Genomic DNA, 54,457 nt, shown 5'->3' with positions numbered 1-54,457 from the left:
CGGCCTCACCGGCGCCGATCTCATCGCCGTCGCGCGTGATGTCTTCCTGCAGCACGGCTACCGCGGTGCGTCGATGGACGAGGTCGCCAAGCGTGCCCGCATCTCGAAGGCATCGCTGTACCGAGAGCACGCCTCGAAGAGCGCGCTGTACGCCGCCGTCGTGCACCACTGGACGCTGGCCGGTCGCGATGCGATGCGCCCCGCCCTCGATCGGCTGCGCGCGAGCGAAGACACCCGCGCGGGTCTCGTCGAACTGGCCGAGACCATGCGGGCGGGCATCCTGAGTCCCCCGGTGGTGGCGATGCGCCGGCTCGTCACGGCCGAGGCGCCCGAGCAGGTGGAGGTGGCGGCCACCTACCTGGAGGAGAGCTGGAACACGAACATCCAGAACCTCGCCGATACGCTGAGCGCGCTCGCGGCCGAGGGGCGGCTCCGCCTCGACGATCCGCGAACCGCCGCTGAGCAGTTCACCTGGCTGGTGGTCGGTGCGCCGCTCAACGCCCGCATGCTCGGGGATGAAACGAAGACCGGTCGCGTGGACGGCGCCGTCGACCTCTTCCTCGCCGGCTATGGTTCGGACGGCGGCGGGGATGAGCGTGCCGTACAGCCGTGATGAGGACGAGGGGCCAGCTGAAGCCCCGGCGAAATGCGCCGCTCTGCTACGGTCAACCCCATGACCGTCCCGATCGCAGAGCAGCAGTCGGTCGTCGCTTCGCCCCGACGTCCACGATTCCGGCTGATCATCATCCTCGTGTTCGGAGTCGTCATCGTCCCGTTCGCGGTCTCGGCCGCCTTCAATAGCTACGGCCCGCTCACCGAGGAGAGCGCGATCCGGATGGCCTTCGCCACGGTCGTGGGGCAGGTGATCGCCGTCCTGAGCGGGTTCGCGGTCATCGGACTCGCCGTGAAGCGGCGGTACGACATCCCGAAGATCGTGCTCCTCGTTGTCGTGGCCGTCGTGATCACCGTCAACGCCTTCGCCGTCGCCGGATCGGCCGGTGACCTGCTCCTGTCCCGACTCGACTTGATCGCCGAGACGAATCTGCTCAACCAGTAACCGCCTCTTCCTCGCCGGCTACGGCGCCTCGGACCGTCGCGACGGATCCGAGGCGCCGACCGGCTAGGCCGTGACCTGCGCGGCGGAGGAGTCCGATCGCTTCGCCGCGGTCGGCGTCGCCCGACGCATCGCATAGGCCCAGGTGGCGAGACCCAGAAGCGGACCCCAGAGCCAGAACGGGAACATCAGAAGCACATACAGCGGGTTCTCCACGTTGCCCACTCCCTCCAGCGCGAACTGGATGCCGGCCGCCGTGAACAGGACGCTGACGAGGCTCGCCGGGACGATGGCCAGCCCGGGCGGGACCGACCGCCCGCCGAGTCCCGCGAGGAAGCGGGGGAACCGCTCGCCCCAGGGCAGGATCAGGCCCAGCGTGAGCACGCCTCCGGTGAGCATGGCCGCGCCGAGCGCCAGACCGAGCACGCGGACGGAGGGGTCTGCGGCGAACATCTCGGCGCTTCCGCCGAACAGCGGCCACGGGGTCAGCCAGCTCGCGCGGGCGACCGCGTAGGGAAGAGCGCACGCGGCCGCCACGATCGTGATCGCGCGGCGGTGCCGGAGCACATCGCGCGCGAATCGGTTCCGACGGGACGACGGGTCGGCGATCATCCAGATCAGCAGCCCGGCTGCCGCGCCGACATGCGCGAGCGCGAGACCGGCCTGCGGGAGGATGGTGCCGTAGCTGCCCAGGATCCGGGGGACGAGCGGGCCGGCCCCGAGCCCGATGGCGGCGTAGGCGAGGGCGCCGACGACCAACGTGCCGAGCAGGAGCCCGAGCAGCGGACGGCGCAGCACCGTGAGCACGATGAGGGCCAGGACTCCGACGACGACCATCATCGCGAAGGTGTAGCCCGCCGCGGCGATCACCCCTCCGGGCATCGTGATGGCGAGGAGCACCCCGGCCACGAGACCGAGCGTGTGCAGGAGCCACCGCGGCACCGAGCGGTTCGCGAGGTCACGGGTCGACAGTGCGGAGACGGATACGAGGAGCGCGGCGAGCGCCCCCGTGAGGGAGAGCGCGAGTTCGACGCCGTGACCGAGATTGCCGATCAGGCTCGAGGGCAGTGCGTCGGTGCCGGGGGTGAGCATCCTCACCAGGCTGGTGACGGTCACGGCCAAGGCACCGACAGCGGCGGCGAGGAGGACGAGGAAACGGGTGTGAGTGGACATATCTCCACGCTAGGAACGTGTTTCGCCGCCGACTTCGACCGCAGGGGTCATCCCCCTCACCCGCAGGAGTGAACCTGACGGATGAGCGATCTCCCGCGCGGGAGAGCGGTCAGCGCCCCGGTCGCAGCAGGCCGTTCTCGTACGCCCAGATGACGACGTGCACCCGATCGGGAACGCCGAGCTTCGCGAGGACGGCCTTCACGTGCGTCTTCACCGTGTTCGCCGAGAGGAACAGCTTCCGAGCGATGTCGTCGTTCGAGGCGCCGGTGGCGAGAGCGCGGGCCACCTCCTGCTCCCGAGGGCTGAGGGCGGCGAGCGCCGATGCCGGGTCCGCTCCGGGAGCGCCATCGCGGACGAATCCGATCAGCGCCTCGGTGGCCCGCGACGACATCACCGACTCGCCGGCGGCCACCGCGACCGCGGCATCCGCGAGTTCCGCAGGGCTGGCGTCCTTCGTCAGGAAGCCGCTCGCCCCCTCGCGGATCGCGGCGTACACGTATTCGTCCAGGTCGAACGTGGTCAGGATCAGCACCCGGGTGGCGGGGCGGAGCCGCAGCACCTCGCGGGTGGCGGCGATGCCGTCCATCCCCGGCATCCGGATGTCCATCAGGACCACGTCGACGGCATGCGCCCGCACGTGCGCGATCGCCGCTTCGCCCGAGGATGCGGTGGCAACGTCCGACAGGCGCGAGTCGCGCGACAGCATCAGCGCGATGGCGGTGCGGAACAGCTCCTGGTCGTCGACGATCAGGATGCGCAGGGTCATCCGATGGTCCTCTCGGTCGGGAGATCCACCGTGACGATCCATCCGCGCGGATCCCGTCCGTGTGCGGTGAGCGTGCCGCCGGCGAGCCGCACCCGCTCGGTGATCCCGACCAGGCCCACGCCGCTGCCGAGATCGGTCACGACGGGGCCGGACCCTCCGTCGTCTTCGATCGTTGCCTGCACCGCATCCGTCCGCCAGTCGATCCGCACCCCGATCGCGACCGGAGGCGCATTGTGACGGATGGCGTTGGTGAGCGCCTCGCGCACGGCGTGATGCAGCGCCAGCGTGGCATCGGCGCGAAGCGGAGTCCTGGTGCCCGACTCTGTCAGCCGCACAATGGTCGAGGGGGTGCGTACTCCCTCGACCAGCTCCTCCAGGGAGTCGATCGTGGGCAACGGCTCGCGCGGGGCATCGTCGGAGACGACCGCGCGCATTCCGCGCAGAGCCTCGCGGCCGGTGTCCACGACGATGCCGAGAGCGGCGTCGCTCCGGTCGGGGTCATCGGCGCGCAACGTGCGGGCGACCTCCGCCTGGGCGATCATCACCGTCATCGAGTGGGCGACGAGATCGTGCAGGTCCCGGTTGATCCGTCCGCGTTCGTCCGCGATCGCCTGCGAGACGCGCGCCGCCATCCGCTCCTCGGCCTGGTCGCGCCGCACCCTCAGGACCAGCCCCAGCGCCCAGGCCGCGGCGATCGCGCCGCTGAGTCCGAGGAATGCGCCGAGGCGAAGCTCCGGATCGTCGAGCCGTAGTTCCGTGAAGGCGATGAGGGCCGCCCCGAAGATACCGCCCGCCAGCGCCGCGATCCGCACGGTCGAGCGGGTCTGCGCGGCGACCTGGCCGATGACCAGGAGGTAGGCCGCGGCCGAGGGGAGGAACGCCCCGGAAGCCGCGCGGATGCCGGGGACCAGCACGAGAGCGCACATGACGGCGTTCGCGATCACGATGGCGGCGGTCGGGTGCCGGACGGCGAGCAGCGTCGCGAGGTGCAGCACCACGTACAGGGCGATCATGAGCGCGAGGATCCACGGCTCGGGGCGGGTGGCCGGCTCTGTGAGGATCGCGATGCTCGACGGCAGCAGGATCACGAGGGCGATGAGCGCCACGATGACGTCGACACGCAGCCAGGCGTGCCGACGGAGACTCGTCAAAGAGGCCTCGGACCGCATCGCCCTCATGCTCTCACGCGGGTTCGGGGCAGCGGATCACCCGTCCGGGTGAGTGTGGGGGTGGCCCGGTCGCTGCGGCATCCGTATCGCGTCGGCGACCGCTTCAGCGACGAGGGCGCTGGCGCGGACATCGAGGTGGATGCCGTCCGGATGCCGCGTGACGGACTGGCTGGTGACGTCGAACACGTCGATCAGATCGACCCCCAGAGTGCTCGCGACGGCGCGCACGATCGGGGCCACCTCGTCGGCGATGATCCGCTCGTGGACCCCGCGGCGATTGGGGAACGCGACGGGGGGAGTCAGCAGGAAGACGGTCGCGCCGCGCGTGCGATAGCGCTCGACGAACGCGGCGAGCTGGGACCGGTAGCGCTCCGCATTCCAGTTGTCGCCGCGGGCATCGTTCGAGCCGAGCATGATGAGCACGATGTCCGCTCCCGCCTGCAGGGACGCCGTGGCCTGGAGAGTCGCGTCGTAGGGCCAGTCGCCTTCCTGCTGCAGCGTGCACCGATTCACGCCGTAGTTGAGCACCTGGTATCTGTCGCCGAGGATCCGCTCGAGCTGCGCAGGATACGAGTGGCGATGGCGGCCCCGCAGCAGCGCGCCTGCCCCGTAGGTGTTGCTGTCGCCCACGGCGGCGATGGTCACCTGCTGTTCCCGCCGGCGGGGGACCGGCGGGAACATGATGCGGCGGCATGCGATCGCGCCCACGCCCGCCAGCACGGCGAGCGATGCGGCGAAACCGCGTGCGACGCGCGCCCGAGGTCCGCGCGCCCGGGTCACTTCGCTTCCTCGAGAGCCTCACGCGCGGGGCTTTCGATCCCGACCCCCACCGCGATCAGCCGCGCGCGCAGGTCGTCCGCTCCCGCGAAGAGGTGAGTGTGGATCGACAGGCTCTCCGCTCCGGCGAGCTTCGACGGGGAATCGTCGGTGAAGAGCACCTCGGACGCTTCCACCTCGAGCGCATCGAGCACATGCTGGAACGCGCGTGCATCGGGTTTCGCGAAGCCGATCTCGGCGGAGTTGAAGACGGCGTCGAAGCGGTCGGTGATGCCGTGGGCGGCGAGCTCGTTCGGGATGGTGTCGGTGCCGTTGGTGAGCACCGCCGTGCGGAGCCCCGCGGCACGGACCTCATCGGACAGGGCCAGCACGTCCCCGTCGACCACGGCAGGGTGAACGCCCCACTCCGTGGCCGCCGTCGTGTTGCCGATCCGCTCGCCGATCCGGTGCACCCACTCCGTGCGGGTGATCCTCCCTGTGGTGACCTCGTCGATCAGAGGAGCGGAGAACGCGGTGCCCGCGATCGTTCCCGACTCGAGATCGTGGCGGCGCTCGATCTCGGCCACGTAGGCAGGATCGAAGTGACGGATCACTCCGTCGAGGTCGAACACCACTACTCGGATCATCCGTCCATCCTCTCTCAATCGCCGCCTGAATCGACCGCCGGGTGGAGACTGTCACCGACGCCCTCGCACTGGACAGGACAGGAGAACGATGACGACCGTCTTCCCCCGTTCCGTCTCGGTGGTGATCCCGGTGCGGAACGACGCCGTCCTTCTCGAACAGTGCCTTCGCGCCCTCGATCGGCAGACACGCAGAGCCGACGAGGTCGTCGTCGTCGACAACGGCAGCACCGATGACACCGTTGAGGTCGCCGAGCGGTACGGCGCACGAGTGGTGACCGAGTCGGTCCAGGGCATCCCTCGCGCCTCGGCGGCCGGCTATGACGCGGCGACCGGCGACATCATCGCGCGGTTGGACGCCGACTCGCGACCGAGGCCCGACTGGATCGAGCGGATCGAGCGGACGTTCCGCAGCCACGACGGCCTCGACTTCCTCACCGGCGACCCGAGCTTCTACGGCTCGACGCCGCTCGTGCACTGGATGGGGGAGCACCTCTACATCGGAGGCATGTACACCGTGCTCACCCCTCTGCTCGGGCATGCGCCGCTCTTCGGCTCGAACATGGCGATGCGTGCCGAGACCTGGCGGATGCTGAGCGGCGAGGTGCACCGCGAGGAGCAGAACATTCACGACGACTTCGACCTGTCGTTCCATGTGCGCCCCGAGATGACCGTGCTGCGGGACCGGAGTCTCGTCGTCGAGGTGTCGGCGCGTCCGTTCCGGGACTGGGCATCCCTCCGGCGTCGGCTGAGCTACGTGCTCCCCACGGTCCGGCTGCACCTGCCGCACGAGCCGCTGCACGTGCGGCGACGGGCGCGGCGTGAGGCCGAGACCGGAGCCCTCCGCGGCTGAGTCACCCGACGGCGCGCGCGTAGAGCTCGAGCAGGTCCGCGGTGAGCTGATGCGGAGTGGTCTCGCTGGGGCTGTGGCCAGTGGGGTAGGCGCGGAAGTCGGCATCGATGTCGTGGGCGTACCGTTCGTGGGCGGCCAGCGGCCACAGGTCGTGCGAGCCGGCGACGACCAGCTTGGGGATCGGCAGCGCCCGCACGCGGCCCCGCACGTCCGGGGCGGTCATCATGAGCCCGACGATCTCATCGACGCTGCGTCTGCTCGTGAGCGCGAACCGGGAACGGACGAACTCGAGCCTCCGGGGCAGAACCCGGTTCTTGTTCGTCACGATCCCCCAGATCATGAGTCCGGCACCGCGACGAGGGCTTGCTATCGGGGCGATCGGGCCCAGCCACTTCATGGTCGCGAAGACGTTGCCGACGCCGGGCGGAGTGGTCAGGAGTGTCAGGGAGAGCACGAGCTCGGGGCGTCGGACGGCGACCAGCTGTGCGATCGTGCCGGCGAAGGAATAGCCCAGCAGATGAGCGGGGGTGCCGGCTTCGAGGAAGGCGATGAGGTCGCCGATGAACAGCTCGTACGTGTACGTCGTGTGCGCACCGGCGGCATGCGATTCGTACTGCCCGGCGAGGTCGAACGACTGCACGAAGAACCCGGCATCCGCCAGGAGCGGTAGCATCAGCGCGAAGTCCTCTTTCGAACCCGTCGCGCCGGGGACCAGGACCACGCGCGGATGTGTGGGATCGCCCAGCGACACCACGGCCAGCTCGCCGCTCGGTGCGGAGAATCTTGAAGCCCTCGACCCGAGCGGCGGCACCGTCCAGTCGACGTCGCCGATCGCCGCGTCGAGCTCGGCCGGGGCGATATGCGCCCGCTCACTCCGCGAATCCGTCGACACGCTGAAAAGCTACTCCCCGAGCCGCATCCGCGGGAGCATCACGCGCGGGCATTGTTCGGCTTAGGGGGTCATCGTTCCGGTGAGAGGAGCCCCGGATCCTGCTCCAGCGTCGTGCGAGCCAGTTGGCGTGCCACCTCGAACGGCGCGGCGAAGGTCTCCATGCCGACCGTGACGATGGCGCCCTCGTAGAGCAGCATCAGGGCTTTCGACATCAGGTCGGGGTTCGCGGCGCCGGCCTCCCGGCACAGGTCGGCGAAGAGGTCGAGCAGCCAGGACTTCTGGCGTGCCACCTCGGGGAAGACCGGATGGCCGTCGTGGCCGTCGCCGATCTCGGCGCGCGCGTTGATCGCGCTGCACCCCTTGGGGCTGTTCTCGTCCGACCAGGCGATGGCCGCGTCGAACACGGCGAGCACGCGCGCGATGCCGGGCTCCGGCACGCGGGAGAGGTTTTCGGCGACGTGTTTCCGCCACCGTGCATCGCGGTGCTGCAGGTACGACACGACCAGCGCCTCCTTCGACCCGAACCGGTCATACAGCGTCTTCTTGGTGACGCCTGCCGCCTCGGCGATCGTGTCGACGCCCACCGCGTGGATGCCGCGCTCATAGAACAGCAGCGACGCGGCGTCGAGCACCCGGGACGCGCCGGGCGTGAGGGGAGCGAGCTCGGGAACGGGGGTGGCCATGACAACGAGTATACCAACCTGTATAGTAACAGGAATGGGTATACAGATCGGTATAGTTCGTGTCGGCGTGACGGTCGCGGCATCCGTGGCCTTCGTCGTCACATGGAGTTCCGGATTCCTCGTGCCGGCGCTGGTGCCGATCGAGGTCTCGCCCCTCGCTCTCCTGGTGTGGCGGTTCGTCCCGCTCGCGGTGATCTTGCTCGCCGTCGTCGGATTCACCGGGGCTGGGCGTGGCGTCACGCGCGGCGACGTGGGGCGTCAGGCGGTCATCGGTCTCTTCGCCCAGTTCGGATACTGCACGGCCGTGTACGCGGCCATCGCCTCGGGTGTCGCCACCGGCACCACGGCGCTGATCGACGCCGTGCAGCCGCTCATCATCGCCGTCCTCGTCGGTCCGCTGCTCGGACTGCGCGTGCGCGGGGCGCAGTGGGCCGGGCTCCTGATCGGCGCGGCGGGGGTGCTCCTGGTGGTGCGCTCGCAGCTCGACGACTCGACTGCGCACCCCGTCGCCTACGTCTGGCCCGCCCTGGCGATGGCCAGCCTGATCGTCGGCACGTTCCTCCAGCGCCGTTCGGAACCGCGGACCGGCACGCTCGTCACGCTCACCATCCACGTGACCGTGACCGCCCTGGCGCTCGTGTCGGTCGCCGCAGTCTTCGGGGCGCTCGTGCCGCCGGTATCCGCCTCATTCTGGGTGGCTGTCGGGTTCGCGGCGGTGTTTCCGACGCTCGCGGCCTACGGGCTCTATTGGTGGCTGCTGCGCCGGGTGGGCATCACCGCGCTGAATGCCTTGCTCTTCCTGATCGCCCCGACGACCGCGCTGGCCGGCGCGCTCCTGCTGGGGGAGCCGCTCACGGTCGTGACCCTGCTCGGCTTCGCGTTGTGCGCGGGCGGAGTGGCTGCGGTGCTCGTGAGCGAGGCGCGCGCCTCGCGCTCAACCGCGAGCCGTGTTCGATCGGGGCTTCGATCCGGATCTGCCATGCCCGCCGCGGAGCCCGCGTGCGCAACTCCTCAGGATCGTCGGGGGTAGACGCGATCCGGGGGCCGGGGGTGCCGTTTCGCGCACTTTCTTGAGGAGTTGTGCACGGGGTGCCGGGCGTACCGCCGTCCGATAGTTGCGCTTTCGCAACTATCGGAGTATGGTTGACCTCGATCAACTTTCTACGCAGGAGCGTCAAACCAAGTGACAAACACCCCATCCTCAGCACCCGAAGCCACCCGCTCGGCCCGCGAGGTCTTCACCGCGATCTCCGGTCTCGTCGTCGGCATGTTCGTCGCCGTGCTCTCGGGCACCGTCGTGTCGACCTCGATGCCGGTCATCATCGCCGACCTCGGCGGCACCCAGTCCCAGTACACCTGGGTCATCACCGCGAGCCTTCTGGCCACCGCCGTCTCCACCCCGATCTGGGGCAAGCTCGCCGACCTGGTCGACCGCAAGGTGCTCGTCCAGATCTCCCTCATCCTCTTCACGGTCGGCACCGTGATCGCCGGCTTCTCGACCGACACGAACATGCTCATCGCGGTCCGCGTCATCCAGGGCATCGGCGTCGGCGGCCTGATGTCGCTCGTCATGATCGCCGTGGCCCTCATCATCTCCCCGCGTGAGCGCGGCAAGTACATGGGCGTCGTCGGCGGCATCATGGCCCTCGGCACCATCGGCGGCCCGCTGCTCGGCGGCCTCCTCACCGATGTGTGGGGCTGGCGCTCCAACTTCTTCGTCGGCGTGCCGTTCGCGATCCTCGCCCTCGTGCTGCTGCAGTTCACCCTGCACCTTCCCAAGCCCCAGCGTGACAGCAAGGTCTCGATCGACTACTTCGGCATCGTGCTGCTCGCGGTCGGCGTCTCGACCCTGCTCATCTGGGTCTCGATGGGCGGCAGCCAGTTCGACTGGGACTCCTCGACGAGCATCATGCTCGCCGTGATCGCCGGAGTCGCGATCGCCGCCTTCATCACGGTCGAGTTCTTCGTCAAGGAACCGATCGTGCCGATGTCGCTGTTCCGCAACCGCACCTTCACGCTGTCGGTCATCGCCTCGATCGCCATCGGCGTCTCGATGTTCGCCACCTCGGTGTTCCTCGCGCAGTACTTCCAGCTAGCCCGTGGCGCCACGCCCACCGAGTCCGGCCTCATGACCATCCCGATGATCATCGGCCAGATGGGCGCGTCGATCATCATCGGCCAGCTCGTGAGCCGCTTCGGCAAGTGGAAGGGCTGGATGCTGACCGGCTCGATCCTCGCCACCATCGGCGTCAGCCTGATGGCCACCCTGCGCTACGACACCCCGTTCCCGCTGGTCGCCGTCTACATGTTCATCCTCGGTGCGGGTCTCGGCATGGTCATGCAGAACCTCACGCTCATCGTGCAGAACGACACCGCTCCGCAGCAGCTGGGCGCCGCGTCGTCGAACGTGAACTTCTTCCGCACGATCGCCGGCACCATCGGCGTCACCGTGATGGGCGCGATGCTGTCGACCAGCGTCGCGTCGTACATCACCGACTCGCTCGACGGCTTCACACCGACGACGCCCGCCGAGGTCGAGGCGCTCAAGCACCTCGCCTCGGGTGATGTGCCGAAGGTCGGTCAGCTGCCCGACACGATCCGCACGATCGTCGAGGGCGCGTACGGGCACGGCATCGCCGATTCGTTCATCATCGCCATCCCGCTCGCGGTGATCGCCATCATCGCGATCGCGTTCATCAAGAACAAGCCGCTGTCGACGAAGAATGCCGCCGAGCAGATGCTCGAGCAGGCGGAGGAGTCGATGATCGAGGTCTCCGAGGCCGAGGTCGGCGCGTCGCTCTCCACCGGGGCCATCCGGCTCGGGGGTGCGGAGTCCGCCTCTCCCGCGACCGGTTCGGTGCGCGTTCTCGAACGCGAAGATCGGGACCAGGAGCGCTGAGATGCTCGCCCCCGAAGCGGTCGCGTCAACGGATGTCGACAGCGCGCTCGGCGACCTCCAGGCGCACCTGAACCTCATCTTCGCGAGGACCAGGTCGCTCTGGAAGGAGTCTGCAGCTCGGGTGCACCCCGAGCTGCAGGTGGCCGGGTACAAGCTGCTGACGTTCATCGCCCGGGCGGGCACCGCGAACGCGCACGAGCTGGCCGAGCGGTTCGAGATGGACAAGTCGGTCATCAGTCGCCAGGTGCGGATGCTGGAAGAGGCGGAGCTTCTCGAGTCCCGGCCGGACGAGCGGGACGGGCGGCTGCGGGTGCTGAGCGCGACGCCGTCGGCTTGTGCCGCGCTCGCCGAGGTCCGCCGTGAGTACGGCACCCGCTTGCAGGCAGTGGTCGACGAGCTGACTCCCGACGAGATCCAGGCCGCGTCCAAGGTCTTCCGTCTTCTCGCAGAGGTCTGAGTGAAGCCCCGTTGTCGCCAACGACTGCGGGGCTTCGCCGTACACTGGCGAGCATGAGCGCCTCTCCCGACGCCCCCGCCGACACCCCCGCATCACCCTCTGACGAGGATCTTCTGGGCGGAGCGGACCTCGATCAGGCCGTCACCAGAGTCGAGCAGGAACTCGGTCGTCTCTTCGCGCGGATCCGCATCAGCTGGCGTGAGGCCGCAGCGACCGTGCATCCCGATCTCCAGCCGCTCGGCTACCAGGTGCTCACGTCCATCGCGACGGGCAAGGCGACATCGGCCGGCGCGATCATCGAGCACCTGCAGACCGACAAGTCGGCGGTGAGTCGTCAGGTGCGCCAGCTCGAGCAGCTCGGACTCGTCGAGAGTGTGCACGATCCGGAGGACCGCCGCGCGCGTGTGCTCGTCGCGACCGACCTGGCGCAGGAGCGGATCGCCGTCGCCCGCTCCCGCTACGAGGGGCGCATCGGCGAGCGGTTGCGCAAGTGGACGGCCGCCGACCTCGACCACTTCGCCGAACTTCTGTCCGCACTCGGCGGCAACTGAGTCCCGGGAGTCTCAACCCTCCCGCCGCACACCTTCCCTGAGCACAACTTCTTCCCTGAGCACAACTTCTTCCCTGAGCACAACTTCTTCCCTGAGCACAACTTCTTCCCTGAGCACAACTTCGGAGATCGGGGCGGACACGCCGTCGGCCCGACGGATTGAGCGGCGCGGCGGCCGCGGAATCCGAAGTTGTGCTCAGTAAGGGCGCGGCCGAGCATCGCGGTCGGGCGGCGAGGCGGGGGAATACCCCGGTCAGTCCGCGCCTTACCTCCCACTGTGACTCTTTTCGAACCGGCCGTCTTCGGCGCCCTGCAGCTGTCCAATCGCGTCGTCATGGCGCCGCTCACCCGCACCCGCGCGGACGACGACGGGGTGCCTACCGAGGTGATGGTGGAGTACTACCGGCAGCGTGCGGGTCAGGGCCTCATCATCTCCGAGGGCACGTGGCCGGCGGCCGAAGGCAAGTCGTACGCGGGGCAGCCGGGCATCGTCACGCCCGCGCAGATCGACGGGTGGCGGCCCGTCGCCGACGCGGTCCACGAGGCGGGCGGCACGATCGTCATGCAGCTGATGCACGGTGGGCGAGTAGGGCACCCGGAGATCTCGGGGCAGCCTCGTGTGGTCGCCCCGAGCGCGCTCGCCGCACCCGGTCAGACCCACACGCCCGTGGGCAAGGCCGACCTGCCGGTTGCTCACGCCCTCACCCTCGACGAGATCCCCGAGGTCGTCGAGCAGTTCGCGCAGGCCGCACGCAACGCGATCGCCGCCGGCTTCGACGGTGTCGAGGTGCACGGAGCCAACGGCTACCTGGTGCACGAGTTCCTCTCGCCGGTGTCGAACATCCGCGACGACCGGTACGGCGGGTCGCCCGACAACCGCGCCCGCTTCGCGATCGAGGTCACGGCCGCCGTCGCCGCCGCGGTGGGAGCCGACCGCACCGGCATCAGGCTGTCGCCGCAGCACAACATCCAGGGTGTGCTCGAAGAGGACGACGCAGACGTCCACGCGACCTACGCCGCCATCGCCCGGGGTCTCGCCCCGCTCGGCCTCGCCTTCATCGATGTGCTCAGCGCCGCACCGACGAGCGAGCTCGTGCAGCACATCCGGCGCACGGCGGGCGCACCGCTGATCATCAACACGGGCTTCGGTGTCGTCACCACGCGGGAGGATGCCGAAGCGCTGGTCGCCGACGGGTGGGCGGATGCCGTTGCGGCAGGACGCCCCGTGATCGCCAACCCCGACCTGGTCGAGCGGTGGCGGGAGGGGGCCGAGCTCAACGACCCGCGCCCGCAGCTGTTCTACGGTCGCACGGCAGAGGGGTACACCGACTACCCGTCGCTGGAGGGCGTGCGCGCCGGGGTCTGAGGGCTCACGGGGCCTCGCCCTCCGACGTGCGCGGCTCCGCAGGCGCCGCCGGTGCGACCCGGAGACTGATGGCCGTCCACGAGACGGGCGGCAGCTCGATGACCGCGGCGCCGTCGGAGATGACCAGCGTCTCGTTCGGTCGAAGGGTCACGCGCTCGGGATCCTCGAGGGTGTTCACCGCGTAGACGTCGTCGTCGCTGAGCGTGCGGGCCTGCGCCTTCAGCACAGCGCCGAACTCCGAGACGTCGAAGGAGAGCGTCACCGGGTCGGTCTGCGATCGGTTCACCATGAACACGCTGACGCTGGCCGTGGCGGAGTCGAAAGTCGTCACGGCGTCGATGACCGGAACATTCCCGTACGTGTCGGTCTCATAGCGGTCGCACTCGACATGGGTCGGGACGGAATGCCCGGATGCGAGCTCCGAGGTGACGGCGAAGGGGAAGAACGTCGTCTGCTTCCAGGCGATGCCGCCCGGCTCCGTCATGATCGGAGCGATCACGTTGACCAGTTGAGCGAGTGAGGCGCTGGTCACCCTGTCCGCCCGGCGCAGCAGTGAGATGAGGAGGCTGCCCACCACCACGGCGTCCGCCACCGAGTACGCGTCTTCGAGGAGTCGCGGCGCCGTCGGCCAGTTCTGCGCACCGGTGATCTTGTCCACGGTCTCGAACCGGGCGTTGTACCAGACGTTCCACTCGTCGAACGAGAGGTTCACGACGTGGTCGCTGCGCTTCGCTGCCTTGACGTGATCGACGGTCGCGATCACCGAAGAGATGAACTCGTCCATGTCGACCGACGATGCGAGGAAACTCCCGAGGTCGCCGTCCTTCTCCTCGTAGTAGGCATGGCAGGAGATGTAGTCGATGTCGTCGTACGTGTGCGAGAGGACGACGCGCTCCCAGTCCCCGAAGGTCGGCATCGATCGGCTCGAGGAGCCGCAGACGACCAGCTCGAGCGAGGGATCGAACATCCGCATGGCGCGTGCCGTCTGTGCCGCGAGCTTGCCGTAGTCGTCCGCCGAACGGTGACCGAGCTGCCATGGCCCGTCCATCTCGTTCCCGAGGCACCACATCCGCACGTCGAACGGCTCGGCCCGGCCGTTCGCCGCCCGTTCGTCCGCCCGCGCCGATCCCGAGCTCAGGTTGGTGTATTCCAAGAGGTCGAGTGCCTCCAGAGTTCCGCGCGTGCCCAGGTTGACCGCGAGCATGAGCTCACTGCCGACGGACTCCAGCCACGACGCGAACTCGTGCAGGCCCACTTCGTTCGATTCCGCCGAATGCCAGGCGAGGTCGAGCCGGGCGGGGCGCTGCGACCGCGGGCCCACGCTGTCCTCCCACCGGAATCCGGAGACGAAGTTGCCACCGGGGTAGCGGATCGCGCTCACACCGAGTTCGGCCACCAGCGCCTTCACGTCGGAGCGAAAACCCTCCGCATCGGCGGTCGGGTGTCCGGGTTCGTAGATGCCGTCGTAGACGGATCGACCGAGGTGCTCCACGAAGGAGCCGAAGACTCGGCGGTTCACAGCCCCGACCGGATGCTGGGTGTCGAAGGTCAATCGTGCGGCGGTCATTTCTGCCTTTCGGTCGGATCTTCACGGTCCTGGCGAGCGGGTCGCGGCCGGCGTGCGGATGGTCGGTCTACTTGAGCCCGGTGCTCGCGACGCTCTCGATGAAGCGTCGTTGGACGAAGAGGAACATGATCGCGAGCGGCACCACAGCGATCAGGGAGCCGGCCATCATCACGCCGTAGGGGATGATGCCGCTGGGCCCCGTGAGCAGCGTGAGCCCGGAGGTGATTGTGCCCATCTCCTGCTCCGTGGTGAAGACGAGCGGCCACAGCAGATCGTTCCAGTTGTTGACGAACGTGTAGATGCCCAGCGTGAGAAGCGCGGGGACCGCATTGGGGAGCACGACGCTGCGGAAGATCCGGAACTCCGAAGCCCCGTCGATGCGGGCGGCGTTGTCGAGGTCGCGCGGCAGGGACAGGAAGAACTGGCGGAGGAAGAAGATCCCGAAGGCATCTGCCGCGCGGGGGATGATGAGGCCCCAGAAGGTGTTCACCCAGCCGAAGTCAGACACCAGCTGGTAGATCGGGATGAGCGTCGCCTGGAACGGGATCATCAGGCTCGCCACGATCACGACGAGGAGCACGCGGCTCCCGCGGAAGTCGATGCGGGCGAGCACGTAGGCGGCCAGGGAATCGAAGACGAGTGCACAGATGGTGACGCCGCCCGCGAAGATGAAGCTGTTGACGATCAGGCGGGCGAAGGGCAGGTCCGTGAAGATCCGCTCGAAGTTGTCGAGGGTCCATGCCCCCGGCACGAGCGAGGGCGGGAAGGCGTTGACCTCGGCCACCGGCTTGAAGGCGGTGAAGACGATGATGAGGATCGGCAGCAGGATCAGGAGCGTGACGAACAGCATCGCCAGGAAGTAGAGTCCGCGTCCGACCCGGAGTCGCGTGGGTCGGCGCCGGGAGAGGGCGATGTCGGTCATGCGGCGTCCTTCGCTCGACGGCCCGAGAGGGCGAACTGGACGAGGCTCAGCAGGAGCGTCGCGATGAGCAGCACGTACGACACCGCAGAGGCGAAGCCGAGCTCGAGATCACGGAATCCGGACTGGTAGATCTGCATGACGATCGTCTGCGTGCTGCGGTACGGCCCGCCGCCGGTGAGGACGTAGATCTGGTCGAAGGCCTGGAGTGCGGCGATCGTCGCGATGATGAGCACGAATCCCGTGGTGTTGCCCAGCAGCGGGAGGGTGACGTTGCGGAAGCGCGCGAGGGGGCCGGCGCCGTCCATGTTCGCCGCCTCGTACAGGCTCTTCGGGATCTCCTGGAGCCCGGCGAGGAAGACGATCATGTAGAAGGCGAAGTTCTTCCACACCGCGACCAGGACCACCGTCGGCATCGCGAGCACCGGATCCTGGAGCACGTTGCCGATGCGGATGCCGAAGGCCTGCAGCCAGTAGTTCAGCAGACCGACCTGCGGGTCGAGGAGGTACTGCCAGGCGAACGCGGCGACGGCGAGGGAGACGATGAACGGCAGGAACAGCCACGTGCGAAACATGCCTCGGAAGGGCAGGTTCGGGCTGTTGAGCGCGAGGGCGAGCAGGAGGGCGAGCACGACGGCCAGGGGAGTGAAGAGCACGGTGTAGAGCACCGTGTTGCCCATCGACTGGAGCATCTCGGGGTCGGTGAAGACCTCGATGTAGTTGGCGAACCCCACGTACTCCTCGAGGCCGAACCCGCTCGCATCGGTGAAGGAGAGCCGGAGTGCGGACACCATCGGCCAGAAGACGAACAGGGCGAGGATCGTCAGCGCGGGCACGAGGAAGGCGAGGATCGTGAGGCGGCGCTTCGCGGCGCCGCCGATCGGGCCGCGTCCGCCGAGCTGCGCCGTAGGGCGCCGGCGTCGGGCGGGTGGGGAAGTCGTGGCAGTCATCGTCACTCTCTCTACAACGTTGTAACCCACACAGTAAGGACCTCGGGGCGGCTCGTCAACTCGCGATTCCGGTTCTCGGGCCGCCGCGGGCGAGCGCTGTGCGGATGGCGGACCGAGCGGCTTGACATTTCTCGGAACATCGAGAACCATAACCTCTATAACGTTTACTTACAACGTTGTAAAGCGATGATGAGGACACCCGTCCTCCGCGCCGACAGAGTGGTCGAACAGTGGAGGTTCCCCTGATGAAGAAAGCACTACCCGCAGCGTTCGCGAGCGTCCTTCTGCTCGCCCTGGCCGGCTGCTCGTCGGCCGGCACCCCGTCCGAAGAGGGCGGGGTCATCGAGCTCGATTTCTGGCACGGCTACACCGAGGCGGATGGCGAGGTGCTGAACGATCTCGTCGCCGAGTTCAACGAGTCTCAGGACGAGGTGAAGATCACCCCGGCGGTCAAGCCCTGGGCGACGCTCCTCGACTCGGCGCTCCCGGCACTGACCGCGAAGAAGGGGCCGCAGCTCATGGCGATCCCGCCGGAGAACATCCCGGTCTTCGCGTCGAAGGGCGCTCTCCAGCCGCTCGACGACTGGTACGAGAGCGACAGCGCCGCGGATGTCCTCAACCCCGGCGCCGTCGATACCGGTATCGTCGACGGCGAGCGCTTCGGGGCTCCGCTGAGCTTCACTCCGCTGACGATGTTCTACAACGTCGCGATGTTCGAGGCAGCCGGTGTCTCTGTGCCGACGACCTGGGACGAGTGGGTCGCGGCAGCCACTGCGCTCACCATCGACGCGAACGGGGACGGTGAGCCCGAGCAGTACGGGCTCGCACTCCAGGACAACGCGACCGTTGGCAACGGCGTCTGGCCGTCTCTGTTCAAGAGCGGTGGTGGCGATGTGGTGACCGCCGACGGCGACGTCGTGGTCGATTCGCCCGAGAATGTGGAGACGCTCACGTACTGGTCCGATGCGGTCGCCGCCGGAAAGTTCTCACCGACCGGCCTCACCGGGGCGGATGCCGACGGACTCTTCAGTGCGGGGAAGGTCGCGATGACGCTCGGCGGCCCGTGGCTCGCCACCGTCTCCGAGGAGTCGGGCATCGACTACGGCATCGCACCGCTCCCGGCCGGCCCCGACGGCATCGTCGCCTCGGCCCTCGCTGTCGACATGAGCATCACCGCGCAGGCGTCGGCGGAGGAGAAGGCCGCGGCCGAGAAGTTCTTCACCTGGTTCTACCAGAAGGAGAACATGGTCACGTGGTCGCTCGCTTCCGGCTGGCCCCCGCTCACGTCGGAGGTGTCGGCGGAGGATGTCGCGGAGAACCCCGTCGTGTCGGCCCTCACCGAGCAGTCCGAGTATGGCGCCGCACTCCTGCCCGGTGTCATCCCGTCGACGGATGTGCTCACCGCACTCGACACCGCCACGCAGAAGGCGCTCGCCGGAGGCGATCCTGCTGATCTGCTCCGCGCGGCGCAAGAGGAGATGGAGGCGGCCCTGGCCGGCTGACCCTGCTGCACGACTGCCCGCACCGACGCTCGTGATCGGTGCGGGCCGCCGTGTGTCCGGCGCCCGAGCCCGACGCGCGGCAGAGACATCGAACGGATCCCCGCGATCCGAGAAGGAGAATGACGACGTGAACTGGTTCGAGGACGGACGCCTGCGATTCGCCATGGGAGTGGAAGACACCTTCATCCCGCAGACGCGACCGGGGAAGCGCGCGCTGGATGAGTACGAACTCATGCAGCACTACCGCTTCTGGTCGGAGGATCTCGGCTACTGCGCCGAAGTCGGCAGCGAGATGGTGCGGTGGGGGATCCCCTGGTACCGCGTCAATCCGGAGCCCGGCGTGTGGGACTGGGAGTGGCTCGATGCGGTGATCGATCGCTTCGACGAGCTGGGGATCGAACTCATCGCCGACCTCGTCCACTACGGGACGCCGCTCTGGCTGGAGGATCAGTTCGTCAACCCGGAGTATCCGGAGCGCGTCGCCGAGTACGCGGCCGCCGTCGCCGAGCGGTATCGGGGTCGGATCCGCCACTACACCCCGCTCAACGAGCCGCTGCTCAACATCATGTACTGCGGCGAGTTCGCGCAGTGGCCGCCGTACCGTTCCGGTGACCGCGGGTTCGTCGAGGTCTTGCGCGGGATCTCGCGCGGGATCGTCACGACGCAGCGGGCCATCGCCGCCGTCGATCCGGATGCCGACTTCGTGCACGTGGAGGCATCGTTCCGGTTCGCCGGGGACACCGCCGCGCACAGCGAGACCCATGAGAACCTGCGGCAGCGCGCGTACATCGTGCAGGACCTCGTGATGGGCCGCGTCGGCGACGACCACCCGCTCGCCCCGTACCTGCGGGAGAACGGGTTCACCGACGAGGACTTCGCCTGGGCTCTCGAGAACACGGCGATGCCGGACGTCGTCGGGGTCAACTACTACCCGCAGCACTCCACGGAGGTGTTCGAAGCGGGCGTCGTGCATACGGGTGGCCCCCGCGATCTTCGGCCGCGCCTGGATGCCGGCACCGCAGGGCTGGCCGACGTTATCGAGTCGTTCGCCGCGCGGTACGGCCGGCCCGTCTTCCTGACGGAGACGAGCTACACCGGCACCGTCGATGAGCGGATCGCCTGGATGGATGCGTCGATCGCAGCGATCGAGGAACTCCGCGCGGCCGGCGTCGACGTCATCGGGTACACGTGGTGGTGCATCACGGACATGGTCGAGTGGTCGTATCGCCCGGGCGACGGGAAGCCCATGGACTACCGCCTCCGCATGGGCCTGTGGGCGCTCGAGGAAGACGAGGACGGCGTGCTCCAGCGGCATCGCACGCCGGTGGCCGACGCCTTCCTGCGGCATTCGCGGGCCTGATCGTCGCGACTCTTGACGGATTTACAACGTTGTGCAATTCTCCATTTACAACGATGTAAATCCTGATGGGGATCCCCGCGTCAGGACCTCAGACCTGGAGGACGCAATGAAGCGGTTATCGGTACAGAGATCTCGCGGGAGGCTGGCAGGACTGTCCGCCCTCGCTGCGACGCTGGCACTCGTGGCGACGGGGTTCGTCGCCACGAGTGCGCAGGCGGTGACGACGGGCAACGGATCCCTGGTGTACGCGCCACCGAACGGTTCGTCGTTCAACGACGAGGGCGGAGACGCGACGGGCACGGCCTACGCGAAGATCATCGCCCTCAAGCACAACGGCACCTCCAACGGGACGCTGCTGAACACGTTCGACGACGGACGCCTGATCAAGGACGTGAACCCTAGCTCCAACCCCACGACGGATACACAGGCGTGCCTCGCGAACCCCGCCCTGGCGTGCCACCAGGAATGGCCGATCTTCCGGAGCACGAACGACGGCGCGAGCTGGCAGAAGATCTCGGCGGTCAACCCGGGACTGCAGTTCCCCGGGACCGCCGGTCAGGAGAGCACGACACAGCTCGACCGCCTGGCGCAGCCTTTCCTCTTCGAGGTGCCGCAGACGACCGGGAACCTCGCGGCGGGCACCATCCTGCTCACCGGTCAGATCAGGCCGGCCGACCGCAACGCCGCGTCGTCGGTGACCAAGCTCGTCGTCTACAAGAGCACCGACCGAGGGTCATCCTGGAGCTACGTGAGCACGATCGACACGGGCGGACCGGCGATCTACGACCCCTCGCCGACTTCCACGACCACGACCGTCTGGGAGCCGACTCTGGCGATCGACGGAGGGGGAGGGCTCGTCGCCTACTTCTCGGATGAGCGGCAGAAGGCGAACGGCGTCCTTCAGGCCGTCTCCTACCGGCGCTCGCTCGACGGCGGTCTGACATGGGGCGCCCTCTCGAACGTGTCGGCGCCCACCGACTCCACGCATCGTCCCGGCATGATCACGGTGGACAAGTTGCCCGACGGCTCGTACATCGCGACCTACGAAGTGGTCAACGCTCAGGGATACGCGTTCTCGAACGCCTCGCCGGTGTTCTTCAAGAAGTCGCCCGATGGCCTCAACTGGGGTTCGACGACGAGTCTGGGCACGCCGGTCGAACTCGCCGACGGCCGTGGGATCGGATCCTCGCCGACGGTGAAGTGGGTGCCCACCGGGGGACCGAAGGGAATGATCGTCGTCGCCTCGAAATGGGGGCTTGACGCCGCCGGCAACCTCGACGGCGGCCAGAACTTCTTCGTCAACTACAACCTCGGCGCCGGCCCGTGGGAGCGACTGCCCTTCGCGGTGACGTTCAACGGTCCGAGCTCCATCACCGGCTTCGCGCAGGGGATCGACTACAGCCCCGACGGACGCACGCTGTACCAGGCGGTGAACGTCGACAACTACCGGCCGAACCCGTCGAACCCCAGTCAGACCTATCTCTACAACGACATCCGGGTCGGGACGATCCCGCTCACGGCGACCTCGTACGAGGCGGAGAACGCTGCACGGACGAACACCACCCTCGTGACGCACGGCGACGCCTCGAACGGGAGCAAGGTCGGCAACATCAACTTCGCGGACAGCTCGGTGACCTTCACCGTCGATGCTCCGCAGGCGGGTACCTACGAGCTGAACGTGAGGTACGCCAACGGCATGGGGTCCACGAGCGGTCACGCGGTCTCGGTGAACGGAGGGGCAGCGACGAACATCAGCTATCCCGCCACCGCTGACTGGGGGCGCTACCTCTGGGCGCAGAAGACCGTGACCCTCAACGCTGGTTCGAACACGGTGCGGTTCGCCTACTCGGGAACCTTCGCGGAACTCGATCAGATCCAGCTCCACAAGAGCGGCACGACCCTGCCGGCGACGTTCCAGGTGCAGAACCGCAACAGCGGGAAACTCCTCGAGATCCTGTCGGCACTCACGACCGACGGCGCCGCCGCCGGGCAGTGGGGGCCGACGGCGAACGCCACTCAGGTGTGGAAGGTGCAGCCCGCGACCGGGGGGACGTTCGAGCTCGTGAACAAGAACAGCCGGAAGCTGCTCGAGATCCCGGGCGCCTCCACCGCTGACGGTGTCGGCGCAGTCCAGCGGTCGGCGACCGGCACCGCGACGCAGCGCTGGAACCTGTCGCCCAACAGCGCGGGGTATTGGACCGTCGCCAACGCGAACAGCGCGAAGCTCCTCGAGATCGGCTCCTGCTCGACGACCGACGGTGCGGTCGCGCAGCAGTGGGGCCCGACAGGAGCGGCGTGCCAGGAGTGGCGCCTCGTCAAGGAGGGCATCCAGTGACGCCGGAGTGATGAGGGGCGCGGAGCGGTCGGAGACATCGGCCGCTCCGCGTCTCTGCCCGACGCGGTTCAGTCCGCAGGGACGGCGGATTCGCGGACGACCACCTCGAAGTCGACCAGCACTTCTCGAGGCTCCGCTGGTCGACCGCCGCCGTCGCGGATGCGGGCGAGGAGGAGCTCCACGGCGAGAGCGGCGATCTGCTCCCGGCCGGGATCGATGGTCGACAGGCTCGGGAGCGTGTACTGGGCCTCGTCGATGTCGTCGAAGCCCACCACCGAGACGTCGTCGGGGATGCGGAGACCGGCCTCCTGGAGGGCGCGCATCGCACCCAGCGCGAGGGCGTCGTTGAGCCCGAAGACGGCATCGAACTCGACGCCGTCGTTCAGAAGGTCCCGGATCGCGGCGGCGCCGTTCGATCGATGCCAGAGGGTCGTGTACCGCACCAGCGACGGATCGATCTCGATGCCGGCTGCGGCGAGTGCCTGCTCGTAGCCCTGCGTGCGCAGGGCGGCGGACCCGACATCCTCATCGACGTGCGCGCCGACGAGGGCGATGCGTCGTCGCCCGGCCTTCAGGAGGAGTTCCGTCGCGGCCTGCGCAGCCTCGACGTTGCGCATGGTGACGTGATCGACCGGTCCGCCGAAGATGCGCTCACCGAGCAGCACCACCGGGAAGTCGACCTCGAAGTGATGAGCATCCGCCGGGCCCATGCCGAGCGGGCTGAAGATGAGTCCGTCGGTGAGTTGCATGCGCGGGCTCGTCAGAACGGCGATCTCGCGGTCGCGGTCGGCGCCGGTCTTCTCGATCAAGACCACGAGACCGTGCTTCTCCGCCTCGGCGATGACCGCGTCAGCGAGTTCCCCGAAGTAGCTGAGGCTCAACTCGGGAAGCACCAGCCCGATCACCCCGCTCCGCCCGGAACGCAGCGAGCGTGCCGACAGGTTCGGCTGGTAGTTGAGCTCCTCGATCGCCTCGCGAACGCGGGTTCTCGTCGACTCCTTGACGTGCGGATAGTCGTTGACGACGTTCGAGACCGTCTTTATCGAGACGCCGGCGAGATTCGCCACGTCGTGGAGGGTGGCTGCCATTCGACCTCCCAGACGTCAACACCGTCCTTGATGATACAACGTCGTAAAGCTCTCGACGCTTAGGGATGAGGCTCCTCTTCCCGCGTCGAGAACAGCGTGAAGGAGAGGTCGACGAAGGGCAGAGCGTCGCGCGGAACCACGGCCGTGCACACCACATGCTCGTCGACCCGGAATCCGACGCCGTAGACGAACGGGTCGGTGTCGATCTGTAACGCGGGGTGATCACGTCCGTCGACCTCGACCGAGGTCTCGGATACCGCGGTGGTCGTGGCGGCCCACGCGTCATCGTCGGCGCGCGGATCCCAGGAGAGGCCGAGCTCCTCGCGGAATCGGTTGCGCAGGATGTGGTTGGTGTGGTCGACGAGCTGCTCAGCGAGGCTGGTCCCCTCGCGGGCAGGCGAGGCATTCCAGGTGGTGCGCACCGCCTCCCACAGCATCGGGTACCGGAACACCTTCACCTGCTCGATCAGCCAGGTGGGTCGTCCCCACGGAGGTTCGTCGTCGAGGGAACGCCTCGTCGCCTCGTCCAGCTCGATCTCATTGCGCGGGTCGGCGTGGTCGTCGGGATACCGCCACAGCGTGTAGCTGAACGCCGCGGAGATCTCTTCGCGCCCGGTCGCGCCGCCCATCTCCGTGAAGCCGACGATCGGTATGCGCGTGAGCGCCGGTTGCGGCCTGAGCTCGAAGACGGGGAAGGGAAGGCTGCGTACCCGGGCCTCCGACTCGATGCTCGGGTCCGGCGCATCCATCGGGACCACTCCGCTGAACTCCATCGGTCCAGTGTGCCCCGTCGGGCCGCGTCACAACAGGATGTCGGCCGCAGTGGCCAGACTCCGCCATCCCATCTCGCGGGCTCCCCGTCGCTCCCGCACATCCGCTTCCGGCAGCGGTCCCAAGTCGACACCGGTCAGGGCCGCGATGTCGGCGACCGGCACTTGGAAGGTGCGGAAAGCCCCGAGAGGCGGCACGGCGAGCGCCCCCTCCCGCGTGTCGACGAGCTCGGACTGATCGAGCACGAAGCCGGTGGCGGCGAGCCCCTCGGAACCCTGCCAGGCGGCGATCTTCCAGAACCGCAGCGGGATCCGGATGCCCCGATAGGGCGGATCGGCGTCGGCGAGGATCGGCGCGGTGAAGACCGACACCCGCTGGTCGGTGGCCTCGGCGTAGGCCAGTACATGGTCTTCGAGGCCGAGCCAGAGCTCCTTCGACTGGTTGAAGCCGGCGGCCTGCGGAGCGGCGTTCGGGTAGAAGAAGGTCGCCTCGGTGGCGGCTCGTGCCGCGTCGGCCGACCCCCATCCGGGATCACGGCGGCGCACGAGGTGCCCGCGGTCGAGGTCATTGCGTGCGTATACCTCGGCTCCGGTCTGCTCGGCGGCCGGTACGCGTTCGTCGAGCCGCCAGTCGCCGGTGCGCGGCAGGTCCTGCAGGGACGCGCCGTCGATGTTCACCGCGGTCACTGCGGCGAGCCGCCGCGCGGGATCGAGGAGCACCGTGAAGCGCGGATAGGGAAGCGGGCGCACGGCCTGTGCCGGGCGCGGGAGGGGGACGGGCGCTGCGAGGAATTCCGGGTCGTAACCGTCGGTCATGTCTCCATCGTGCCCGGTGCCACCGACGCGCGCACAGCTCAGGTCAGTCAGTTCAGCCGACGATCACGTCGAGCGCGACGGTGGGGCACGCCACCCGCGGGAGGTCGGCGAGACCGCTGCCGCGCACCGAGTCGCCGGTCGCCCATCGCGGGTCGGTCGACACCACCACCCGCCCGACGCCGTTCGTCAGCGTGACCTCGCTGCCCAGCGCGGCGAACCGGTGGGTCAGGTCCCGCTCGACCGCCGAGACGAGCAGGTCGAGTCCGGCGACGCCGATCCGCTGTCCGTCCACATCGGCGGGCACGGCGATCGTGATCGTGTACTCGTCGCTGCAGAGGTAGTCGACGTACGGGCCGGCGACATGCGGCTCGCCGGTGGTCATCGGCACGCGGTACCACTCGAGCGCGCTGTAATCGATGTTCTCCTTGTTGAGCGACTGCGAGGCGAGCACGAGCTGCCGCCGGTCGTCGCCCTGCCACCACGCCAGGTGGCTGTGGGCGTCGGCGAGCAGATCGATCGCCGCGATGAACCCGGCGCCGTACACGGGAACGCCGCGCAGGTCGAGTGTCTTCAGGGCGTGCGGGCGCACCAGGGCATCGATCTTCGAGCGGGTGAGCGGTCCGGTGGCCCTGGCCCCGGCGGCCTGGGTGGCGAAGGGGCCCACCCAGTCGACCAGGGCCCGCACGGGCGCGGCGAAGTAGTCCTCCACGATCGCGGCCGCGGCCTGGGTGGCGGTGTCGGTTGCTGTGTTCATCGCGTCCTCCTGTGCACGTCGATGCGGGTCTTCGGAACTAGCCGTTCGCGGCCTGGAGCCGGATCAGCGCGTCGATGGTCTCGGCGGCCATGAGCTCGGTCCTCGCCCCGGCGGCGTCGGGGTCTCCGGCCTCCACGGCGTCGATGACGGCGGCGAGGTGCGCGGCCTGCCGTCGAAGGTTCTCGGTCTCGTGCGCGACGAGACGCAGGTACGGCGAGAGCTCGGCCTGCAGCTTCATCTGCTCGCGCGTCAGTCGCGCGGACTGGCTGAGGGCGACGATCTCGATCTGCACGTCGTCGAGCAGCCGGCGCTGCGCCTCGGTGTCGAGCTCGTCGATCCGGTCCATCCGGCGGCGCACCCGCTGCGTCTCGCTGGGGTCGGCGCGCCTCGCGGCCAGGCGGACGCACGCACCGGTGATGGCGGCGTAGTGCGCGCCCAGATCGCGCAGGGCGAGGCGCGAGGTGCGCCGCACCGCTTCCCGCGCGAAGGTCAGGGGATCGGCGTGCGCAGCGACGAAGCTGCCGCCGTTGCGCCCCCGTCGGGTCACGACGAGGCCGCGGCCACGCAGCGCGAGCAACGCCTCGCGCACGGTCACCGGAGCGACCCCGAGGCTCTTGCTGAGGTCGGCCTCGGAGGGGAGGCGCTCGCCGGCACGGAGGTGGCCGCGGGTGATCGCGTCGACCAGGCGACGCTCGACGAGCTCGGCCCTGCCCTCGTCGCCGATGGGCTGGAACAGAGCCCCCTGCAGTCGGTGCGGTTGTTCGTGCTCAGCGTCGGGAGAAGGCGCGGCAGGGGCGTGCGTCGGATGCGTCGTCGTGCTCGATGCCATTCTGCGATTCTCCCTTCCGCGCTCACCATACCCAAGAAACTCGCTGTTGACATATTACCTCTGGGTTTATATGTTTTGGGAATCTTCCGAGTTCGACGATGACCGAGGAGCGCGAGATGATCGCCACGGCACCCGCAGCACCCGCACCCTCAGAGGCCGCCCGCCCCGACGGGACGGTGACCCTGAGCGGCGTTACGAAGTCGTTCGGCGAGTTCACCGCCGTCCGCGACCTCGACCTCGAGGTCGCCTCGGGGGAGTTCCTGTCGATGCTCGGGCCCTCCGGCTCGGGCAAGACGACGGTGCTGCGCATGATCGCCGGCTTCGAAGACACCACGTCCGGCAGCATCCGCCTCTCCGGCGTCGACGTGACCAAGACCCCTCCGCACGCCCGTCCGGTCAACACCGTCTTCCAGGACTACGCGCTCTTCCCGCACCTGACCATCGCCGACAACGTCGGCTACGGACTGCGCGTCCGCGGTGAGGGCAAGAGCGCCAGGGCTGCACGGGTGCAGACCTCGCTGGAGCAAGTGCGCCTCGACCACGTCGCCGACCGCCTGCCGCACCAGCTCTCCGGCGGGCAGCGGCAGCGGATCGCGCTGGCCCGCGCCCTCATCCTGCGCCCCCAGGTGCTGCTGCTCGACGAGCCGCTCGGCGCGCTCGACAAGCAACTCCGCGAGCAGATGCAGATCGAGCTCAAGCAGATCCAGCGCGAGGTCGGCATCACCTTCATCTTCGTCACGCACGACCAGGAGGAGGCCCTCACCCTCAGCGACCGCGTCGCGGTGTTCAACGGCGGCCGGATCGAGCAGGTGGGCACTGCACGCGACGTGTACGAGCGCCCGCAGACCGAGTTCGTCGCACGCTTCCTCGGGCTGTCGAACCTCATCGGCGGAGAGCTGGCCGAGAGCCTGACCGGCGACCGGCGCACCATGAGCGTGCGGCCCGAACGCATGAGGCTGACCGGACCGGATGCCGCGCTCGCCGCGGGCGAGGTGTCTCTCTCCGGCACGATCAGCGAGGTCGTCTACACCGGCCCCACCACCCGCTACCTCGTATCCACCGACGCGGGCCTCGACCTCATCGCCGAGCGCCCGAACGCGCGCCACTCCGCCGACGACGATCTCGGCCGAGGGCACCACGTCCGTGCCGTCTGGTCTCCCGACCACGCGGCTCGGCTTCCCTGAAACACCGAACCCGAAACACCGCAACACACGAACACCCATGCACATACCTGCAGCACCGATCACGAAGGAGCGATCCATGCGTAAGAAGATCCTGGCCACCGCGGCGATGACCGCGGTCGCCGCCCTGGCCCTTTCCGGCTGTTCCACCGGCGGAGAGGAGGCGCCGGCCGAAGGAGGCGGCGGACTCCAGATCGACGTTCCCGACATCGCCATGCAGGAGGAGCTCGGCGACTACGAGGGCGAGGTCAACATCGTCGCCTGGAGTGGCTTCGTCGAGCCCGCCTGGAGCGACGCCTTCACCACCGAGACCGGCTGCGTCGTGAACCGCCGCGTCGCCGGCACCAGCGACGAGATGGTCCAGCTCATGCGCACCGGCGACTACGACCTGGTCTCGGCCTCGGGTGACGCGAGCCTGCGCCTGATCGCGGGCGGCGACGTGCAGCCGCTGAACCTCGAGCTCATCCCGAACTTCGGCGACGACATCGTCGAGGGCATGAAGGGCCAGATCTACGACACCATCAACGGCAAGTCCTACGGCATCCCGATCGGCCGCGGCGCGAACATCCTCCAGTACAACAGCGAGGTCGTCACCGAGGAGCCCACCAGCTGGGACATCGCGTGGGAGAAGGACAGCCCCTACGCGGGCAAGGTCATCGCCTACGACGCCCCGATCTACATCGCCGACGCCGCGGTGTACCTGATGGCGCACGAGCCCGACCTCGGCATCACGAACCCCTACGCGCTCGACCAGGAGCAGCTGGATGCGGCGATCGAGCTGCTCAAGCAGCAGAACGACATCGTCTCCGAGTACTGGTCCGACCCGGCCGCGCAGATCACCTCGTTCGCGGGCGGCACCACGGTGCTCGGCACGTCGTGGGAGGTGCTGCGCAAGCTGACCGAGGACGACAAGTTCAAGAGCGTGCTCCCGGAAGAGGGCTCGACCGGGTGGTCGGACGCCTGGATGATGGCGACCGAGTCGAAGAACCCGAACTGCGCCTACGCGTGGATGGACTACTCGTCCTCGCCGGAGGTGAACGGCGCGATCGCGATGAACTTCGGCATGGCTCCCGCGAACGCCGCCTTCTGCGACACCAGCGACGAGGCGAAGGCGCACTGCGACTACTTCAACGCCACGGACGAGGAGTACTTCAAGGACGTGTGGTTCTGGACGACTCCGATCGAGCAGTGCATCGACGGCCGCACCGAAGTCACCTGCACCAACTTCCAGCAGTGGACGGACGCCTGGCTCTCGGTCAAGGGCTGAGCCGCATCGAGGGGCGGGTCTCCCGGCCCGCCCCTCACCTCCGCAGATCTTCCGCCACCACGAACGGGATCGACATGAAGCGCCGCCTCCGCATCGCCGGGCTCCTCGCTCTTCCGATGACCTGGCTCATCGGGATCTACATCTTCTCGCTGGTCATGCTCCTCGTGACCGCCTTCTGGATCACCGACCCCTTCACCTCGAAAGTGAAGCCCGGATTCACGCTGCGCAACTTCGAGCAGCTCTTCGTCAACCCCGCCTACCTGTCGACGTCTCTACGCACCCTCGGGATCGCGCTGGCCGTGACGGTGCTCGCGGTGCTCATCTCCGTGCCTCTCGGCATCTTCATGGCGAAGGTCGCGTCGCCCTGGCTGCGGGCGCTGCTCGCGGTTTCGATCACTCTGCCGCTGTGGGCCGGATACCTGGTCAAGGTGCTCGCGATGCGGATCACGTTCACGGAGCAGGGCTTCGCGAACTGGCTGCTCGCGCCGTTCGGGCTCTCCGGCCCCGGCTTCAGCATCCTGACCGTCGTGCTGACCCTCACGTACCTGTGGCTGCCGTACATGGCGGTGCCCGTCTACACCGCGATCCGCCAGGTGCCGCCCAACCTCTTCGACGCCTCCGCCGATCTCGGTGCGGGGTCGTGGCGCACGATCATCTCGGTCGTGCTCCCGCTCATCAAACCGGCCCTGATCGCCGGATCGGTCTTCACGTTCTCGCTGAGCCTCGGCGACTACCTCGTCGCCCGGTTCGTCGGCGGCGACACGCAGATGATCGGCAGCGTGATCGCGTCGAACATCAACCTGAACCCGCCGCTGGCGGCCGCGTACTCGCTGGTCCCCATCGCGTTCGTCGTCGTCTACCTGGTGAGCGTTCAGCGCACCGGTGCCCTGGAAAGGATGTGAGTCGCGCATGCTGAGACTGTCCCGCACCTCCAAGATCGTGCTCGGCGTCATCGTCGCGATCGTGCTCGCGTTCATGTACATCCCGCTCGCGCTCGTCGTGCTCAACTCGTTCAACTCCGCCCGCATCGTGAGCTGGCCGGTCGCCGGGTTCTCGCTCGAATGGTGGGGCAAGGCGTTCACGAGCGAACCCGTGCGCGCAGCTCTGCTGAACTCGGTGCTCGTCGCCTCCGGGGCGACGGTGATCGCGGTGATCCTCGGAACGCTCGTGGCCTTCGCGCTCCAGCGGTACTCGTTCTTCGGCCAGCGCGCCGTGAACCTCCTCGTGGTGCTGCCGATCGCCCTGCCGGGCATCGTCACCGGTGTCGCGCTCAACAACACCTACAACCAGCTGCTCGAGCCCATCGGCATCCAGGTCGGCTTCTACGGCATGATCATCGCGCACGGCACCTTCTGCATCGTCATGGTGTTCAACAACGTGCTCGCCCGGCTGCGACGGATGAACCCCGGCATCGAAGAGGCGTCGAAGGATCTCGGGGCGAGCCCGTGGCAGACGTTCGTGTTGGTGACCCTCCCGCAGTTCCGCAGCGCTCTCATCGCCGGCGCCATCCTCGCCTTCGCCCTCAGCTTCGACGAGGTGTACGTCACGATCTTCACCGCTCCTCCCGGCGTCGACACCCTGCCGCTGTGGATCATGAACCAGATGGCGCGGCCCAACGAGGCCAACGTCGTCAACGTCGTCGCGACGGTCGTCATCGTCGCGTCCTTCATCCCGGTGTGGATCTCACAGCGGCTCGGGAAGGAGGTCGACGAGCGCCACTGACGCGGGCGCGGGCGTCGCCGGATGCGGTGCTCGCTCCGATCTGGGGGACTGCAGGGGGCTGCAGTCAGGCACACAGCAGTTTTCGGTCTTCCACGATCAAAGGAGTTCGTTGATGGAAAAGCGTATGAGCGACGTCGTCTTCTCACGGCGTGCATTGCTGGGCGGGATGCTCGGAGCGGGTGCGATCATGCTCGTCGGGTGCGGGCCGGATGAGGCATCGCCCTCGCCATCCGCAGGGAGCGGAGGAGGGTCCTACGACGTCATCGTCATCGGGGCTGGTTCCGCCGGAATGGCGGCCGCGCGGGAGCTGATGGACGCCGGCAAGAAGGTGATCGTGCTCGAGGCGCGCGACCGCGTGGGCGGGCGCATGTGGACCGACCGCACGCTGATGAGCATCCCGCACGAGCGGGGCGCATCGCTGTGTCACGGCGGCCCGGACACCGAGACCTGGGCCTGGGCGCAGAAGCTCGGGATCGAGGGGCGGAAGTTCGAGAACAAGTTCTCCCGCTACAGCCCGAGCACGCCGTGGGTCGGCTGGGACACCCCCGACTTCTACGCCTTCCCCGAGGGCACGCCCGCGCTCGCGGTGCCGCTGCCGGAACCGAGGGAGAAGGAGTCGGCGCTGCAGTACCTGGAGCGTCTCGGTATCGCCCCGACGAACTACCCGCTCGCGCTGCTGGGCATCCAGGTCGACACCGAGCAGTTCGCCGTCTACCCGGCCTACGGGGTGGTCGACACGCTGACCTCCTGTCTGACGGTGTCGAAGACCGGGGTGATCGAGCCCGACGGCTACGCCGGTGATTACAAGCTGCTCGCCCCGTACGTCGACATCCTGAACGCCGTGGGGGAAGGCGTGGAGGTGCGGTTGGAGACGCCGATCGAGACGATCGACTACTCCGGATCCGGAGTGAGCGTGCAGGCGGGATCCGAGACGTTCGAGGCGGATGCCTGCGTCGTCACGGTGCCCATCGGGGTGCTTCAGAAGCGGTCGATCACGTTCTCGCCGCCGCTGGAAGACGACCGGATGGCGGCCATCGACGCCGTGAAGCAGACCGTCGCGTACAAGACCATCCTCGAGTTCGACCACCCGGTGCGCCCGGAGAGCTTCGACATGGTCAACCAGCATGACGAGGGTCCGTGCCAGTTCTGGGACGAGTCCACCGGGATGCCCGGCTACGACGGCCAGCTCATCGTGGCCTGGGACACCGGGGATCGCGCGCGGGAGCTGCTCGCGCTGCCGGAGAAGGAGCGGTTCGATGCGGCGCTCGCCGGAGTGCGCAAGCTCGCCGGCGACCAGGGGGTGAACTACGTGAACGCGTCGAACTACGACTGGCGAAACGACGAGTTCGCCCTCGGTGCGTACGCCACGGGGGAGCGCGACGAGGACACGATCTACCGCCCGTCGAAGGACACGCTGTTCTGGGCGGGTGCGATCAAGAGCTCGGTCGCGAGCGCGCACTCCAGTGGGCTCGAAGCGGCGCAGGCGGTACTGGTCGCGTCGTAGCGGCGAGGGAGGAGAAGCGGGGCCGCCCACGCCGGTCCCGCTTCTCCATCGAACCCACGACTTTGACATAGGTCAAAATCTCGAATAGCGTCGAGCCATGGCTCAGGCACCCGATCGCGACGTCGTCTCCGACCGCATCACCGGTTCCACCGCCGCCGAGATCTCCGAGAGCGTGCGCGATCTCGTGGAGCGCGGCGAGATCGCCCCGGGCGATCATCTTCCCTCGGTGCGAGCGCTCGCGACGCGGCTCGGCGTCAACCGCAACACGGTGCTCGCTGCCTACCGTTCGCTGGTCACGGCGCGCATCGCGATCACGGGCGGTCGCACCGGCACGACGGTGCTCGGTCCCGCGCAGAACCCTGACGAGGGCTTCACCGCGGGGACGGTGCTCCGCGACATCGGCAGCGGCAATCCCGATGCCGCGCACCTTCCTGACCTCGCCGCCGCCTTCGCCGGTGTAGAGCCCGCGCACGTGCTCTACGGGGAATCCGTGATCGACCCCGCCCTGGCCGAATGGGCTACGGAGTGGATCGCCGCAGACCACCCTCGTCCGTTCCGTCTGTCGATCACCGCCGGGGCTGTGGATGCCGTCGAGCGCCTGCTCGCCCAGAGCCTGGTGCAGGGCGACCGCGTCGGCCTCGAAGACCCGTGCTTCCTCTCCAGCATCCACACCGCACGCCTCGCCGGATACGCGCCCGTCGCGATCCCCGTCGACCGCGAGGGCATGACTGTCGAGGGGCTGCGCGCCGCCCTGGCGAGCGGGGCCCGCGCGATCGTCTGCACGCCGCGCGCGCACAACCCGACCGGGGTCGGCATCACGGCGACGCGGGCGATGGCTCTTCGCGAGGTGCTCGCCGACCACCCGCACGTCCTGATCATCGAAGACGACCACTTCTCGCTGCTCTCCACGACGCCGTACTCGGGCATCATCGCGCCGACGCACGAGCGGTGGGCGCTGGTGCGCTCGGTGTCGAAGTTCCTCGGACCCGACATGCGCCTCGCCGTCACGGCATCCGATCCGGTCACCGCGAACCGGCTGGCCCTGCGGCTCAGCCCTGGCACGATGTGGGTGAGCCATGTGATGCAGCGGCTCGCCGCCGGGATGCTGCGCGATGCCGCCACGCAGAGTTCGATCGCGGAAGCCGGCGCACACTACGCGGCACGCAACCTCGCGTTCGTCGCGCTGCTGGCCGCACGAGGAGTGCGCGCGCAGAGCGACGACGGACTCAACGTCTGGGTCGACGTCGAGGGCGATACCGCCGAGGCCGCCCGTCTTCTGGCGGTGCGGGGCTGGCTGGTCCGCTCCGGTGCGGAGTTCGCGCTCGATCCGGAGAGCTCGCCCGGCGGCTCGCGCCTGCGTCTGACCGTGCACGACCTCGACGACGCCGATGCACAGCGTCTCGTCGACGACCTCGCCACCGTCATCGCCGGCGTGCGGGCCGAGGCATGACCGCGGGCAGTACGGCGGGTGCCACGCATCGGATCGGGCGCTCCTCCCGGCTGGAGGGCGTGCTGTACGACCTGCGCGGACCCGTGGCCGCGCGAGCAGCCGAGCTCGAGCGGAGTGGCGAGTCCATCCTCCGGCTCGACATCGGCAACCCGGCCCCCTTCGGGTTCGAGGCTCCGGCAGCGATCGTCGAGGCGCTGCGCTCCGCGCTCCCGCACGCGCACGGGTACTCGGAATCGGCTGGTCTGCCCGAGACGCGCGAGGCCATCGCCGCGCACTACGCCCACCGCCGCGGCTTCCCCGCTCTCTCGATCGACGACATCACGGTCGGCAACGGCGTCTCCGAGCTGGTCGGGCTGACGCTGCAGGCGCTGCTCGAACCGGGCGACGAGGTGCTGATCCCGAGCCCGGACTATCCGCTGTGGACCGCATCGACCGTGCTCTCCGGAGGGCGGGCGGTGCACTATCCCTGCGTCGAGTCCGAGGGCTGGATTCCGGATGTCGCGGCCATGGAGTCGCTGATCGGCCCGAGCACCGCGGCGATCGTCATCATCAACCCGAACAACCCGACCGGAGCGGTGTACGGGCGCGAAGTGCTCGAGCAGATCGCCGAGCTCGCCCGGCGTCACGGACTGCTGCTGCTCTCCGACGAGATCTACGACCGTGTCGTCTATCCGGGCTTCGTGCATCACTCCACTGCGCAGGTCGCGCCGGACGTGCCCTGCGTCACGTTCGCCGGGCTGTCCAAGACCCATCGTGTCGCCGGCTACCGTGCCGCCTGGATGACGACCACGGGGTTCGACGCCGACGACCCGTTCCTCTCGGGCGTCCGACTGCTGGCATCCATGCGGATGTGCGCGTCGGTGCCCGCGCAGCATGCGATCACGGCGGCTCTGACGCAGGATGAGTCGCTCGGCGCACTGGTCGCTCCCGATGGCCGGCTCACGCGGCAACGGGATGCGGCGCTCGATGCGTTCAACGTGATTCCGGGTGTCCGCGCCCAGGCCGCGGGTGGCGGGCTGTATCTCTTCCCGCGCCTCGATCCGGAGCTGCACCGCATCGACGACGACGAGCGACTGGTCCTCGACCTCCTCGATGCGGAGCGCATCCTCCTCGTGCACGGAAGGGCGTTCAACCTGCGCACCCCCGATCACCTCCGGATTGCCTTCCTCCCCGAGACCGACGTGCTCACCGATGCGCTCCGGCGCTTCGGTGCCTTCCTGAGCGGGTATTCGCCGCCGGGGAGCTGAGCGCCTCCGACCCGGTGGAGTGACCGAGTGGCCAGGTCGCGGTCCGCAAGACCGTGCACGCAGGTTCGATTCCTGCCTCCACCTCAGACCGGGCTCGAGAGAGCCGACGCCGACGAAGGGCATCCCTCATGGACGACGCTTTCATCCCCGCAGCCAAACCGCTCATCGGCGACGAGGAGGTGGCGGCCGTCGAGCGAGTTCTGCGCAGCGGGATGCTCGCGCAGGGCCCGGAGGTCGCCGCGTTCGAGGCGGAGTTCGCGGAGCAGTTCCTGCAGGGGCGCACCGCCGTCGCGGTCAACTCGGGCACGAGCGGGCAGCTGCTGGGCCTGATCGCTTCGGGGGTGGGCCCGGGAGACGAGGTGATCGTGCCCTCGTTCACGTTCGCCGCGGTGGCGAACTCCGTCGTCCTCGCGGGTGCGACCCCGGTGTTCGTCGACATCGAGCCGGTGCACTTCACCCTCGATCCGGCGCGGGTGCGCGCGGCGATCACCCCGCGGACGAAGGGCATCATGCCGGTGCACCTGTACGGGCATCCGTTCCTCGTCGACGAGATCGAAGCCGTGGCGGCCGAGCACGGTCTGGCGATCTACGAGGATGCGGCGCAGGCGCACGGCGCGGCCTGGCGCGGTCGTCCGGCCGGCACCATCGGCACGTTCGGGATGTTCAGCCTGTATCCGACCAAGAACATGACGGCCATCGAAGGCGGCATCGTCGCGTGCGCGGACGAGGACATCGCCCGCACCATGCGGCTGCTGCGCAACCAGGGGATGGAGACGCAGTACGCGAACGAGATCGTCGGGTACAACAACCGGATGAGCGAGGTGCATGCGGCCGTGGGGCGCGTGCAGCTGCGCAAGGTGGGGGAGTGGACCCGGCAGCGGCAGCGGAACGCGGCAGTGCTGGATGCGGCGCTCGCCGGCATCGACGGGCTCACGATCCCGCGGGTCGCCGACGGCGTCGAGCACGTGTATCACCAGTACACCGTGCGCATCGCCGACGGTGAGCGCGACCGCGTGCGAGATGCCCTGCGCGACGAGCACGCGGTCGGAGCGGGCGTCTACTACCCGATCCCCAACCACCGGCTGCCCTCGCTGCAGCGGTACGCCCCGGAGGCCGACCTGCCCGAGACCGAGCGGGCCGCGCAGGAGGTGCTCTCGATCCCGGTGCACCCGTCGCTCACGCCCGACGACCTCGGCCGGATCGTCAGCGGCCTCGAGGTTGTGATGTCGGCCGGCGGATGACCGCCGGGCCTCCGCTGCGGGGTCAGGCGGCCAGGGCGAGCCACGCGCGCGGCGAACGGCCGATGCGCTGGGCGAAGACCCGCGAGAACGCCGAGGCGCTGGCGTAGCCGAGCTCGGCGGCGACGGTGCTGACCGACATCCCGGCGCGGAGCTGCTCCTGTGCGACGGTCAGCCGCCAGTCGGTGAGGTGGTCTCCCGGCGATCGCCCGAGGACGTCCTTGAAGCGTGCGGCGAATGCGCTGCGCGACATGTTCGACCGGCGGGCCAGCGACTCCAGGTTCCAGGGGTCGCCGGGTGCCTCGTGCATGGCGACCAGTGCCGGGGCGAGGCGTTCGTCCGCAAGGCCGGGAAGCAGGCCGGGCGGGAGATCGAGTCGACCGCTGTTGTCGAGCATCCACCGCAGCAGCTGGATCAGGACCACCTCGAACATGCGGTCGGCGACGAGCGGGCGTCCGCAGCGGACGTTGTCGACCTCGGAGAACAGCAGATCGAGCGCCGGGGCGAGGGCGGCGACCTCGTCGAGGGGCAGGACGATCGTCGAGGGGAGCGTGCGCACGAGCGGATGAGTGGCACCGCCGTCGAAGTCCAGCGTCGCGCAGGCGAAGTCCGATTCGTCGGTCGGCGCGTTGAGGAAGGTGTGATCGAGCGGGCGGGGGAAGAACAGCAGGCTGGGTCGCGTGATGAGCTCGCGCTCGGTGCTGCCGTCGGGGCGGCGGTGCGTCACCTCCATCTCGCCGCGACGCAGCACGTGCAGGTAGCCATGGCCGCTGCTCGCGGGGAAGACCGTCGTGCCGCACAGGGGGCCGGAGTGAAACAGGCGCGTGCGCACGCGGAACCGCTCGAGCAGCGCAGTGAGGCGGTCGACGGAGGGCATACCTCCAGTATCTGGACGATCCGTCATGAATGCAAGACGTTCTGGTGCGGATCGTCCGACGGTACCCGGAAGACTCGAGGTGAGGCCGATCGGCCTCACTCGGCTAACGAAGGAGCATCGCATGCCCAACGTCTCACTCATCGAACGCGAAGCGGCCACCGGTCCCGTCAAGGAGCAGCTCGACCAGATCCATGGTGCCTTCGGCACCGTGCCGGCGATGTTCCGCGCCGTCGCCAACTCCCCGGCTGCCCTGACGAGCATGTGGAGCGCATTCGGTGCGTACGGGGGCGGCACCCTCGGTGCGGCGCTCGGCGAGCAGATCGCCGTGGCGGTCGCCGACCGCAATTCGTGCGACTACTGCCTCGCCGCGCACACCGCGCTCGGCAAGAAGGCCGGCCTGACGCGCGAGACGCTCGCCGCAGCACAGCTCGGCGAGTCCGACGATCCGCGCACCGCGGCGCTGCTCGCGTTCGCGCTGAAGCTCGTCGACGCCCGCGGTCAGGTGTCTTCGGCCGATGTCGACGCGGTCCGCGCGCAGGGGTGGAACGACGAGCAGATCGTCGAGACCATCGGTCAGGTGGCGCTGAACCTGTTCACGAACTACGTGAACATCGCCCTCGACGTCCCGGTGGACTTCCCGAGCGTGGCACTGCGCCGCGCGAGCTGAAACGCCGCAGAGAAAGGGCCGGGTCCGTGAGGTCCCGGCCCTTCGTCGTGCCGGCCTAGCCCGCGTCGGTGGAGCGTGCCCGGCCTTCGACGTCGTCCAGCCAGGCGCCGATCGCGGTGCGAGCAGCGGCCTCGAGCCGCGGACCGTGGTTCCTGGCCTGCTCGCGTATCGTGCGCGGGTCGATGCCGTGGTGATGCAGTTCGTGCGCGTGTCCGATGAGCCAGTTCCCGATCGTGCGATGGTCGGCCTCGAGGTGGAACTGCAGTGCGAGCACGGCGTCGGTGCAGAACGCCTGGTTCGGGAAGTCCGGAGTGCGAGCCAGATGGCGGGCGCCGTCGGGAATGGTGAAGGCATCGCCGTGCCAGTGCAGGACGGGAAGTCCGTCGAGGGGGCGGAGGGGGGAGTCGTGCCCTTCCGTGGTGAGCTGGAGCGGGGCATAGCCGATCTCCACCGCACCCGTCGGACGCACCTCGGCGCCCATCTCCTCGGCGATCAGCTGTGCACCCAGGCAGATGCCCAGCAGTGCCCGGCCCTGGCGCAGCCGGTGGGCGATCGCCTCCTTCGACGCGTGCAGGAACGGATAGGTCGCGGTGTCGTACCCCCCGATCGGGCCACCCAGCACGATGAGCAGGTCGGCATGGTCGACGCGGTCGATGTCGATCGCCTGCGTGCCGAGGTCGACGTACTCCACGTGATAGCCGCGCTCGATCAGCAGCGGTTCGAGGATGCCCAGATCTTCGAAGTGCACGTGCCGGAATGCGAGGGCGAGGCGTGGCGGCGATGCGGGGGTGGTCATGAATCGGAGTCTCTCGGAGAAAGGGAGGCGAAGGTGTGGGATGGTAATTTTGACCTATGCCAAAATTACCACATGTCACCCGCGCTGGATCGTGGCAGTTCACGGATGCGGGGCTGCTCTTCGACTGCGACGGCGTGCTGGTGGATTCTGCGGCCGCTGCCGCCCCGGCGTGGGCGGAGTGGGCGCGCAGCTACGCGCCGTCCTTCGACTTCCTGCGGGACGCAGAGCACGGCATGCGTCCGAGCGAGGTGGTCGCCGCTCTCGTGGGTCGGCGGGCTGCGGATGCGGCGACGGCGCATCTCGTCGCCCTCGAGATCGAAGCGGCCGTGCACACGACCGAGATCGCCGGTGCCGCGCGGATCGTCGGCTCCCTGCCCTCGGGAGCGTGGGCGGTCGTCACGAGCAGTAACCGCGCTGTCGCGACGGCGCGGCTGCGGAGCGCGAGAGTGCCCGAGCCGACGATCCTCGTCGCCGCGGAAGATGTCGAGCGCGGCAAGCCTGAACCCGACCCCTACCTCCTCGGGGCGCGCCGCCTTGGGCGCAGCCCCGAGGAATGCGTCGTGTTCGAAGACTCGGTGCCCGGCATCCGGTCCGCACGGGCGGCTGGTGCCGGAGTGGTGATCGGCATCGGGGCCGCGTCGGCGGGAGGGAACCCCGATCTGGTGATCGGCGACCTTCGCGATGTGCGGTGGCGTGAGGGGGTCCTGGCCGTGGATGTGGCGGGCTTCCGCGACTGAGGCGCGTCGACCGGTGAGTCTGCGCGCATCCTCGCCGACCTAGGGCCGTGTTACGCTTTGGCCTATGTCAAAAACAGAACGATCGGATGGGGTCGAGGATCGATACCCCACGGCGTTCACCGTCGACGATTTCCACCACAACATCGCGGATGTTCGGGCGCGTATCGACGAGGCGGCGCGCCGAGCCGGGCGGCGCCCGGAAGAGGTCGCGCTGCTTCCCGTGAGCAAGACCGTGCCCACCGAGCGCGTCAGGGTCGCCATCGAGTCGGGCATGCGACTGCTCGGAGAGAACAAGGTCCAGGAGGCGGTGCGCAAGCACGGCGAGACGACCGACCTCGACGTGTCGTGGTCGATCATCGGGCATCTGCAGACCAACAAGGCAAGGGACGTCGCCGCTTTCGCCACGGAGTTCCAGGCCCTCGACCGGCTGCGAGTCGCCGAAGCGCTCGACCGGCGTCTGCAGGCGGCCGGACGCAGTCTCGACGTCTTCGTGCAGGTGAACACCTCAGCCGAGGACTCCAAGTTCGGGATGCCGCCGGAGGAGTTGCCACCGTTCCTCGAGGCGCTGCCCTCGTACCAGAGCCTTCGCGTGCGCGGGTTGATGACCCTCGCCATCCTGACGCCCGACGACCAGCGCGTGCGGGAGTGCTTCTCGCTCCTTCGCACGCTGCGAGACCAGGCCAGAGACGACGCCCCCGACCTCATCGGCGCCGGCGAGCTGTCGATGGGCATGTCCGGCGACTACGAGATCGCCGTCGAGGAGGGGGCGACGTGCGTGCGCGTCGGACAGGCGATCTTCGGCGCCCGCGCCCTGCCGGACAGCTACTACTGGCCCGAGGCCTGAGACCGCGTGCGGCGGTGCGGCCGCGTTCAGTCGTCGGTCCGGAAGCCTGCCGCCTTGTGGGTGCCGTCGCAGAACGGCTTCACCGCCGACAGCCCGCAACGACACAGGGCCATGGTGCGGCGATGCGGCTCGATCGTCTCCCCGTCGGCCGTGTACAGCTCGACGGCACCGCGCACGAGCAGCGGTCCGTCCGGATACGGCGTGATCGACGCCGGCTCGCTGCGGGCGCTCATGACGCCACCCGCGGTCGGAGGGAAGAGGTGCCGGCCGACCAGGACTCCAGGATGTGCTCGCCGCTCCAACCGTCCACGGTCAGGCAGGCCACCGCGCCGAACAGGATGTCCGGCAGCATCTCGGGGTGGTCCTCGGCGAGACTCCCGGCAAGGTCGCGTGCGGCGATCTGCTCGTGCACCGCATCCGCCTCGACGTGCTCTTCGAAGTAGGCCGCCACATCCGGATCGAAGCCCAGCCGGTGCAGGCCGTCCGCATACAGGCGGCAGGGGATCGACGAGGTCATCTCGTAGGCGGCCAGGTGCCCGACGATCGAGCCGACGAGACGGCGATTGAGCCCGAACAGCGACATCATGTTGTGCGATGCGAGGGTGATCGCCGGGACATCATCGACGTACGCGCCGTAGGTCGCGTCGAGCCCGGCGGCCCGCATCGCGCGCGCGAACAACTCGGCGTGCACGCGCTGCGGACGACCTCCGCCGTACTCGTCCGACTGGATCTCGACGAGCGCGGCCTTGGCGCGTCCCTCCAACCGGGGGATGGCCCACGAGTGCGGATCCGCCTCACGCAGCGTGTAGACCGAGCGCAGGATGAGCGTCTCCTCCGCCTGCTCCCTGGTGGCCTTCTTCGCCATGTGCCGCGCGACGCTCGGACCCGTGTCGGCGGCGGCCAGTGCGAACAGAGCGCGCCCGACGGCATCGACGGTCGGCTCGGGGGATTCCGGCATCGGCACCCTCGCGCGCAGCGTGCTCTCGAACGCCTCCTCGAGCACGCGCCGGGTGGCGAGGAGGGCGGGATCCCACTCCAGGTCGGCGTCGAGCTGCGGGAGAGACCCGTAGGCCGAGGCGTAGAGGACGAAGAGCGCGAGCTGGATGTCGTCATCGCGCACGATGTCGGCGCTCGCGGCGACGGCGGCGCTCGCGAGGGCCGTGTGGTCGGAGATGTCGTCGACCGTGAGGCGGGAGATGATGGCGCGGCTCAGCGGTCCGCGGTCGGTGAAGGGGAGGGTGGTGGTGAGGGCCGAGGCAGCGGCGGATGCGGACATGATTCTGACTCCGATCGGTGCGGTCATCAGCATCCTCGCGCGGAAGCGCGGAGCGGATATAGGGACTTGACTCGGGCGCTCGCTCAGGGCATGCGGGGGGTCGGCTGCCGCCGCACTCCGTCATCGCGGTACGGCCTCAGAGAATCCAATACCTGTGCGCAATGGTCCATGGACTGAAGTCCGTGCGGCGCCGATCCTGGATTCATGTTCACCTCCAACGGATACACCCTCGACGAATCTGCCGCGCGGATGGGCTGGATGGAGCCCGTTCCGGACGCGATCCGCGGCGACAAGGACGCGCTGTGGGAGAGACTGCGTCGCGACGGCTACCTGTTCCTGCCGCAGCAGCTCGACCCCACCCTGGTGAAGGAGTTCCGCGAGTACTACTTCACGGCGATGGCCGACACCGGGATCATCGCTGCGGACTCCGATCCCGCCGTCGGTGTCGGCGCTCAGGGCGAGATCGACCGGGCGAAGATCCGCTCCGCTCTGTTCGACGACATCGTTCCCGGCGAGCGCTACGCGGCGCTCACCGGCCACCCCGATGTACGCGGGTGGTTCGAGTGGTTCCTCGGCGAGGACGTGCACCTGCACAAGCGCAAGATCATCCGCCACATCCGTCCGGGGGAGTCCGGGATCGGCACCGCGACGCAGGCTCACTACGACCTCGTGTATCTGCGTGAGGGAAGTGAGCGCGTGCTGTCGATGTGGATCCCGCTCGGCGACTGCCCGGTCGAGCAGGGCGGCCTCGCCTACCTGGAGGGCAGCCACCACTGGGCCCTCGCCGACGAGCGCGAGCGAGGCGACAAGCCCCCGGCCGCATCGATCACGGCCGATCTTCCGGGCCTCGCCGAGAAGCACGACGCCCGGTGGCTCCTGGCGAACTACCGGGCGGGCGACGTGATGGTCCACTCTTCGTACGTCGTGCATGCCAGCACCGACAACGTCGATCCGCTCGACCGCATCCGGCTGTCCACCGACATCCGCTACCAGCGTGCGTCCGAGCCGATCGACTGGCGGTGGCAGGAGCACTGGCACGAGGACGACGGATTGTGAACGACGTGTTCGACCTCGGGAACTCCGCCCCCGACTGGGACGCCGAGAACCGCTCCGCCCGGAGCGCCGTCGACATCGGCGGCTGGCTCTACGACTGGAGCGAGTATGCGACCAGCGCCGAGCCGGTCAAGGGATGGTCGCATCACGGCGTCGTGGTCGGCCCCGGCGGTGAGGGGCTCGTGGTGGCTTCGCCCGATGGTCACGCGCTCGTGCGACTTCGCGGAGGACGAGGGTCGCGCACCGCCGACCTTCCCGTGACGGAGTGCCATGGCATGAGCGTGGACGCGTTCGGTTCGGCGTACGCCATCTGGATCGCGGACAACGGTACGAAGTTCGACCACCGCGAGCGAGGCGAACACCTCGACATCGATCGACCGGGCCAGGTCGTGCGGGTCGATGTCTCGGGCCGGGTGCAGCAGGTCATCGACGACAGGGGGCTCGACGACGGCTCCCGCGGGTGGCGTCCGACGGGTGTGACGAGCGAGTCGGAGAAGGACGGAGGACGCATCTGGGTCGCCGACGGCTACGGCCGCAGCCGCGTGCACTGCTTCTCCCGAGAGGGCGAACCGCTGTGGACGACCGATGGCGGCGACAGCGGTCTGGCTCTCGCCTCGCCGCACGCGATCATCCTCGACACGCGTCGACCCGTGCCCGAGCTGCTGGTGGCGGACCGGAACAACAGGCGGATCGTCGTGCTCGACACGGATGGCCGGTTCCTCCGCGCCTATGGCGAAGGCGAGCTGACGAGCCCTTCGGGGTTCGCGTTCGACGGGGACTGGGTGTGGGTCACCGAGCTGCACGGCGCGATCGTGGCCTTCGGGTCGGATGAGACGGTCGCCGCCAGGTTGGGCGACACCGACGGAGTGGACGCGCCGGGCTGGCCGAACACGATCGTCGGCGAGGAGGTGGAGCGCTCCGCCCTCACCCCGGGGGTCTTCCGGAGCCCGCACGGCATCGCGGTCGACGACGCAGGGACGATCGCGATATCGGAGTGGGTGATCGGCGGGCGCGTCATCGTGCTCACCCCGCGCTGATCCGCCGTCGCCGTCAGCGGCAGGTCTCGAAGACGTGGTCGTCGTCGGACGGGGTGACCAGGTCGCGGTCGCGGAGCACCATCGACGCCGGGGAGTCGTCGTCCGCGCACATCTCGGCGAACGGGCGGGGGAGCTCGTCGGCGTACTCGATGTCGATGACGTGCTCGCCGTAGACGGCCGCGTAGGCGCCGCACTCGACGTAGACCGCGCACTCCTCGGTCACGGCGAAGTCGAAACCGGCCTGCTTATGCAGCACAGCCGCATCTTCGGCGGCATTCTTCTGTCCGGCCGCGAGTCCGGCCGCATGGGCGGCGTCGACGAATGCGGCGGCCAGAGCCAGGTTGTCGTCGAGCGAGAGGGTCCCGTCCGACCGCGAGTACGAGTCGAGGTTGTCGAACTCGACCGCATCGAAACCGTCATCCGCGCATCCCTCGATCCAGGGGGTCACCGTGGCGGCGATCCGGTCACGGCGTTCGGCGCTCGATGTGTCGAGCAGCGCCTCGTCGGGCCAATCCGGGTCGAAGACCACCTCGCCGTCGCGCTGGAGCAGGAGGTCGCGGGGCCAGGAGTCGAGTTCGGCGGGCTGCGTCTGGAAGCCGTTGACGTAGCAGATGGAGTACACGCCTTCGGCCGGTTCCGCGCTCCGATCCCGGCCGACGATCCCGACCTCGGGCGCCGGTTCGTAGGCGCCGCCGAGCTGATAGTCGGGGGTCGCTCCGGCCGGCGGAAGGTCGTAGGACGCGGCGGGTGCGGGCGATTCGCCGGCGCCGGATGGATCGGAGGGCGTCGCGCATCCGCCGAGCCCCGATGCCAGGATCGCGACGGCGAGCAGTGTCCCCGCACGGCGCGTGCGCGTGGTCATGCTCACTGCGGGGCGCCGGAGGCGGCGACGTCGGCCGCTGCCGGCTCGGAAGGGTTGCGGCGGATGCCGATCCACGACACCACTCCGCCCACGACGAGCAACGCGGCGGTCACCCAGGCGGCGCTGTGGAATCCGTCGAGGTCGAGCGTGCCGCCGACGATGGTCGAGAGCATGGCCACGACGAGCAGACCGGCGACGCGGGAGACGGCGTTGTTCACCGCCGAGGCGATGCCGGAGTGGTTCTCGTCGATCGCGCCGAGGATGGCTGCGGTCAGCGGCGCCACGGTGAGCGAGAGGCCGAGGCCCATCACGATCATCGCGGGCAGCACCTGCCACCAGTAGTCGAAGTCGGCCGCGACGAGCAGCAGCATGAGCGCACCGGCCGCCATGATCAGTGGGCCGACCGTCATGAAGATCCGCGGCCCCCACCGGCCGGCCCACTGTCCGGCGCGCGAGGAGAGGAGGATCATCAGGATGGTCATCGGCAGGCTCGCGAGCCCGGCCGCCGTGGCGCTGAGACCTGCGCCCTGCTGCAGGTACACGCCGACCACGAACCCGTTGAGCGACAGGGCGGCGTACACGAAGAGGGTGGCGAGGTTGCCCCAGCCGAAGTCGCGCACCCGGAACAGCCACAGCGGCATGAGCGGCGAGGTCGAGTGCTGCTGGCGCCACAGGAACAGGGCGAACAGGGCAGCGCCGACGACCGCGGGGATCCAGATCGCCGGCGACTGCCACCCCATGTTGGGCTGCTCGATCAGGGCGAACACGACGGCGCCGAGGCCGACCGCGCACAGGGCACCGCTCGACCAGTCGACTTTGATGCCGCGCGGGTGCTCCGGCAGCTTGAGACGGGCGAGGAGCAGCAGGGTGATGCCGATGGGGATCACGTTGATGAGGAAGACGAAGCGCCAGGAGAGGTAGTCGACGAACAGGCCGCCGAGCAGCGGGCCCACCAGTTGCGCCGCGGTGGTGAACGCGGTCCACACGCCGATCGCCCTGGACTGCACGTCGGCGCGCATGGTCGCGGTGATGAGTGCGAGCGAACTCGGCACCAGCAGCGCGCCGGCCGCACCCTGTGCAGCGCGGGCGATGATCAGCATCAGCGGGTCGAAGGCTGCGGCCACGGCGATCGATGCCACGCCGAACGCGATCAGGCCGATGCGCATCACGAGCACGCGCCCGTAGGCGTCGGAGACCGAGCCGGCGAGCAGGATCAGCGCGCTCAGCGTGATCAGGTACGCATCGACCACCCACTGCTGAGTGGTGATGCCGCCGCCGAGTTCACGGCTGATCGCGGGCAGGGCGACGTTCACGACGGTGCCGTCGAGGAACGTCACGAACGATGCGAGCACGGCGATCGAGATGACGAGCCGCTGGAGAGGGGCGAAGGAGGCCACAGGCCGACATTACTCCCGGCGGGGGACAGTGGGGCGACGGCGGTCAGGATGCCGGCGTCGGTGCGGGCTCCTGCCGTTCTTCCTGGGCGTCGGGTCGCGGTGCAGGCGGTGCAGGAATGGGTGCGGGTGCTCCGGCGCGGAGGAGGCGCGCGAGCCCGGCCGTCCCGTCCTGCGCGACGCTGCGGCGCTGCCGGCTCGCCCCGGTGCCGGCGCTGCGCAGCCGAGCGAGACCATCGCGGACCCGCTCCTCGTCGCCGAGTCGACGAAGCGCGGGGGCGATCACGGCCTGCATGCGCTCGGCGACGGTGCGCGCATCGTCGACCTCGCCGGTGGTCGGGTCGATCACGCGGGCATCCATGCCGCGACGAGCGGCGGTCCACAGCGACGCATCGATCACATCCGCACCGATCATGGCCGGAGGCTGGTCATCCGTCAGCACGATCGCGCGACTGAGCAGCGCGGCGAGCACCGATTCCTCCGGAGTCAGCTGCGCATCGAAGACCCGCACCTCGACCGTCGGGTAGCGGTCCGAGATCCGCACCGCCCAGGCGAGCGACGCGGCATCGGCGATGGCATGGAGGTCGATGAGTCGCTGCACCCCCGCGCGGTAGTCGGTGAGATCGCGGAAGTGCGGCGGGCTCCACGATGCGGGCAGCCGACGGATCTGGATGCTGCGCCAGCTGGCGAAACCCGTGTCACGGCCCTCCACGAACGGGCTGTTCCCGGTGAGAGCGAGCAGCACCGGCAGCCAGCCGCGCACCCGGTCGAGTGCGCGCACGCGCTCCTCCTCATCCAGGACCTCGACGTGCACGTGGAGCCCGTTGACCTCATGATCGCGGCTCAGATGGCCGAGCTGCTCGGCGACCACGTCGTAGTGCGGGGAGGGGGAGATCGTCGAAGAGCGCGTCGTCGCGAAGGGCGTCCCGGATGAGGCCGCGATCGCGTGCTGCTCCTGGGCGTGCCACCCGATCAGCTCCCGCAGGTGACGCAGCTGCGCCTCGGCATCCGCTCCGGTCGACACGGGCTCGGTGAGGCATTCGATCTGCGAGGTCAGATACTCCGTCGTGACCTCGCCGCCCGTGCGGAGCCGGGTGATGCGCTCGCGCGTGCCGGCGGCCAGAGCCACGGGCGCCAGCGAGTGCTCGTCGAGGAAGAGGAACTCCTCCTCGACGCCGAAGCGGGTCATCCCCGGCCTCAGTGATTCCTGAGGGCGGAGATCAGCTCGGACTTCCGCTTACCGCTGTAGCCGGTCAGGCCCAGCTCCTTCGCCCGCTTGCGCAGCTCCGGGACGGTCCAGTCGTCGTAGTCTCCGTGCTCTCCGCCCCGGCGCCCGACGGCGCTGCGCCCTTCCTTGGCGGCGGCGTTCGAGATCCGTGCGGCCTTCTCCTTCGAAGCCCCGTCGTCCCTGAGCTCTTCGTACAGCTCGGGGTCCTTCAGCGAATTGTTCCGTCGTCCTGGCATGTGCTCTTTCCTTTCGCGCACTCGGAGGGTGGAAGTCAACCCCCTCTGGGGGATGGCTCGTGGAGGCTAACGTGGGGGCACCGCAGTCGGGCGTTCGCGCCCCGAAAGAAGGGAAAGACCGATGAACATCCTCCTGATCATCGTCATCGTCGTCGCAGTGATCCTCGCGATCACCGGAGGACTGGTGCAGTCGCTCCAGTTCCTCCTGTGGGTCGGACTCGTCCTCCTCGCGATCGCTGTGATCGCCTGGTTGATCCGAGCGATCAGCGGCAGCCGCAAGGTCTGACCGAGGTCTGATCCCGAAGAGGTGGGGCCCGCCCGATGGCGGGCCCCACCTCTTTTCAGTTTCCGGGGACTCTCGTCCTACTTCTTGTCGAACGCGTCGCGCACGCTGTCGCCGGTCTTCTGAGCCGCGTCCTTGACGTTCTCGCCGGCCTGCTTGGTCGACGCCTTCACCTGGTCCGCCTGACCCTCGGTCTCGAGTCGCTCGTTGTCGGTGAGCTTGCCGACGCCTTCCTTGACCTTTCCGGCGGCCTTCTCGGCGGCGTTCTTGATGTCATCTGCAGCACTCATGCTTGCTCCTCTCATGGGGCGGATTCGATTGATCCCGACACTTCCACGCGGGCGCGGAACGGGCCACGGGATTGACAATCAGCGCGGGTCATGTCAGCGTTCCGCCCCATCGACGCGGGCCCGGCGAGGGGCTAGCCTGGCGCCAGGCGGGTGGTCCTGCCCGCGGACCTCGAAGGAAGCGGTGAGCGATGGACTCGATGATGATGGGCGCCATGTCGAAGAACATGGAGTCGATGCCCGACATGGGGATGATGGACATGTCCGTCATGCAGGCGTGCATGGATGCGTGCGCCGCATGCGAGCAGGCCTGCACGGTGTGCTCGACGCAGATGATGGACTGTTCGCCGGCGTGCATGAACTGCGCCGACATGGCAAACACCATGATGCGCTCGATGATGCGGATGCAAGGCATGACCCCGGCCGCGATGATGGCGATGCTCAACGCGTGCATCGCGATGTGCCAGGTCTGTATGGACCAGTGCATGCGGCACGCCGACGACAGCGACGTGTGCCGCATGTGCGCTCAGGCATGCCAGGCGTGCATGGATGCCTGCATGGCCATGAAGGACATGATGATGGCGAGCGCCTGAGCGGCGGTCGCTCTTCGCGGCCCGGCGGTGACGGGTCGGGTCAGACGGTGACGGGTCGGGTCAGACGGAGGCGACGTTGAACTGCGTGCGCCCGACGGCGAGCACGCCGTAGCGGACGTGCAGTGCGACCGGCGTTCCCGGGGCCGCTTCGAGCGCCGCACCCGAGGCGTTCCACAGTGCGTGGACCTCACCGTCCAGGGTGCGCACCACGAGGTCGCCGGTCACGGCATCCGTCGCCACGACCAGGGCGTCGACCCACCCCGCGGGCGTCGCCGAAGCGATGCGCGCCTGGATCAGATGCAGCGCGTGGCCGGGTGCGAACGAGGAGCACCGGTCGCCGTGGCTGCACATGCACGCCGCACGCTCACGCACCGGGAGGGGCGAAAGGCGGTTCAGCGGCGTGGACACGGTGGTCTCCTTCGGGATCGACGTTCCGGAAAGACTAAGACGGCTTCGGTGTCGGAGCCAGGCCGTCCGACACGCAATGAAACAAACGGGTGTAGGCTCTCGGGGTGCTGTCGTCGATGAGCGCCCTTCGGGCGCAGAGCGGAGCTGCAGGCGCCTTCCGCGCCGCAGGCAGAGGCTGAGGACCAGCCGGAGGCGGAACCCCCGTCCCCGGTGCTGCGTCATACCCCGGCATCCGTCCGGGACCCTCACCCGATCGACTCGCCCTTCGTGGCGACCACTCCGAAAGCACTTCTCTCATGCGTCCCATCGACGAGCGCGGCATCCGCGCCTCCTTCCTCAACGCCTCCCGCAAGGAGGTCTCCGACCTGACCCTCCCGCCCGGCTTCGCCGAGATCGACTTCGATCGCCTCGACTTCCTCGGCTGGGTGGACCCGAAGATGCCGCGCCGCGCCTACGTCATCACCTGGATCGACGACGCCCCGGTCGGTGTCTTCCTGCAGCGTGCCGAGCAGCGCGTGATCGCCCGGGCGCAGTGCTCCTGGTGCGAAGACGTCACGCTCCGCAACGACGTGCAGCTGTTCGTGGCACGCAAGGCCGGCGCTGCCGGGCGCAAGGGCGACTCGGTCGGCGTTCTCACGTGCGCCGAGTTCGGCTGCAACCGGAACGTGCGCATCCTCCCGCCGCTCGCCTATCAGGGCTTCGATCGCGAGTTCGCGCGCGACCTGCGCATCCTGCGTCTGCAGGAGCACGTTGCGGGCTTCCTCGCCGAGGTCGCCGGCTGATCCCGACTTCGGTTGCTCCGGTCGCAGTTTCTGCCGCTCGCGAGGCGCGTGGGCGACAGAAACTGCGACCGGAACGGCGGGGGTGGATGACCGAGCTAGGCCATCCGGGCGCGCACGTGCGCCCAGGCGGGTGTTGACAGCTGCGCCGACCGGCGGGCGAACTCGTCGAAGCTGCGGCGTCCCGGCCAGTCGGCCGGCAGCATCGACGGGGGGAGCCCCGGATCGGTGTACGGCAGCACCCGCCAGCGGTCGATGAGGTGCACGTACGCGGCGAACGGCTCGGCGGGCAGGGTGCGGAGAGAGGTCTGGAAGGTGAGGTGCTCGGTACGCAAGGCCTCGAGGTCCCACCACTGCGCGGCGGCCTCGACGAGCGTGCCGGCCGGTGCGGGGGCGGATGCCTGGAACAGGGTCGCCCAGCGGCGCGCGTCGAGTTCCTCGAGGATCTGCTCCACCTCGTCCTGGAGATGCCCGGGACAGATCCACAGCGCCGGTGACACGACGCCCGCGCCGATCCACTGCAGGCGGCGACGCAGCTGATGACGGATGCTCCGTGCGCTCTCAGGGATAGAGAACGAGACCAGGCACCAGGGATCGGCATCCGTCATCTCGCGCATCTCGAAGATGCGGCGGTCACCGCGCTCGAGCATCCCGATCGCCGCGGGGTTGAGCCGGTAGCCGATACCGTCATCGCGCTCTGCGAGCAGGAGCCCCTTCTGCTTCAGACGCGTGATGCCGGTGCGGGCGGGGCCTGCCGCGATCCCGAGGTCGCCGGCCAGCGACACCAGGTCCGCCGTCGAGATCCAGCCGCCGAGCGGGCGCAGGAACACTCCGATGAGCGTCCGCAGCAGCGAGGCGGTACTGCCCGGGCGCGCATCGATGTCGTCGAGCACGGGCGCGGCGGCGAGGTCAGAAGTCACCGGACTCCAGGGCGTCACGCACGGCCAGCACGCCGGTGATCGTCTCGACGTGCGAGGTGCTCAGCGGGGAGAGCCCGAGCCGGATGCCGTCCGGGAAGCGGAAGTCGGGGATGATGCCGTCGGCCCACAGTCGCCGCGTCACATCGCGGAAGTCCGGGTGCCCGATCGTCACATGGCCGCCGCGGAGATCGGCGTCGCGCGGGCTCAGCAGCCGCACGCCGAGGGGCGCGAGCACCTGGTCGTACGCACGCACCGCGAGGTCGGTCAGCGACTGCGACTTCGCCCGGACTCCGGCGATCGTGGACTGCTCGATGAGGTCGAGCATCCCCTGCATCGCGAGCATCGAGGTCACCGGCGGGGTGCCGCTCAGCAGCTGACGGATGTCGCCCGAAGGCACGTACGCAGGTCCCATCGCGAAGATGTCGGCCGCGCTCCACCAGCCCTGGATCGGCTGACGCAGCACGCCCTGGAGTCCGTGGCGCAGGTAGGCGAACGCGGGGGAGCCCGGCCCGCCGTTGAGGTACTTGTAGGTGCAGCCCACCGCCATGTCGACGCCCCACTCGTCGAGCTGCATCGGGACCACGCCGGCCGAGTGGCAGAGGTCCCACATCATGAGCGCTCCGGCTTCGTGCGCCGCCGCCGTGATGCCGGGCATATCTGCCAGGGCGCCGGAGCGGTAGTCGACGTGGCTCAGCGAGACCAGGGCCGTGCGCTCGGAGACGACGGCCTCGACGTCGGCGACGGTCACGCCGTGCACCGGATCGGGTTCGAGCCAGCGCAGGGTCATGCCGGTCTCGGCGGCGACACCCTCGGCGAGGAACCTGTCGGTGGGGAAGTTGCCGGCCTCGATCACGAGCTCGGTGCGGTCAGGGTCGGCGGCTGCGGCGGCGCGCATGAGCTTGTAGATCAGCACGCTCGTCGAGTCGGCCACCACGGTCTGGCCGGCGGCGGCACCGAGCGCCACCCGGCCGATGCGGTCTCCGAGCTCCATCGGCAGCGCCATCCACTGCTCGTCCCAGGAACGGATCAGCCGGGTGCCCCAGTCCTCCCGCACGAACGCGGCGAGCTTCTCCGGGATGTCGCGCAGCGGACGGCCGAGCGAGTTGCCATCGAGGTAGGCCGTGACGCCCGGTGCCTCGGCGAATGCGTCGAGGTGGGCGCGCAGCGGGTCGGCGGCGTCGAGGGCGCGGGCGGCGTCGAGCAGGTCGGTGTCGCGGGGATCGGTCATGGTCATACCTTCAGGTCTGCGGGGGTGAGGGGGCGGGCGGCGAGCGGGTCGGCGGCCGCGGGGGAGCTGCCGGGGAGCAGCAGGAGATTCGAGTCGGGGTCGAGCGGGTCGACCGGGGAGAGCGCCCGCAGGAGAGCGGCATCGTCGAGCCCGGCCTCGCGGAGGGCGGCGACCTCACGCGGATTCAGGTCAAGGGGCATCGGGCCGTTGCCCAGATCGGTGCCGTAGAGCACGGTTCCACCCGCCGTGTGGAAGCGGCGCACGTTGTCGATCGCGACCGCGCGCGCGGGGTCGTCGTGGATCGCGAGGGTCGAGATCCACGAGGCGCTGGCCGACTGCCGGGCGATCTGGTCATCGTCGAGTCGTTCGGTGAAGGGCGCGTGGGCGAGGCGGGCGGCGCCGAGACGGATGACCCGCTCGGCTTCGCCCGCGCCCTCGGCGTGCGCGACGACGAGGAGTCCGTGGTCGGCGGCCAGCTCGACGATGGTGCGCAGGAGCTCGTCCGTGAAGACGGGCCCGGCGACGCTGTTGCTGGTGACCTTGATGCACGCGGCTCCGGCCTCGGCCATCTCGGTCACCGCCGCGGCGGCGGCATCCGCATCGGAGATCTCGCGCACCGAGCCGTCCGGTGCCCAGGCCCGGTCGGACGGGTAGCCGAGCGGCGCAGTCAGGAAAGCCCCGGCGAACTCGATGCGGACCGGGTGAACGGCGAGCCGCTGAACCACATCGGGATCTCCGCCGAGATCGACCACGCGGCCGAGGCGCGAACCCGACAGCTGGGCGTGATCCACCAGTTGCAGGTGCACGTGGTGGTCGGTGAATCCGCCGACGACGACGCCGTCGAGGCGGGGGAGCCCGGTGGCCGGAACCTCGTCCCGCAATCGCACGCGCCCCTCGACGAGCTCGACGACGCCCTCGCGCCAGCCGATCCCGTCGAAGAACGTGACGGCCTTCATCAGCTGCCGATCTCCGTGCGCACCGTGTAGAGCTCGGGGAAGAAGGTGAGATCCAGGGCGCGCTGCAGGAAGCCGACGCCGCTGGAGCCGCCGGTGCCGACCTTCATGCCGATCGTGCGCGCGACGGTCTTGAGGTGTCGGAAGCGCCAGAACTGGAAGTTGTCCTCGAGGTCGACCAGGTCTTCGCACGCCTCGTACAGATCCCAGTACCGGCTCGGGTCCTGGTAGATCTCGCGGATCGCCGGCACGAGTTCGGGCGTCTCGCGGTAGGGCTCGCGCACGTCGCGGTCGAGGATCGCAGCCGGCACGGGCAGTCCACGACGCGCGGCGAAGCGCAGGAACTCGTCGTACAGCGTGGGCTTCTCCCACTCGGCGGTGAGCAGCGCGAGGTTGGCGGGGTGGTCGGCGAAGACGGTCAGCATCTTCTCGTTCTTGTTGCCGAGGGCGAACTCCACCGCGCGGTACTGCACGGACTGGAAGCCCGAGGAGTTGCCGAGTGCGCCGCGGAACTGCGCGTACTCGGTGGGGGTGAGGGTGGCGAGCACCGACCACTGCTGCGTCATCACGTCCTGGATGCGCTTGACCCGGGCGATGCGCTTGAGCGCCTCACGCAGGTCGTCGCGTGCCAGCAGCTCGCGCGCGGAGGAGAGCTCGTGCAGGAGCTGCTTGAGCCAGAGCTCGGTGGTCTGATGCTGGATGATGAACAGCATCTCGTCGTGGTGCTGCGGTTCGCTCACCGGATGCTGCGCAGTGAGCAGCTGGTCCAGCGCCAGGTATGACCCGTAGGTCATCCGTCCGGACAGGTCGGTGACGATCCCGGACTCGAGGGCGCGTTCGTTCTCGGTGTGCATGCGCCGAACATATCACTTCTGCGGCGAGCGTCACAGAAGTGAAATGTCTGGGTCGGTGTGCGCCGAGCGACGGCCCATCCGTCGGGAGGAATCACGGATGCAGGAAGGATCCGCGGCGATTCTCCCGACATCCGTCCGTTCTCCCGACATCCGTCCGGCCGGAGCGGGTCAGGAAAGGTCGTGTCAGCGCGTGGTGTTCGCGTCCAGGAAGTCGATCGTCTTCTGCAGGGCGGTCCGTGCATCCGGCAGGTCGAGGTGGAACTGATACTCGTGCGGGAGCTGCGGCTCGTGCGGTGCGGGCCAGAACTGGGTCGTCACGTCGACTCCGAGCTCGTCCAGGCGCTGGGCCATCGGGATCGACTGCAGCCAGGTGAGTCCGTCGCCGTTGCCGCCGGAGATGTAGGTCGTGGGGAAGTCCTCGGTGACCCAGTCGATCGTCGACATCGTGGCACCGGTCGAGTCCTCGGCCCAGGTCTTCGTGCCCGAGTACGCCCACATGGCCGACTTCAACCCCCAGCCGGCGAGCCCGTCGAGCTGCGCCAGCGCCGCGAGGTCGTACACGCCGCAGTTGAGGATGGTCGCGGCCAGCTGGTCGGCCTCGAGCGACGGGGTGATGCCCATGATCTCGGCGTACTCCGGGCTGGTGATGAGGGTCGCCATCTGGCTCGCCAGCTGTCCTCCCGCGGAGTCGCCCGCGAGGACGATCTGCTTCGCATCGACGCCCAGCTCCTCGGCGTGCTCATCGATGTAGGCGAGGGCGGCGTCGAGCTGGTGCACGGCGAGCGGGTACACGCCCTCCGGACCGATCGTGTAGTTGACCGCGATGGTCGTGTAGCCCTCGGCGGCGAGGATGCGCATGTACGGGTCGACGTTCTCCTTCGAGCCCGAGATCCAGGCGCCGCCGTGGATCCAGACGACGGTCGGCAGGGGGTCGTCGGCGGATGCCGGGCGGAAGACGTCCATCGTGGTGTCGGCGCCGTCGTCACCGTACGCGACATCCTCCTGCACGGAGAGCTTCGTGTCGGGGACGTGCTTGTCCATCTCGGCGGCCGTCTCGTTCCCGCCCTTCGTGAACACGGCACGGATGACCATCGCGGAAGGCCAGGGCGTGATCGTCCCGACGATCGCGACCACGGCGACCGCGGCGAGGATGATGCCGAGCGTCACCTTCGTCCGGTGCCACGGCTTGCGCACCTTCGTCGGGCGTGCGGATTCTTCGGTGTGCGCGTCGATGCTCATGGACCCCTCCACCGATCAGTGTGCCAGCACTCCGGTGCCCCCGCCGCCGTGGGAAGGGCGCCCACAACCACACAGGAAGCCAGCCCGGGGGCAGAGGGTGTGGGCCGGCCGGGGGGGCAGCCCCCCCGCAGAGGATAAACGCGAA

Annotated in this window: 57 protein-coding genes and 1 tRNA gene (1 of these 58 cut by a window edge); 28 read left to right on the top strand and 30 right to left on the bottom strand. The window is 68.9% G+C overall.

Translation table 11 applies throughout. The features are described from left to right. A protein-coding gene (locus ACWGO6_RS11265) for a TetR/AcrR family transcriptional regulator (RefSeq protein ID WP_136043109.1) crosses the window boundary here: on the top strand, nucleotides 1–613 show its 3' portion. Its footprint begins 35 nt before the window's first position; 613 of the gene's 648 nt are visible here — the last part of the coding sequence; the start codon falls outside the window, past its left edge; the stop codon is at nucleotides 611–613. 60 nt (nucleotides 614–673) lie between these two features. Further along, nucleotides 674–1,057: a hypothetical protein gene (locus ACWGO6_RS11260; protein WP_136043110.1), complete on the top strand. Its 384-nt coding sequence runs from the start codon at nucleotides 674–676 to the stop codon at nucleotides 1,055–1,057. A 63-nt stretch (nucleotides 1,058–1,120) separates the two neighbouring features. Here ACWGO6_RS11260 and ACWGO6_RS11255 read toward each other — a convergent pair whose 3' ends face one another. The 5 genes from ACWGO6_RS11255 to ACWGO6_RS11235 all read right to left on the bottom strand — a co-directional run bounded on the left by ACWGO6_RS11255 (nucleotide 1,121) and on the right by ACWGO6_RS11235 (nucleotide 5,565). After that, complete coding sequence (locus tag ACWGO6_RS11255) at nucleotides 1,121–2,227, bottom strand: hypothetical protein (RefSeq protein ID WP_136043111.1); 1,107 nt, start codon at nucleotides 2,225–2,227, stop codon at nucleotides 1,121–1,123. Between the two features lie 109 nt (nucleotides 2,228–2,336). Continuing rightward, nucleotides 2,337–2,993: a response regulator gene (locus ACWGO6_RS11250; RefSeq protein WP_136043112.1), complete on the bottom strand. Its 657-nt coding sequence runs from the start codon at nucleotides 2,991–2,993 to the stop codon at nucleotides 2,337–2,339. Beyond that, nucleotides 2,990–4,162 (bottom strand): histidine kinase, encoded by a 1,173-nt coding sequence (locus tag ACWGO6_RS11245; protein WP_452326740.1) that lies wholly within the window; start codon nucleotides 4,160–4,162, stop codon nucleotides 2,990–2,992. The genes ACWGO6_RS11250 and ACWGO6_RS11245 overlap by 4 nt, the downstream gene beginning before the upstream one ends. A 36-nt stretch (nucleotides 4,163–4,198) precedes the next feature. After that, nucleotides 4,199–4,942, bottom strand: coding sequence for a GDSL-type esterase/lipase family protein (locus tag ACWGO6_RS11240; protein ID WP_452326739.1), 744 nt, complete (start codon nucleotides 4,940–4,942; stop codon nucleotides 4,199–4,201). Next, a complete protein-coding gene (locus tag ACWGO6_RS11235) occupies nucleotides 4,939–5,565 on the bottom strand; it encodes an HAD family hydrolase (RefSeq protein ID WP_136043115.1) in 627 nt (208 codons plus the stop codon). The genes ACWGO6_RS11240 and ACWGO6_RS11235 overlap by 4 nt, the downstream gene beginning before the upstream one ends. 88 nt (nucleotides 5,566–5,653) lie before the next feature. Here ACWGO6_RS11235 and ACWGO6_RS11230 point away from each other — a divergent pair, with 88 nt between their 5' ends. Beyond that, nucleotides 5,654–6,415 carry a glycosyltransferase family 2 protein gene (locus ACWGO6_RS11230; protein ID WP_136043116.1) on the top strand — a complete coding sequence of 254 codons (762 nt, stop codon included), beginning with the start codon at nucleotides 5,654–5,656 and terminating at the stop codon, nucleotides 6,413–6,415. Nucleotide 6,416: 1 nt separating this feature from the next. On the opposite strand, the gene ACWGO6_RS11225 is transcribed toward ACWGO6_RS11230, so the two are convergent. Together ACWGO6_RS11225 and ACWGO6_RS11220 are read right to left on the bottom strand one after the other, a co-directional pair. Continuing rightward, nucleotides 6,417–7,307 carry an alpha/beta fold hydrolase gene (locus ACWGO6_RS11225; protein ID WP_452326738.1) on the bottom strand — a complete coding sequence of 297 codons (891 nt, stop codon included), beginning with the start codon at nucleotides 7,305–7,307 and terminating at the stop codon, nucleotides 6,417–6,419. Nucleotides 7,308–7,375: 68 nt separating this feature from the next. Then, nucleotides 7,376–7,990 (bottom strand): TetR/AcrR family transcriptional regulator, encoded by a 615-nt coding sequence (locus ACWGO6_RS11220; RefSeq protein WP_452326737.1) that lies wholly within the window; start codon nucleotides 7,988–7,990, stop codon nucleotides 7,376–7,378. Between the two features lie 34 nt (nucleotides 7,991–8,024). On the opposite strand from ACWGO6_RS11220, the gene ACWGO6_RS11215 reads away from it, so the two are divergent. The 5 genes from ACWGO6_RS11215 to ACWGO6_RS11195 all read left to right on the top strand — a co-directional run bounded on the left by ACWGO6_RS11215 (nucleotide 8,025) and on the right by ACWGO6_RS11195 (nucleotide 13,262). Further along, on the top strand, nucleotides 8,025–9,020 hold the full coding sequence (locus ACWGO6_RS11215) for a DMT family transporter (RefSeq protein WP_452326736.1): 996 nt from the start codon (nucleotides 8,025–8,027) through the stop codon (nucleotides 9,018–9,020). A 153-nt stretch (nucleotides 9,021–9,173) separates the two neighbouring features. Then, nucleotides 9,174–10,889, top strand: a complete 1,716-nt coding sequence (locus ACWGO6_RS11210; RefSeq protein ID WP_136043119.1) for an MDR family MFS transporter — start codon at nucleotides 9,174–9,176, stop codon at nucleotides 10,887–10,889. Between the two features lies 1 nt (nucleotide 10,890). Beyond that, complete coding sequence (locus tag ACWGO6_RS11205; protein ID WP_376100974.1) at nucleotides 10,891–11,346, top strand: MarR family winged helix-turn-helix transcriptional regulator; 456 nt, start codon at nucleotides 10,891–10,893, stop codon at nucleotides 11,344–11,346. Nucleotides 11,347–11,399: 53 nt separating this feature from the next. Further along, nucleotides 11,400–11,897, top strand: coding sequence for a MarR family winged helix-turn-helix transcriptional regulator (locus tag ACWGO6_RS11200; protein WP_136043121.1), 498 nt, complete (start codon nucleotides 11,400–11,402; stop codon nucleotides 11,895–11,897). Nucleotides 11,898–12,173: 276 nt separating this feature from the next. Continuing rightward, nucleotides 12,174–13,262 (top strand): alkene reductase, encoded by a 1,089-nt coding sequence (locus tag ACWGO6_RS11195; RefSeq protein ID WP_136043122.1) that lies wholly within the window; start codon nucleotides 12,174–12,176, stop codon nucleotides 13,260–13,262. A 4-nt stretch (nucleotides 13,263–13,266) separates the two neighbouring features. On the opposite strand, the gene arfA is transcribed toward ACWGO6_RS11195, so the two are convergent. From arfA to ACWGO6_RS11180, 3 genes are all read right to left on the bottom strand, one after another. Then, entirely contained in the window at nucleotides 13,267–14,829 is a 1,563-nt protein-coding gene (arfA, locus tag ACWGO6_RS11190) for an arabinosylfuranosidase ArfA (protein WP_452326735.1), read from the bottom strand. Nucleotides 14,830–14,896: 67 nt separating this feature from the next. Further along, entirely contained in the window at nucleotides 14,897–15,751 is an 855-nt protein-coding gene (locus tag ACWGO6_RS11185) for a carbohydrate ABC transporter permease (protein WP_136043124.1), read from the bottom strand. Next, nucleotides 15,748–16,698, bottom strand: coding sequence for a carbohydrate ABC transporter permease (locus ACWGO6_RS11180; protein ID WP_452326734.1), 951 nt, complete (start codon nucleotides 16,696–16,698; stop codon nucleotides 15,748–15,750). Before ACWGO6_RS11180 ends, ACWGO6_RS11185 begins: the two co-directional genes overlap by 4 nt. A gap of 245 nt (nucleotides 16,699–16,943) precedes the next feature. On the opposite strand from ACWGO6_RS11180, the gene ACWGO6_RS11175 reads away from it, so the two are divergent. From ACWGO6_RS11175 to ACWGO6_RS11165, 3 genes are all read left to right on the top strand, one after another. Further along, nucleotides 16,944–18,200 carry an ABC transporter substrate-binding protein gene (locus ACWGO6_RS11175; RefSeq protein ID WP_136043126.1) on the top strand — a complete coding sequence of 419 codons (1,257 nt, stop codon included), beginning with the start codon at nucleotides 16,944–16,946 and terminating at the stop codon, nucleotides 18,198–18,200. Between the two features lie 127 nt (nucleotides 18,201–18,327). After that, nucleotides 18,328–19,560 (top strand): family 1 glycosylhydrolase, encoded by a 1,233-nt coding sequence (locus ACWGO6_RS11170; RefSeq protein ID WP_452326733.1) that lies wholly within the window; start codon nucleotides 18,328–18,330, stop codon nucleotides 19,558–19,560. Between the two features lie 181 nt (nucleotides 19,561–19,741). Then, nucleotides 19,742–21,895, top strand: coding sequence for an RICIN domain-containing protein (locus ACWGO6_RS11165; RefSeq protein WP_452326732.1), 2,154 nt, complete (start codon nucleotides 19,742–19,744; stop codon nucleotides 21,893–21,895). A gap of 68 nt (nucleotides 21,896–21,963) precedes the next feature. Here the strand turns inward: ACWGO6_RS11165 and ACWGO6_RS11160 are convergent, their stop codons facing one another. The 5 genes from ACWGO6_RS11160 to ACWGO6_RS11140 are packed head-to-tail and all read right to left on the bottom strand — an operon-like array spanning nucleotide 21,964 to nucleotide 26,152. After that, nucleotides 21,964–22,983 (bottom strand): LacI family DNA-binding transcriptional regulator, encoded by a 1,020-nt coding sequence (locus tag ACWGO6_RS11160; RefSeq protein ID WP_452326731.1) that lies wholly within the window; start codon nucleotides 22,981–22,983, stop codon nucleotides 21,964–21,966. A 59-nt stretch (nucleotides 22,984–23,042) separates the two neighbouring features. Continuing rightward, complete coding sequence (locus tag ACWGO6_RS11155) at nucleotides 23,043–23,756, bottom strand: hypothetical protein (protein WP_452326730.1); 714 nt, start codon at nucleotides 23,754–23,756, stop codon at nucleotides 23,043–23,045. A gap of 27 nt (nucleotides 23,757–23,783) precedes the next feature. Beyond that, nucleotides 23,784–24,569: a DNA/RNA non-specific endonuclease gene (locus tag ACWGO6_RS11150; protein WP_452326729.1), complete on the bottom strand. Its 786-nt coding sequence runs from the start codon at nucleotides 24,567–24,569 to the stop codon at nucleotides 23,784–23,786. A gap of 52 nt (nucleotides 24,570–24,621) precedes the next feature. Further along, nucleotides 24,622–25,323 carry a cache domain-containing protein gene (locus tag ACWGO6_RS11145; RefSeq protein WP_452326728.1) on the bottom strand — a complete coding sequence of 234 codons (702 nt, stop codon included), beginning with the start codon at nucleotides 25,321–25,323 and terminating at the stop codon, nucleotides 24,622–24,624. A gap of 37 nt (nucleotides 25,324–25,360) precedes the next feature. Next, nucleotides 25,361–26,152 (bottom strand): FadR/GntR family transcriptional regulator, encoded by a 792-nt coding sequence (locus ACWGO6_RS11140; RefSeq protein WP_136043132.1) that lies wholly within the window; start codon nucleotides 26,150–26,152, stop codon nucleotides 25,361–25,363. Nucleotides 26,153–26,268: 116 nt separating this feature from the next. Here ACWGO6_RS11140 and ACWGO6_RS11135 point away from each other — a divergent pair, with 116 nt between their 5' ends. From ACWGO6_RS11135 to ACWGO6_RS11095, 9 genes are all read left to right on the top strand, one after another. Further along, complete coding sequence (locus tag ACWGO6_RS11135) at nucleotides 26,269–27,336, top strand: ABC transporter ATP-binding protein (protein ID WP_452326795.1); 1,068 nt, start codon at nucleotides 26,269–26,271, stop codon at nucleotides 27,334–27,336. Nucleotides 27,337–27,412: 76 nt separating this feature from the next. After that, entirely contained in the window at nucleotides 27,413–28,600 is a 1,188-nt protein-coding gene (locus ACWGO6_RS11130; RefSeq protein ID WP_136043133.1) for an extracellular solute-binding protein, read from the top strand. A gap of 74 nt (nucleotides 28,601–28,674) precedes the next feature. Next, nucleotides 28,675–29,502 carry an ABC transporter permease gene (locus tag ACWGO6_RS11125; RefSeq protein ID WP_136043134.1) on the top strand — a complete coding sequence of 276 codons (828 nt, stop codon included), beginning with the start codon at nucleotides 28,675–28,677 and terminating at the stop codon, nucleotides 29,500–29,502. A 7-nt stretch (nucleotides 29,503–29,509) separates the two neighbouring features. Next, the gene (locus ACWGO6_RS11120) at nucleotides 29,510–30,322 is read left to right on the top strand and encodes an ABC transporter permease (RefSeq protein WP_136043135.1); all 813 of its coding nucleotides are present in this window, start codon (nucleotides 29,510–29,512) and stop codon (nucleotides 30,320–30,322) included. Between the two features lie 112 nt (nucleotides 30,323–30,434). Further along, a complete protein-coding gene (locus ACWGO6_RS11115; protein WP_452326727.1) occupies nucleotides 30,435–31,826 on the top strand; it encodes a flavin monoamine oxidase family protein in 1,392 nt (463 codons plus the stop codon). A gap of 97 nt (nucleotides 31,827–31,923) precedes the next feature. Continuing rightward, nucleotides 31,924–33,276 (top strand): aminotransferase class I/II-fold pyridoxal phosphate-dependent enzyme, encoded by a 1,353-nt coding sequence (locus ACWGO6_RS11110; RefSeq protein ID WP_452326726.1) that lies wholly within the window; start codon nucleotides 31,924–31,926, stop codon nucleotides 33,274–33,276. After that, entirely contained in the window at nucleotides 33,273–34,523 is a 1,251-nt protein-coding gene (locus ACWGO6_RS11105; RefSeq protein WP_452326725.1) for a pyridoxal phosphate-dependent aminotransferase, read from the top strand. The genes ACWGO6_RS11110 and ACWGO6_RS11105 overlap by 4 nt, the downstream gene beginning before the upstream one ends. Before the next feature lie 13 nt (nucleotides 34,524–34,536). Next, nucleotides 34,537–34,607: transfer RNA gene (locus tag ACWGO6_RS11100), tRNA-Cys, on the top strand. Nucleotides 34,608–34,651: 44 nt separating this feature from the next. After that, nucleotides 34,652–35,764 (top strand): DegT/DnrJ/EryC1/StrS family aminotransferase, encoded by a 1,113-nt coding sequence (locus ACWGO6_RS11095; protein WP_452326724.1) that lies wholly within the window; start codon nucleotides 34,652–34,654, stop codon nucleotides 35,762–35,764. A gap of 22 nt (nucleotides 35,765–35,786) precedes the next feature. Here ACWGO6_RS11095 and ACWGO6_RS11090 read toward each other — a convergent pair whose 3' ends face one another. Beyond that, entirely contained in the window at nucleotides 35,787–36,638 is an 852-nt protein-coding gene (locus tag ACWGO6_RS11090) for an AraC family transcriptional regulator (protein WP_136043139.1), read from the bottom strand. Between the two features lie 121 nt (nucleotides 36,639–36,759). On the opposite strand from ACWGO6_RS11090, the gene ACWGO6_RS11085 reads away from it, so the two are divergent. Next, the gene (locus tag ACWGO6_RS11085; protein WP_452326723.1) at nucleotides 36,760–37,305 is read left to right on the top strand and encodes a carboxymuconolactone decarboxylase family protein; all 546 of its coding nucleotides are present in this window, start codon (nucleotides 36,760–36,762) and stop codon (nucleotides 37,303–37,305) included. Nucleotides 37,306–37,360: 55 nt separating this feature from the next. On the opposite strand, the gene ACWGO6_RS11080 is transcribed toward ACWGO6_RS11085, so the two are convergent. Then, nucleotides 37,361–38,101, bottom strand: a complete 741-nt coding sequence (locus ACWGO6_RS11080) for a glutamine amidotransferase (protein WP_452326722.1) — start codon at nucleotides 38,099–38,101, stop codon at nucleotides 37,361–37,363. A gap of 56 nt (nucleotides 38,102–38,157) precedes the next feature. Here ACWGO6_RS11080 and ACWGO6_RS11075 point away from each other — a divergent pair, with 56 nt between their 5' ends. Together ACWGO6_RS11075 and ACWGO6_RS11070 are read left to right on the top strand one after the other, a co-directional pair. Next, complete coding sequence (locus tag ACWGO6_RS11075; protein ID WP_452326721.1) at nucleotides 38,158–38,838, top strand: HAD-IA family hydrolase; 681 nt, start codon at nucleotides 38,158–38,160, stop codon at nucleotides 38,836–38,838. Nucleotides 38,839–38,902: 64 nt separating this feature from the next. Next, nucleotides 38,903–39,682 (top strand): YggS family pyridoxal phosphate-dependent enzyme, encoded by a 780-nt coding sequence (locus ACWGO6_RS11070; protein ID WP_452326720.1) that lies wholly within the window; start codon nucleotides 38,903–38,905, stop codon nucleotides 39,680–39,682. A gap of 26 nt (nucleotides 39,683–39,708) precedes the next feature. On the opposite strand, the gene ACWGO6_RS11065 is transcribed toward ACWGO6_RS11070, so the two are convergent. Both ACWGO6_RS11065 and ACWGO6_RS11060 read right to left on the bottom strand, forming a co-directional pair. Further along, a complete protein-coding gene (locus tag ACWGO6_RS11065) occupies nucleotides 39,709–39,915 on the bottom strand; it encodes a CDGSH iron-sulfur domain-containing protein (protein ID WP_136043144.1) in 207 nt (68 codons plus the stop codon). Further along, complete coding sequence (locus tag ACWGO6_RS11060; protein WP_452326719.1) at nucleotides 39,912–40,985, bottom strand: iron-containing redox enzyme family protein; 1,074 nt, start codon at nucleotides 40,983–40,985, stop codon at nucleotides 39,912–39,914. The genes ACWGO6_RS11065 and ACWGO6_RS11060 overlap by 4 nt, the downstream gene beginning before the upstream one ends. A 177-nt stretch (nucleotides 40,986–41,162) precedes the next feature. Between ACWGO6_RS11060 and ACWGO6_RS11055 the strand changes: the two genes are divergently transcribed. Both ACWGO6_RS11055 and ACWGO6_RS11050 read left to right on the top strand, forming a co-directional pair. Further along, nucleotides 41,163–42,014, top strand: coding sequence for a phytanoyl-CoA dioxygenase family protein (locus tag ACWGO6_RS11055; RefSeq protein ID WP_452326718.1), 852 nt, complete (start codon nucleotides 41,163–41,165; stop codon nucleotides 42,012–42,014). After that, a complete protein-coding gene (locus ACWGO6_RS11050; RefSeq protein WP_136043146.1) occupies nucleotides 42,011–43,048 on the top strand; it encodes an NHL repeat-containing protein in 1,038 nt (345 codons plus the stop codon). The genes ACWGO6_RS11055 and ACWGO6_RS11050 overlap by 4 nt, the downstream gene beginning before the upstream one ends. 13 nt (nucleotides 43,049–43,061) lie before the next feature. Here the strand turns inward: ACWGO6_RS11050 and ACWGO6_RS11045 are convergent, their stop codons facing one another. The 4 genes from ACWGO6_RS11045 to ACWGO6_RS11030 are packed head-to-tail and all read right to left on the bottom strand — an operon-like array spanning nucleotide 43,062 to nucleotide 46,768. Continuing rightward, nucleotides 43,062–43,910 (bottom strand): endo alpha-1,4 polygalactosaminidase, encoded by an 849-nt coding sequence (locus ACWGO6_RS11045; RefSeq protein WP_452326717.1) that lies wholly within the window; start codon nucleotides 43,908–43,910, stop codon nucleotides 43,062–43,064. 2 nt (nucleotides 43,911–43,912) lie between these two features. Next, on the bottom strand, nucleotides 43,913–45,307 hold the full coding sequence (locus ACWGO6_RS11040) for an MFS transporter (protein ID WP_452326716.1): 1,395 nt from the start codon (nucleotides 45,305–45,307) through the stop codon (nucleotides 43,913–43,915). Nucleotides 45,308–45,350: 43 nt separating this feature from the next. After that, a complete protein-coding gene (locus ACWGO6_RS11035; protein ID WP_452326715.1) occupies nucleotides 45,351–46,493 on the bottom strand; it encodes a carboxylate-amine ligase in 1,143 nt (380 codons plus the stop codon). Nucleotides 46,494–46,501: 8 nt separating this feature from the next. After that, nucleotides 46,502–46,768: a DUF7218 family protein gene (locus tag ACWGO6_RS11030; protein WP_105528701.1), complete on the bottom strand. Its 267-nt coding sequence runs from the start codon at nucleotides 46,766–46,768 to the stop codon at nucleotides 46,502–46,504. Nucleotides 46,769–46,889: 121 nt separating this feature from the next. Between ACWGO6_RS11030 and ACWGO6_RS11025 the strand changes: the two genes are divergently transcribed. Further along, nucleotides 46,890–47,054 carry a hypothetical protein gene (locus ACWGO6_RS11025; protein WP_017201713.1) on the top strand — a complete coding sequence of 55 codons (165 nt, stop codon included), beginning with the start codon at nucleotides 46,890–46,892 and terminating at the stop codon, nucleotides 47,052–47,054. 77 nt (nucleotides 47,055–47,131) lie between these two features. On the opposite strand, the gene ACWGO6_RS11020 is transcribed toward ACWGO6_RS11025, so the two are convergent. After that, complete coding sequence (locus ACWGO6_RS11020; RefSeq protein ID WP_136043151.1) at nucleotides 47,132–47,341, bottom strand: CsbD family protein; 210 nt, start codon at nucleotides 47,339–47,341, stop codon at nucleotides 47,132–47,134. 212 nt (nucleotides 47,342–47,553) lie between these two features. Here ACWGO6_RS11020 and ACWGO6_RS11015 point away from each other — a divergent pair, with 212 nt between their 5' ends. Further along, nucleotides 47,554–47,931 carry a hypothetical protein gene (locus ACWGO6_RS11015; protein WP_376100927.1) on the top strand — a complete coding sequence of 126 codons (378 nt, stop codon included), beginning with the start codon at nucleotides 47,554–47,556 and terminating at the stop codon, nucleotides 47,929–47,931. 60 nt (nucleotides 47,932–47,991) lie between these two features. Here ACWGO6_RS11015 and ACWGO6_RS11010 read toward each other — a convergent pair whose 3' ends face one another. Then, entirely contained in the window at nucleotides 47,992–48,339 is a 348-nt protein-coding gene (locus ACWGO6_RS11010) for a hypothetical protein (RefSeq protein WP_136043153.1), read from the bottom strand. A gap of 296 nt (nucleotides 48,340–48,635) precedes the next feature. On the opposite strand from ACWGO6_RS11010, the gene ACWGO6_RS11005 reads away from it, so the two are divergent. Continuing rightward, nucleotides 48,636–49,121: an FBP domain-containing protein gene (locus ACWGO6_RS11005; protein ID WP_452326714.1), complete on the top strand. Its 486-nt coding sequence runs from the start codon at nucleotides 48,636–48,638 to the stop codon at nucleotides 49,119–49,121. A 95-nt stretch (nucleotides 49,122–49,216) separates the two neighbouring features. On the opposite strand, the gene ACWGO6_RS11000 is transcribed toward ACWGO6_RS11005, so the two are convergent. The 5 genes from ACWGO6_RS11000 to ACWGO6_RS10980 all read right to left on the bottom strand — a co-directional run bounded on the left by ACWGO6_RS11000 (nucleotide 49,217) and on the right by ACWGO6_RS10980 (nucleotide 54,312). Next, entirely contained in the window at nucleotides 49,217–50,038 is an 822-nt protein-coding gene (locus ACWGO6_RS11000; RefSeq protein WP_136043155.1) for a PaaX family transcriptional regulator, read from the bottom strand. Further along, nucleotides 50,028–51,266: a kynureninase gene (locus ACWGO6_RS10995; RefSeq protein WP_452326713.1), complete on the bottom strand. Its 1,239-nt coding sequence runs from the start codon at nucleotides 51,264–51,266 to the stop codon at nucleotides 50,028–50,030. The genes ACWGO6_RS11000 and ACWGO6_RS10995 overlap by 11 nt, the downstream gene beginning before the upstream one ends. Before the next feature lie 2 nt (nucleotides 51,267–51,268). Continuing rightward, nucleotides 51,269–52,222 carry a hydrolase gene (locus tag ACWGO6_RS10990; RefSeq protein ID WP_452326712.1) on the bottom strand — a complete coding sequence of 318 codons (954 nt, stop codon included), beginning with the start codon at nucleotides 52,220–52,222 and terminating at the stop codon, nucleotides 51,269–51,271. Then, the gene (locus tag ACWGO6_RS10985; protein ID WP_136043158.1) at nucleotides 52,222–53,073 is read right to left on the bottom strand and encodes a tryptophan 2,3-dioxygenase; all 852 of its coding nucleotides are present in this window, start codon (nucleotides 53,071–53,073) and stop codon (nucleotides 52,222–52,224) included. Before ACWGO6_RS10985 ends, ACWGO6_RS10990 begins: the two co-directional genes overlap by 1 nt. Before the next feature lie 183 nt (nucleotides 53,074–53,256). Then, nucleotides 53,257–54,312, bottom strand: a complete 1,056-nt coding sequence (locus ACWGO6_RS10980) for an alpha/beta hydrolase (RefSeq protein ID WP_452326711.1) — start codon at nucleotides 54,310–54,312, stop codon at nucleotides 53,257–53,259. Nucleotides 54,313–54,457: the final 145 nt, after the last annotated feature.

The organism is Microbacterium sp. NPDC055665 (genome assembly GCF_053618035.1).
This window is presented reverse-complemented; position numbering and strand designations above follow the sequence as displayed.

Coding starts and splice junctions, on each gene's coding strand:
- ACWGO6_RS11260 (WP_136043110.1), top strand. CDS start 674: ATGACCGTCCCGATCGCAGAGCAGCAGTCGGTCGTCGCTTCGCCCCGA.
- ACWGO6_RS11255 (WP_136043111.1), bottom strand. CDS start 2,227: ATGTCCACTCACACCCGTTTCCTCGTCCTCCTCGCCGCCGCTGTCGGT.
- ACWGO6_RS11250 (WP_136043112.1), bottom strand. CDS start 2,993: ATGACCCTGCGCATCCTGATCGTCGACGACCAGGAGCTGTTCCGCACC.
- ACWGO6_RS11245 (WP_452326740.1), bottom strand. CDS start 4,162: ATGCGGTCCGAGGCCTCTTTGACGAGTCTCCGTCGGCACGCCTGGCTG.
- ACWGO6_RS11235 (WP_136043115.1), bottom strand. CDS start 5,565: ATGATCCGAGTAGTGGTGTTCGACCTCGACGGAGTGATCCGTCACTTC.
- ACWGO6_RS11230 (WP_136043116.1), top strand. CDS start 5,654: ATGACGACCGTCTTCCCCCGTTCCGTCTCGGTGGTGATCCCGGTGCGG.
- ACWGO6_RS11220 (WP_452326737.1), bottom strand. CDS start 7,990: ATGGCCACCCCCGTTCCCGAGCTCGCTCCCCTCACGCCCGGCGCGTCC.
- ACWGO6_RS11215 (WP_452326736.1), top strand. CDS start 8,025: ATGGGTATACAGATCGGTATAGTTCGTGTCGGCGTGACGGTCGCGGCA.
- ACWGO6_RS11205 (WP_376100974.1), top strand. CDS start 10,891: ATGCTCGCCCCCGAAGCGGTCGCGTCAACGGATGTCGACAGCGCGCTC.
- ACWGO6_RS11200 (WP_136043121.1), top strand. CDS start 11,400: ATGAGCGCCTCTCCCGACGCCCCCGCCGACACCCCCGCATCACCCTCT.
- arfA (WP_452326735.1), bottom strand. CDS start 14,829: ATGACCGCCGCACGATTGACCTTCGACACCCAGCATCCGGTCGGGGCT.
- ACWGO6_RS11185 (WP_136043124.1), bottom strand. CDS start 15,751: ATGACCGACATCGCCCTCTCCCGGCGCCGACCCACGCGACTCCGGGTC.
- ACWGO6_RS11180 (WP_452326734.1), bottom strand. CDS start 16,698: ATGACTGCCACGACTTCCCCACCCGCCCGACGCCGGCGCCCTACGGCG.
- ACWGO6_RS11175 (WP_136043126.1), top strand. CDS start 16,944: ATGAAGAAAGCACTACCCGCAGCGTTCGCGAGCGTCCTTCTGCTCGCC.
- ACWGO6_RS11160 (WP_452326731.1), bottom strand. CDS start 22,983: ATGGCAGCCACCCTCCACGACGTGGCGAATCTCGCCGGCGTCTCGATA.
- ACWGO6_RS11155 (WP_452326730.1), bottom strand. CDS start 23,756: ATGGAGTTCAGCGGAGTGGTCCCGATGGATGCGCCGGACCCGAGCATC.
- ACWGO6_RS11150 (WP_452326729.1), bottom strand. CDS start 24,569: ATGACCGACGGTTACGACCCGGAATTCCTCGCAGCGCCCGTCCCCCTC.
- ACWGO6_RS11145 (WP_452326728.1), bottom strand. CDS start 25,323: ATGAACACAGCAACCGACACCGCCACCCAGGCCGCGGCCGCGATCGTG.
- ACWGO6_RS11140 (WP_136043132.1), bottom strand. CDS start 26,152: ATGGCATCGAGCACGACGACGCATCCGACGCACGCCCCTGCCGCGCCT.
- ACWGO6_RS11135 (WP_452326795.1), top strand. CDS start 26,269: ATGATCGCCACGGCACCCGCAGCACCCGCACCCTCAGAGGCCGCCCGC.
- ACWGO6_RS11130 (WP_136043133.1), top strand. CDS start 27,413: ATGCGTAAGAAGATCCTGGCCACCGCGGCGATGACCGCGGTCGCCGCC.
- ACWGO6_RS11125 (WP_136043134.1), top strand. CDS start 28,675: ATGAAGCGCCGCCTCCGCATCGCCGGGCTCCTCGCTCTTCCGATGACC.
- ACWGO6_RS11120 (WP_136043135.1), top strand. CDS start 29,510: ATGCTGAGACTGTCCCGCACCTCCAAGATCGTGCTCGGCGTCATCGTC.
- ACWGO6_RS11115 (WP_452326727.1), top strand. CDS start 30,435: ATGGAAAAGCGTATGAGCGACGTCGTCTTCTCACGGCGTGCATTGCTG.
- ACWGO6_RS11110 (WP_452326726.1), top strand. CDS start 31,924: ATGGCTCAGGCACCCGATCGCGACGTCGTCTCCGACCGCATCACCGGT.
- ACWGO6_RS11105 (WP_452326725.1), top strand. CDS start 33,273: ATGACCGCGGGCAGTACGGCGGGTGCCACGCATCGGATCGGGCGCTCC.
- ACWGO6_RS11095 (WP_452326724.1), top strand. CDS start 34,652: ATGGACGACGCTTTCATCCCCGCAGCCAAACCGCTCATCGGCGACGAG.
- ACWGO6_RS11090 (WP_136043139.1), bottom strand. CDS start 36,638: ATGCCCTCCGTCGACCGCCTCACTGCGCTGCTCGAGCGGTTCCGCGTG.
- ACWGO6_RS11085 (WP_452326723.1), top strand. CDS start 36,760: ATGCCCAACGTCTCACTCATCGAACGCGAAGCGGCCACCGGTCCCGTC.
- ACWGO6_RS11080 (WP_452326722.1), bottom strand. CDS start 38,101: ATGACCACCCCCGCATCGCCGCCACGCCTCGCCCTCGCATTCCGGCAC.
- ACWGO6_RS11075 (WP_452326721.1), top strand. CDS start 38,158: ATGCCAAAATTACCACATGTCACCCGCGCTGGATCGTGGCAGTTCACG.
- ACWGO6_RS11070 (WP_452326720.1), top strand. CDS start 38,903: ATGTCAAAAACAGAACGATCGGATGGGGTCGAGGATCGATACCCCACG.
- ACWGO6_RS11065 (WP_136043144.1), bottom strand. CDS start 39,915: ATGAGCGCCCGCAGCGAGCCGGCGTCGATCACGCCGTATCCGGACGGA.
- ACWGO6_RS11060 (WP_452326719.1), bottom strand. CDS start 40,985: ATGACCGCACCGATCGGAGTCAGAATCATGTCCGCATCCGCCGCTGCC.
- ACWGO6_RS11055 (WP_452326718.1), top strand. CDS start 41,163: ATGTTCACCTCCAACGGATACACCCTCGACGAATCTGCCGCGCGGATG.
- ACWGO6_RS11045 (WP_452326717.1), bottom strand. CDS start 43,910: ATGACCACGCGCACGCGCCGTGCGGGGACACTGCTCGCCGTCGCGATC.
- ACWGO6_RS11035 (WP_452326715.1), bottom strand. CDS start 46,493: ATGACCCGCTTCGGCGTCGAGGAGGAGTTCCTCTTCCTCGACGAGCAC.
- ACWGO6_RS11030 (WP_105528701.1), bottom strand. CDS start 46,768: ATGCCAGGACGACGGAACAATTCGCTGAAGGACCCCGAGCTGTACGAA.
- ACWGO6_RS11025 (WP_017201713.1), top strand. CDS start 46,890: ATGAACATCCTCCTGATCATCGTCATCGTCGTCGCAGTGATCCTCGCG.
- ACWGO6_RS11020 (WP_136043151.1), bottom strand. CDS start 47,341: ATGAGTGCTGCAGATGACATCAAGAACGCCGCCGAGAAGGCCGCCGGA.
- ACWGO6_RS11015 (WP_376100927.1), top strand. CDS start 47,554: ATGTCGAAGAACATGGAGTCGATGCCCGACATGGGGATGATGGACATG.
- ACWGO6_RS11005 (WP_452326714.1), top strand. CDS start 48,636: ATGCGTCCCATCGACGAGCGCGGCATCCGCGCCTCCTTCCTCAACGCC.
- ACWGO6_RS10995 (WP_452326713.1), bottom strand. CDS start 51,266: ATGACCGATCCCCGCGACACCGACCTGCTCGACGCCGCCCGCGCCCTC.
- ACWGO6_RS10990 (WP_452326712.1), bottom strand. CDS start 52,222: ATGAAGGCCGTCACGTTCTTCGACGGGATCGGCTGGCGCGAGGGCGTC.
- ACWGO6_RS10985 (WP_136043158.1), bottom strand. CDS start 53,073: ATGCACACCGAGAACGAACGCGCCCTCGAGTCCGGGATCGTCACCGAC.
- ACWGO6_RS10980 (WP_452326711.1), bottom strand. CDS start 54,312: ATGAGCATCGACGCGCACACCGAAGAATCCGCACGCCCGACGAAGGTG.